The 56,120-nt window shown below is 72.4% G+C and carries 55 protein-coding genes and 1 other RNA gene (1 of these 56 running past the window's edge); 27 read left to right on the top strand and 29 right to left on the bottom strand.

The genetic code is table 11. The features are described from left to right. Positions 1-249: hypothetical protein (locus ON36_RS35780; RefSeq protein ID WP_218001175.1), on the top strand; the 249-nt coding region annotated here is incomplete at its 5' end. 182 nt (positions 250-431) lie between these two features. Continuing rightward, a complete protein-coding gene (gene ald / locus ON36_RS07560; RefSeq protein WP_043649525.1) occupies positions 432-1,544 on the top strand; it encodes an alanine dehydrogenase in 1,113 nt (370 codons plus the stop codon). Positions 1,545-1,556: 12 nt separating this feature from the next. On the opposite strand, the gene sigJ is transcribed toward ald, so the two are convergent. Then, complete coding sequence (gene sigJ, locus ON36_RS07565; RefSeq protein ID WP_043649528.1) at positions 1,557-2,498, bottom strand: RNA polymerase sigma factor SigJ; 942 nt, start codon at positions 2,496-2,498, stop codon at positions 1,557-1,559. 131 nt (positions 2,499-2,629) lie between these two features. On the opposite strand from sigJ, the gene ON36_RS07570 reads away from it, so the two are divergent. Further along, a complete protein-coding gene (locus tag ON36_RS07570) occupies positions 2,630-3,568 on the top strand; it encodes a cobalamin biosynthesis protein (protein ID WP_281004832.1) in 939 nt (312 codons plus the stop codon). A 7-nt stretch (positions 3,569-3,575) separates the two neighbouring features. Here the strand turns inward: ON36_RS07570 and ON36_RS07575 are convergent, their stop codons facing one another. Together ON36_RS07575 and ON36_RS07580 are read right to left on the bottom strand one after the other, a co-directional pair. Next, the gene (locus ON36_RS07575; RefSeq protein ID WP_043649534.1) at positions 3,576-4,448 is read right to left on the bottom strand and encodes an SURF1 family cytochrome oxidase biogenesis protein; all 873 of its coding nucleotides are present in this window, start codon (positions 4,446-4,448) and stop codon (positions 3,576-3,578) included. Beyond that, positions 4,448-4,942, bottom strand: a complete 495-nt coding sequence (locus tag ON36_RS07580) for a low molecular weight protein-tyrosine-phosphatase (protein ID WP_043649536.1) — start codon at positions 4,940-4,942, stop codon at positions 4,448-4,450. Before ON36_RS07580 ends, ON36_RS07575 begins: the two co-directional genes overlap by 1 nt. A gap of 44 nt (positions 4,943-4,986) precedes the next feature. Between ON36_RS07580 and cobC the strand changes: the two genes are divergently transcribed. From cobC to ON36_RS07605, 5 genes are all read left to right on the top strand, one after another. Continuing rightward, positions 4,987-6,087 (top strand): Rv2231c family histidinol phosphate aminotransferase CobC, encoded by a 1,101-nt coding sequence (gene cobC, locus ON36_RS07585; RefSeq protein ID WP_083884969.1) that lies wholly within the window; start codon positions 4,987-4,989, stop codon positions 6,085-6,087. Beyond that, positions 6,084-7,217, top strand: coding sequence for a Nif3-like dinuclear metal center hexameric protein (locus tag ON36_RS07590; RefSeq protein WP_043649734.1), 1,134 nt, complete (start codon positions 6,084-6,086; stop codon positions 7,215-7,217). Before cobC ends, ON36_RS07590 begins: the two co-directional genes overlap by 4 nt. Positions 7,218-7,455: 238 nt before the next feature. After that, a complete protein-coding gene (locus tag ON36_RS07595) occupies positions 7,456-8,193 on the top strand; it encodes a zinc ribbon domain-containing protein (protein ID WP_043649539.1) in 738 nt (245 codons plus the stop codon). Further along, on the top strand, positions 8,190-9,341 hold the full coding sequence (locus tag ON36_RS07600; protein ID WP_043649542.1) for a bifunctional RNase H/acid phosphatase: 1,152 nt from the start codon (positions 8,190-8,192) through the stop codon (positions 9,339-9,341). Before ON36_RS07595 ends, ON36_RS07600 begins: the two co-directional genes overlap by 4 nt. 92 nt (positions 9,342-9,433) lie before the next feature. Continuing rightward, complete coding sequence (locus tag ON36_RS07605) at positions 9,434-10,138, top strand: S1 family peptidase (RefSeq protein ID WP_043649545.1); 705 nt, start codon at positions 9,434-9,436, stop codon at positions 10,136-10,138. 58 nt (positions 10,139-10,196) lie between these two features. On the opposite strand, the gene ON36_RS07610 is transcribed toward ON36_RS07605, so the two are convergent. Both ON36_RS07610 and ON36_RS07615 read right to left on the bottom strand, forming a co-directional pair. Next, positions 10,197-10,733 carry an NUDIX domain-containing protein gene (locus ON36_RS07610; protein ID WP_043649547.1) on the bottom strand — a complete coding sequence of 179 codons (537 nt, stop codon included), beginning with the start codon at positions 10,731-10,733 and terminating at the stop codon, positions 10,197-10,199. Between the two features lie 27 nt (positions 10,734-10,760). Further along, positions 10,761-11,648 carry an alpha/beta hydrolase gene (locus ON36_RS07615; protein ID WP_043649550.1) on the bottom strand — a complete coding sequence of 296 codons (888 nt, stop codon included), beginning with the start codon at positions 11,646-11,648 and terminating at the stop codon, positions 10,761-10,763. Positions 11,649-11,694: 46 nt separating this feature from the next. Between ON36_RS07615 and rnpB the strand changes: the two genes are divergently transcribed. Next, positions 11,695-12,100, top strand: an RNA gene (rnpB, locus tag ON36_RS32630) — RNase P RNA component class A. A 69-nt stretch (positions 12,101-12,169) separates the two neighbouring features. Here the strand turns inward: rnpB and ON36_RS07620 are convergent. Then, complete coding sequence (locus tag ON36_RS07620) at positions 12,170-12,544, bottom strand: hypothetical protein (protein WP_043649552.1); 375 nt, start codon at positions 12,542-12,544, stop codon at positions 12,170-12,172. A 418-nt stretch (positions 12,545-12,962) separates the two neighbouring features. On the opposite strand from ON36_RS07620, the gene ON36_RS07625 reads away from it, so the two are divergent. Both ON36_RS07625 and ON36_RS07630 read left to right on the top strand, forming a co-directional pair. Next, a complete protein-coding gene (locus tag ON36_RS07625) occupies positions 12,963-13,295 on the top strand; it encodes a hypothetical protein (protein WP_043649556.1) in 333 nt (110 codons plus the stop codon). 4 nt (positions 13,296-13,299) lie between these two features. Further along, entirely contained in the window at positions 13,300-14,751 is a 1,452-nt protein-coding gene (locus ON36_RS07630) for an RNB domain-containing ribonuclease (protein ID WP_043649559.1), read from the top strand. Here the strand turns inward: ON36_RS07630 and ON36_RS07635 are convergent. The 4 genes from ON36_RS07635 to panB form a co-directional block, all read right to left on the bottom strand. Further along, positions 14,738-15,589 carry a CHAD domain-containing protein gene (locus ON36_RS07635; RefSeq protein ID WP_043649562.1) on the bottom strand — a complete coding sequence of 284 codons (852 nt, stop codon included), beginning with the start codon at positions 15,587-15,589 and terminating at the stop codon, positions 14,738-14,740. The genes ON36_RS07630 and ON36_RS07635 overlap by 14 nt on opposite strands. A 1-nt stretch (position 15,590) precedes the next feature. Then, positions 15,591-16,553: a prolyl aminopeptidase gene (pip, locus tag ON36_RS07640; protein WP_043649565.1), complete on the bottom strand. Its 963-nt coding sequence runs from the start codon at positions 16,551-16,553 to the stop codon at positions 15,591-15,593. Beyond that, on the bottom strand, positions 16,553-17,008 hold the full coding sequence (locus ON36_RS07645) for a hypothetical protein (protein WP_043649568.1): 456 nt from the start codon (positions 17,006-17,008) through the stop codon (positions 16,553-16,555). Before ON36_RS07645 ends, pip begins: the two co-directional genes overlap by 1 nt. Positions 17,009-17,214: 206 nt before the next feature. Next, positions 17,215-18,069, bottom strand: coding sequence for a 3-methyl-2-oxobutanoate hydroxymethyltransferase (gene panB, locus ON36_RS07650; protein WP_043649571.1), 855 nt, complete (start codon positions 18,067-18,069; stop codon positions 17,215-17,217). A 214-nt stretch (positions 18,070-18,283) separates the two neighbouring features. On the opposite strand from panB, the gene ON36_RS07655 reads away from it, so the two are divergent. The 3 genes from ON36_RS07655 (at position 18,284) to ON36_RS07665 (ending at position 24,327) form a co-directional block, all read left to right on the top strand. Then, a complete protein-coding gene (locus ON36_RS07655; protein ID WP_043649574.1) occupies positions 18,284-19,804 on the top strand; it encodes an alpha/beta hydrolase in 1,521 nt (506 codons plus the stop codon). 101 nt (positions 19,805-19,905) lie between these two features. Further along, a complete protein-coding gene (locus ON36_RS07660) occupies positions 19,906-21,243 on the top strand; it encodes a glutamine synthetase family protein (protein WP_043649577.1) in 1,338 nt (445 codons plus the stop codon). Positions 21,244-21,312: 69 nt separating this feature from the next. Next, the gene (locus tag ON36_RS07665; RefSeq protein ID WP_043649580.1) at positions 21,313-24,327 is read left to right on the top strand and encodes a bifunctional [glutamine synthetase] adenylyltransferase/[glutamine synthetase]-adenylyl-L-tyrosine phosphorylase; all 3,015 of its coding nucleotides are present in this window, start codon (positions 21,313-21,315) and stop codon (positions 24,325-24,327) included. On the opposite strand, the gene ON36_RS07670 is transcribed toward ON36_RS07665, so the two are convergent. Then, a complete protein-coding gene (locus ON36_RS07670) occupies positions 24,208-25,182 on the bottom strand; it encodes a helix-turn-helix transcriptional regulator (protein ID WP_157224811.1) in 975 nt (324 codons plus the stop codon). The two genes, ON36_RS07665 and ON36_RS07670, sit on opposite strands and share 120 nt — an antisense overlap. Positions 25,183-25,332: 150 nt before the next feature. Between ON36_RS07670 and ON36_RS07675 the strand changes: the two genes are divergently transcribed. Together ON36_RS07675 and ON36_RS07680 are read left to right on the top strand one after the other, a co-directional pair. Next, positions 25,333-25,869, top strand: coding sequence for a carboxymuconolactone decarboxylase family protein (locus ON36_RS07675; RefSeq protein WP_043649583.1), 537 nt, complete (start codon positions 25,333-25,335; stop codon positions 25,867-25,869). A 48-nt stretch (positions 25,870-25,917) separates the two neighbouring features. Beyond that, a complete protein-coding gene (locus tag ON36_RS07680) occupies positions 25,918-26,940 on the top strand; it encodes a hypothetical protein (protein WP_052313732.1) in 1,023 nt (340 codons plus the stop codon). Position 26,941: 1 nt separating this feature from the next. Here ON36_RS07680 and ON36_RS07685 read toward each other — a convergent pair whose 3' ends face one another. The 4 genes from ON36_RS07685 to ON36_RS07700 all read right to left on the bottom strand — a co-directional run bounded on the left by ON36_RS07685 (position 26,942) and on the right by ON36_RS07700 (position 31,173). Then, positions 26,942-28,021, bottom strand: a complete 1,080-nt coding sequence (locus tag ON36_RS07685; protein WP_043649586.1) for an ABC transporter ATP-binding protein — start codon at positions 28,019-28,021, stop codon at positions 26,942-26,944. Positions 28,022-28,032: 11 nt separating this feature from the next. Continuing rightward, positions 28,033-29,361: an ABC transporter substrate-binding protein gene (locus ON36_RS07690; protein WP_083884970.1), complete on the bottom strand. Its 1,329-nt coding sequence runs from the start codon at positions 29,359-29,361 to the stop codon at positions 28,033-28,035. A 19-nt stretch (positions 29,362-29,380) separates the two neighbouring features. Beyond that, positions 29,381-30,172, bottom strand: coding sequence for a carbohydrate ABC transporter permease (locus ON36_RS07695; RefSeq protein WP_083884981.1), 792 nt, complete (start codon positions 30,170-30,172; stop codon positions 29,381-29,383). A gap of 71 nt (positions 30,173-30,243) precedes the next feature. Further along, entirely contained in the window at positions 30,244-31,173 is a 930-nt protein-coding gene (locus tag ON36_RS07700) for a carbohydrate ABC transporter permease (protein ID WP_052313733.1), read from the bottom strand. Positions 31,174-31,381: 208 nt separating this feature from the next. On the opposite strand from ON36_RS07700, the gene ON36_RS07705 reads away from it, so the two are divergent. Next, the gene (locus ON36_RS07705; protein ID WP_043649594.1) at positions 31,382-33,886 is read left to right on the top strand and encodes a GmrSD restriction endonuclease domain-containing protein; all 2,505 of its coding nucleotides are present in this window, start codon (positions 31,382-31,384) and stop codon (positions 33,884-33,886) included. Here ON36_RS07705 and ON36_RS07710 read toward each other — a convergent pair. Beyond that, on the bottom strand, positions 33,883-34,161 hold the full coding sequence (locus tag ON36_RS07710) for an HPr family phosphocarrier protein (protein WP_043649595.1): 279 nt from the start codon (positions 34,159-34,161) through the stop codon (positions 33,883-33,885). The genes ON36_RS07705 and ON36_RS07710 overlap by 4 nt on opposite strands. Before the next feature lie 79 nt (positions 34,162-34,240). Here ON36_RS07710 and ON36_RS07715 point away from each other — a divergent pair, with 79 nt between their 5' ends. Continuing rightward, positions 34,241-35,191 (top strand): endonuclease/exonuclease/phosphatase family protein, encoded by a 951-nt coding sequence (locus ON36_RS07715; RefSeq protein ID WP_043649598.1) that lies wholly within the window; start codon positions 34,241-34,243, stop codon positions 35,189-35,191. Between the two features lie 75 nt (positions 35,192-35,266). After that, a complete protein-coding gene (locus tag ON36_RS07720; RefSeq protein WP_043649599.1) occupies positions 35,267-36,706 on the top strand; it encodes a neutral zinc metallopeptidase in 1,440 nt (479 codons plus the stop codon). On the opposite strand, the gene ON36_RS07725 is transcribed toward ON36_RS07720, so the two are convergent. From ON36_RS07725 to ON36_RS07735, 3 genes are read right to left on the bottom strand one after another with little or no spacing between them, the layout of a single operon-like run. Beyond that, positions 36,697-37,158 (bottom strand): 6,7-dimethyl-8-ribityllumazine synthase, encoded by a 462-nt coding sequence (locus tag ON36_RS07725; RefSeq protein ID WP_043649601.1) that lies wholly within the window; start codon positions 37,156-37,158, stop codon positions 36,697-36,699. The genes ON36_RS07720 and ON36_RS07725 overlap by 10 nt on opposite strands. Positions 37,159-37,181: 23 nt before the next feature. Beyond that, a complete protein-coding gene (locus ON36_RS07730) occupies positions 37,182-38,024 on the bottom strand; it encodes an alpha/beta hydrolase (RefSeq protein WP_043649604.1) in 843 nt (280 codons plus the stop codon). Beyond that, positions 38,021-39,439, bottom strand: a complete 1,419-nt coding sequence (locus ON36_RS07735; RefSeq protein ID WP_052313734.1) for a M20/M25/M40 family metallo-hydrolase — start codon at positions 39,437-39,439, stop codon at positions 38,021-38,023. The genes ON36_RS07730 and ON36_RS07735 overlap by 4 nt, the downstream gene beginning before the upstream one ends. A 109-nt stretch (positions 39,440-39,548) precedes the next feature. Here ON36_RS07735 and ON36_RS07740 point away from each other — a divergent pair, with 109 nt between their 5' ends. After that, positions 39,549-40,292, top strand: coding sequence for a DUF4191 domain-containing protein (locus ON36_RS07740; protein ID WP_043649609.1), 744 nt, complete (start codon positions 39,549-39,551; stop codon positions 40,290-40,292). A 53-nt stretch (positions 40,293-40,345) separates the two neighbouring features. Here the strand turns inward: ON36_RS07740 and ON36_RS07745 are convergent, their stop codons facing one another. Both ON36_RS07745 and ON36_RS07750 read right to left on the bottom strand, forming a co-directional pair. Beyond that, a complete protein-coding gene (locus tag ON36_RS07745; protein WP_043649612.1) occupies positions 40,346-40,729 on the bottom strand; it encodes a YrdB family protein in 384 nt (127 codons plus the stop codon). Positions 40,730-40,760: 31 nt separating this feature from the next. Then, a complete protein-coding gene (locus tag ON36_RS07750) occupies positions 40,761-41,216 on the bottom strand; it encodes an RDD family protein (protein ID WP_043649615.1) in 456 nt (151 codons plus the stop codon). A gap of 254 nt (positions 41,217-41,470) precedes the next feature. On the opposite strand from ON36_RS07750, the gene glnA reads away from it, so the two are divergent. Beyond that, complete coding sequence (gene glnA, locus ON36_RS07755; RefSeq protein ID WP_043649618.1) at positions 41,471-42,907, top strand: type I glutamate--ammonia ligase; 1,437 nt, start codon at positions 41,471-41,473, stop codon at positions 42,905-42,907. Positions 42,908-42,980: 73 nt separating this feature from the next. Here glnA and ON36_RS07760 read toward each other — a convergent pair whose 3' ends face one another. After that, positions 42,981-43,424 carry an SRPBCC family protein gene (locus ON36_RS07760; RefSeq protein WP_043649621.1) on the bottom strand — a complete coding sequence of 148 codons (444 nt, stop codon included), beginning with the start codon at positions 43,422-43,424 and terminating at the stop codon, positions 42,981-42,983. A gap of 30 nt (positions 43,425-43,454) precedes the next feature. Then, positions 43,455-43,760, bottom strand: coding sequence for a meromycolate extension acyl carrier protein AcpM (gene acpM / locus ON36_RS07765; protein ID WP_245557976.1), 306 nt, complete (start codon positions 43,758-43,760; stop codon positions 43,455-43,457). 103 nt (positions 43,761-43,863) lie between these two features. Between acpM and ON36_RS07770 the strand changes: the two genes are divergently transcribed. Both ON36_RS07770 and ON36_RS07775 read left to right on the top strand, forming a co-directional pair. After that, entirely contained in the window at positions 43,864-44,775 is a 912-nt protein-coding gene (locus ON36_RS07770; protein WP_157224812.1) for a MerR family transcriptional regulator, read from the top strand. 271 nt (positions 44,776-45,046) lie between these two features. Next, positions 45,047-46,690: a CocE/NonD family hydrolase gene (locus tag ON36_RS07775; protein WP_043649626.1), complete on the top strand. Its 1,644-nt coding sequence runs from the start codon at positions 45,047-45,049 to the stop codon at positions 46,688-46,690. 6 nt (positions 46,691-46,696) lie between these two features. Here ON36_RS07775 and ON36_RS07780 read toward each other — a convergent pair whose 3' ends face one another. Beyond that, complete coding sequence (locus ON36_RS07780; protein WP_043649628.1) at positions 46,697-47,248, bottom strand: TetR/AcrR family transcriptional regulator; 552 nt, start codon at positions 47,246-47,248, stop codon at positions 46,697-46,699. A gap of 101 nt (positions 47,249-47,349) precedes the next feature. Here ON36_RS07780 and ON36_RS07785 point away from each other — a divergent pair, with 101 nt between their 5' ends. Beyond that, positions 47,350-48,003: a class I SAM-dependent methyltransferase gene (locus tag ON36_RS07785; protein WP_245557978.1), complete on the top strand. Its 654-nt coding sequence runs from the start codon at positions 47,350-47,352 to the stop codon at positions 48,001-48,003. Between the two features lie 71 nt (positions 48,004-48,074). Further along, positions 48,075-48,722, top strand: coding sequence for an HD domain-containing protein (locus ON36_RS35720; RefSeq protein WP_052313736.1), 648 nt, complete (start codon positions 48,075-48,077; stop codon positions 48,720-48,722). A 13-nt stretch (positions 48,723-48,735) separates the two neighbouring features. Here ON36_RS35720 and nagB read toward each other — a convergent pair whose 3' ends face one another. The 4 genes from nagB to ON36_RS07810 form a co-directional block, all read right to left on the bottom strand. Continuing rightward, the gene (gene nagB / locus ON36_RS07795; RefSeq protein WP_043649632.1) at positions 48,736-49,515 is read right to left on the bottom strand and encodes a glucosamine-6-phosphate deaminase; all 780 of its coding nucleotides are present in this window, start codon (positions 49,513-49,515) and stop codon (positions 48,736-48,738) included. Continuing rightward, on the bottom strand, positions 49,515-50,729 hold the full coding sequence (locus tag ON36_RS07800; protein WP_245557980.1) for an N-acetylglucosamine-6-phosphate deacetylase: 1,215 nt from the start codon (positions 50,727-50,729) through the stop codon (positions 49,515-49,517). Before ON36_RS07800 ends, nagB begins: the two co-directional genes overlap by 1 nt. Positions 50,730-50,861: 132 nt before the next feature. Beyond that, the gene (gene ptsP / locus ON36_RS07805) at positions 50,862-52,526 is read right to left on the bottom strand and encodes a phosphoenolpyruvate--protein phosphotransferase (RefSeq protein ID WP_043649635.1); all 1,665 of its coding nucleotides are present in this window, start codon (positions 52,524-52,526) and stop codon (positions 50,862-50,864) included. Positions 52,527-52,552: 26 nt separating this feature from the next. Continuing rightward, a complete protein-coding gene (locus ON36_RS07810) occupies positions 52,553-53,902 on the bottom strand; it encodes a PTS transporter subunit EIIC (RefSeq protein WP_043649638.1) in 1,350 nt (449 codons plus the stop codon). A gap of 146 nt (positions 53,903-54,048) precedes the next feature. On the opposite strand from ON36_RS07810, the gene ON36_RS07815 reads away from it, so the two are divergent. Together ON36_RS07815 and ON36_RS07820 are read left to right on the top strand one after the other, a co-directional pair. Continuing rightward, the gene (locus ON36_RS07815) at positions 54,049-54,279 is read left to right on the top strand and encodes a PTS sugar transporter subunit IIB (protein WP_043649641.1); all 231 of its coding nucleotides are present in this window, start codon (positions 54,049-54,051) and stop codon (positions 54,277-54,279) included. Further along, positions 54,276-54,731: a PTS sugar transporter subunit IIA gene (locus tag ON36_RS07820; RefSeq protein WP_043649644.1), complete on the top strand. Its 456-nt coding sequence runs from the start codon at positions 54,276-54,278 to the stop codon at positions 54,729-54,731. Before ON36_RS07815 ends, ON36_RS07820 begins: the two co-directional genes overlap by 4 nt. Positions 54,732-54,779: 48 nt before the next feature. Here the strand turns inward: ON36_RS07820 and ON36_RS07825 are convergent, their stop codons facing one another. Then, positions 54,780-56,120 carry the final stretch of a DEAD/DEAH box helicase gene (locus ON36_RS07825; protein ID WP_052313737.1) on the bottom strand. The gene runs 2,070 nt beyond the window's last position, so only the last 1,341 of its 3,411 coding nucleotides appear in the window; its start codon lies beyond the right edge, outside the window; the stop codon is at positions 54,780-54,782.

Consider the following 56,120-nt stretch of genomic DNA (forward strand, 5'->3'; position numbering starts at 1 on the left):
GACACCTGCACCGACCAGTGCGGCGAGATCCCGCCCGGCCACACCTGTGTGCCCGGCCCGCGATGCGGCACCGACAACTGCACCGATCAGTGCGGGGCGACCCCGCCGACCGCCACGACGACGGCCGCGCCGCCTGCGGGCACCACGCCGCCCGCCACCACCGCGGCACCGACGACGGCCCCCGCCACCACCTCCGCGGTCGCGGCGCCGGTGACCACGGCAACGCCGGAGCCGACACCGGTCTCGTGAGAACTCCGCCGCGCCGGGCCTCCGGGCCCGGCCGCGGCGGCACCGAGGGGTGCCGCCGCCCGTCCGGTCGCGGCCGGACGGGCGGCGACATGGTCGACGACCCGGCATCACCCGTCGGGGCACTCGGAACACGCACCCCGTGAACGGGCCGGTAGTCCCGCGCCGCGTTCTACGCTGGCGGCATGACCGTGATCGGGATTCCGTCGGAGGTCAAGGAACAGGAGTTCCGGGTCGCGCTCACCCCGGCGGGCGCGGCGGAACTGCGCGCGCACGGCCACGCGGTGCTGGTCCAGGCCGGGGCCGGGGCCGGGTCGGGATTCGGTGACGACCGGTATCTGGCCGCGGGCGCGCGGATCGTGCCGGGGCCCGACGAGGTCTGGGCCGCGGCGGAACTCGTCCTGAAGGTGAAGGAGCCCGTCGCGCAGGAGTATCCGCGGCTGCGGGCCGAGCAGGTGCTGTTCACCTATCTGCACCTGGCCGCCTCGCGGGCCTGCACCGACGCCCTGCTCGCCTCGGGGATCACCGCCATCGCGTACGAGACCGTGCGCGGCCCCGACGGCGGCCTGCCGCTGCTGGCGCCGATGAGCGAGGTCGCGGGCAAACTCGGCACCCAGGTCGGGGCCTACCACCTCATGGCGCCCCTGGGCGGGGCCGGGCTGCTGCTCGGCGGGGTGCCCGGCGTCCGCCCGGCCGACGTGGTGGTGCTCGGCGGCGGCGTGGCGGGCACCTGCGCGGCCACCGTGGCCGTGGGGATGGGCGCGCGGGTCAGCGTGCTCGACACCAACCTGGCGCGGCTGCGCGAACTCGACGCCCGGTTCGCCGGCCGCGTCACCACCCTGGCCTCGCACGCCGTGGAGATCGAGCACGCCGTGCTCGGCGCCGACCTGGTCATCGGTTCGGTGCTGGTCCCCGGCGCGCGGGCGCCGGAACTGGTGCCGGACGCGCTGGTGGCGCGCATGCGGCCGGGATCGGTCCTGGTCGACATCGCCATCGACCAGGGCGGCTGCTTCCAGTCCTCCCGTCCGACCACGCACGCGGACCCGACCTTCCGGGTCGCCGACGCGCTGTTCTACTGCGTGGCCAACATGCCCGGCGCGGTCCCGCACACCTCGACCGTCGCCCTCACCAACGCGACCCTGCCGTACGCGCTGTCCATCGCCGACCGCGGCTGGCGCGGGGCCTGCGCCGCCGACCCCGGGCTCGCCCGCGGGCTGACGGTCGACCAGGGCAGTCTGCTGTCGGGGGAGGTCGCCGCCGCCCACGGGCTCACGGTCGCCGGCCGGTCCCCGGCGTGAGCGTCCGGGCGCTCAGTCCTGCTCGCCCAGGTACCAGTCCGGGGCGCCCTCGGTCGGCAGGTCGCGCAGCTTGTCGGGGTTGCGCACGACGTTGATCGCGGTGATGCGGCCGTCGTCGACGACGAAGGAGAACACGCCGAGGGTGGTGCCGTCGAACACCACCAGCCCCGGCACGCCGTTGACCAGCACCGCCCGGCCCCAGCCACCGGCGGCCGAGGGCGCGTGGTACCAGCCGAGCAGCATCTTGGCGATGAGCTCGGCGCCCTGGACGGGCTTGCGGATGGCGGGCACCTTGCCGCCGCCGTCGGCGGTCAGCACGACCTTCTCGTCGAGCACGCCGAGCAGCGCGCTCAGGTCGCCGGACCGCCAGGCCAGCGCGAACGCCGAGACGACCTTCTCCTGCTCGGCCGCGGTGGCCGGGAAGCGCGGGGTGCCCTGCTCCACGTGCCTGCGGGCGCGGGAGGCCAGCTGCCGCACCGCGGCCGGGGTCCGGCCGACCACCTCGGCGACCTCGGGGCCGCTCATGCCGAACACGTCCTGGAGCACGAACGCGGTCCGCTCGGCGGGGGACAGCGATTCCAGGACAACCAGCAGCGCGGTGGTGACCCGCTCGTCCTGGGAGACGCGGTCGGCCGGGTCGTCCCAGGTGGTGACCTCGGGCTCGGGCAGCCACTCGCCGACGTACTGTTCGCGGCGGGCCCGCGCGGAGCCGAGGTGGTCAAGGGCCAGCCGGCCGGTGACCGTGGTCAGCCAGGCGCGCAGGTTGTCGATCTCGGCCGCCCTGCCCGCCTCGAACTGGCGCTGCAGCCGCAGCCACGCCTCCTGCACGACGTCCTCGGCGTCGGCCAGGCTGCCCAGCGTGCTGTAGGCGAGCCTGCGCAGGTAGGGGCGGTGCTCCTCGAAACGGAGCGCCAGCCCGGCCTGGTCGAGGGGGCCGGAGGATGCGTCGTCCACTGTGTTCCGCCGTTCGGGTCTACTCGCCGTGCTCGTGGTGAGTGTAGGGGTGCTGACACCGGGACGACGACGCGGCGGCGCGGGGTGTGACATCGCGGCCGATTAGGCTCGCCCGGGTGCGGAACGGGACAGTGACAGCGATCGGGCTCGTGCTCGGTTTCGGCCTCGACCGGGTGCTCGCCGATCCGCGCCGGTGGCATCCGGTGGCCGGATTCGGCACGGCCGCCGCGGCGCTGGAGCGGTCCACCTACGGCGACCGGCGGCTGCCGGGTGTGGCGCACGAGGCGATCGCCGTCGGCGCGGTGGCGGGGGTCGGCGTCCTCGCCGCGCGCGCGGTCGCGCGCAGGCAGGTGGCGGGCGTGGCGGTCACGGCGCTGGCGACCTGGACCGTGCTCGGCGGACGCAGCCTGGCCCGGGTCGGGCACCGCATGGCCGACCGCCTGGAGGACGGCGACCTCGAGGGCGCGCGCGAGCTGCTGCCGTCGCTGTGCGGCCGCGACCCGTCGGTCCTCGACGCCGACGGGCTGGCCAGGGCCGCGCTGGAATCCATCGCCGAGAACACCGCCGACGCGACCGTCGCGCCGCTGGTCTGGGGCGCGGTGGCGGGCGTCCCGGGGCTGCTGGCCTACCGGGCGGTCAACACCCTCGACGCCATGATCGGCTATCGCGACGACCGCTACGAGCGGTTCGGGTGGGCCGCCGCCCGCGTCGACGACGGCGCCAACCTGCTCCCGGCGCGGCTGACGGGCCTGCTGACCGTCGCGCTGGCGCCCGCCGTCGGCGGCACACCGGCGGCGGCCCTGCGCGCGTGGCGCCGCGACGCCGCCGCGCATCCCAGCCCGAACGCGGGCGTCGTCGAGGCCTCGGCGGCGGGCGCACTCGGCGTCCGCCTCGGCGGACGCACGCAGTACCGGCACGGTGTGGAGATGCGCCCGAGCCTCGGCGACGGGCCCGCGCCCACGGTGCCCGACCTGCGCCGCGCGGTGCGGCTGTCGGAACTGGTCCAGGCCGGGGCGCTGGTGGTCGCGGCCGCCTGCGCGGCGCTGATCGGGCGGCGGACCGGCGGGTAGTCCGGGTTCAGCGGCTCCGGCCGTAGCGGTCGGCCAGCCGGTCCTCGGTGGTGCGCGCGGCGGGCTTCGCCGGTTCGTCCGTGTCGCCCGGCACCGGCGTGGCCGCGGGGGCGGGCGCGTGCGTTTCCTCGCGTTCGCGGCGGCGCGCGCGGAGCTCGGCGTAGACGAAATAGCCGAGGCCGAGCGGCGCCATCACGCCGAACGCCAGCCACTGCAAGCCGTAGGACAGGTAGGGGCCCGCGTCGAGCTGGGGGAGCGGCGGCGGCCGGAAGGCGCCGGGCTGGCCCTCGGCCAGCTGGAGGTAGCCCGCCGCGGCGGTGCCGGTGGGGATCGCGGTCAGCGGCACGTTCAGGACCGTGCTCTCCTGGCCGGTGTCGACCGAGTACACCTGCCGGTAGCCGTCCTGGGTGGCGGGCAGCTTGTCCGGCACCACGCCCTCGGAGGCGCGGATGCGGCCCTCCAGGGTCTGCGGGCCCGCGGGCGGCGCGGCGATCACCGGGGGACGGGTCCCGTCGACGGCGGCGACCAGGCCGCGGTCGACCAGCACGGTGCGCCCGTCGTCGAGCCGGAAGGCGGCCAGCACCGAGTAGCCGGGGGCGCCGTCGAGGTGGCGCAGGCGCACGAGCACCGTGGACTCGGGGACGTAGGCGCCGGTCGCGGTGACCCGCCGCCACTCGCTGCCCTCGCCGTCGAGGACCGACGACAGCGGGACCGGCTCCGCGCGCACCGAGTCGGCGATGAGCTGATTGCGGTGCTCGGTGCTGGTGTTCTTGCCCAGCTGCCACGGCGCGAGCACGGTGAAGCACAGGTAGGCGAACGCGGCGACCACGCCGGCGAGGATCAGCCAGCTCGGGCGGAACAGGAAGGCGATCCGGCGCATCAGCGGGCGCGCTCGCGCGCGTCGAGTTCGGTGCGCACCCGGTCGAGCAGGCCGGGAACGGCGGCCTCGATCTGGTCGCGGACGAGCTCGAAGTCGGCGGCGGTGCCGTAGTAGGGGTCGGGCACGTCGCGCCCCTCGGCCGCCGGGTCGAACGTGCGCAGCAGCACGCGCCGGTCGGCGGGGACGCCGCGCCGGGCCAGCTCGTCGTCGTGGGTGGTGTCCAGCGCGACGATCAGGTCGGCGTCGGCGTGCTCGGGACCGAAGGTCGCCGCGACGTGGCCGGTGGGGTAACCGGCGCGGCGCAGGACGGCGTCGGTGCGTTCGTCGGCGGGGTGACCGATGTGCCACGCACCGGTCCCCGCGCTGCTGACCCGCACCCGGTCGGACAGCCCGGCGCGCCGCAGGTGCGCGTCGAAGATCCGCTCGGCCATCGGGGACCGGCAGATGTTGCCCGTGCAGATGAAGGTGACATGGAGATCGGCCACGTCAGCCATTCTGGCCCGAGGCGGGCGAACGTCGCCACGTAGGGTGTGCAGACGTGCCGGACGACACTGTGGATCACGCGCTGCTGCGCCACCACGGCGATGTGGACGCGGCCCCCGGCCTGCTCGACTTCGCCGTCAACGTGCAGGGCGCGGCGCCGCCGCGCTGGCTGCGCGACCGCCTGGCCGCCCGGCTCGCCGACCTGGCCCGCTACCCGTCCGCCGCCGACGACCTCGCCGCCCGCGCCGCCGTCGCCGCCCGCCACGGCCGGACCCCGGCCGAGGTCCTGCTGCTGTCCGGCGCCGCCGAGGGCTTCACGCTGCTGCCCCGCCTGCGTCCCCGGCTCGCGGCGGTCGTGCACCCGTCGTTCACCGAGCCGGAACTCGCGCTGCGCGAGGCGGGTGTCGCGGTGACCCGGGTCGTGCTGACCGAGCCGTACGTCCTCGATCCCGCCGCGGTCCCCGAGGCGGCCGACCTCGTCGTGCTCGGCAATCCCACCAATCCGACCTCGGTGCTGCATCCCGCCGCGACCCTGCGCGCGCTGCGGCGTCCCGGCCGCGTGGTCGTCGTCGACGAGGCGTTCATGGACGCCGTCCCCGGCGAACCGCATTCCCTGGCGGGCGCCGCGTTGCCCGATGTCCTCGTGGTCCGCAGCCTCACCAAGACCTGGGCTCTGGCGGGCCTGCGCTGCGGGTACTTCCTCGGCGACCCGGCCGTCCTGGCCCGCCTCGCCGAGGGGCGCCCGCACTGGCCGCTGGGCACCCTCCAGCTCGAGGCGATCACGGCGACCGCGGACCCGCGGGCCGTCGCCGACGCGGCCGACCTGGCCCGCCGCCTCGCCGAGGACCGCGCCGCGCTGGTCGCCGACCTGCGCGCGCTCGGCGTCGCCGTGCACACGCCGGCCGACGGCCCGTTCCTGCTGCTGCGCGTCGAGGACGGCGAACTGGTCCGCAAGCATCTCGCCGGCCTGGGCATCGCGGTCCGCCGCGCCGACACGTTCCCCGGCCTGACCCCCGACCACCTGCGCGTCGCCGTCCGCGGACCGCGGGAACGCGCGGCGCTGGTCGCCGCCCTCGGCAGCACGCCGGGGTGGCCCGCGGCCCGCACCGGGGCCGCCGCCTCCGTCCAGCCGACCCGACCACCGGAGACCCGATGACCACCCTGGCCGACCTGATCGCCGTCCTCGACGCCGCCTACCCGCCCCACCTGGCCGAGTCCTGGGATTCGGTCGGCCTGGTGTGCGGCGACCCCGGCGACGAGGTCGAGCGGGTGCTGTTTGCGGTGGACGCCACCGCCGAGGTGGTCGACGAGGCGATCGCCTGGCGGGCGCAGGCGCTGGTCGTGCACCATCCGCTGCTGCTGCGCGGCGTGGACACGGTCGCCGCCGACACCCCCAAGGGCGCGCTGCTGCACCGCCTGATCCGGTCCGGCTGCGCCCTGTTCTCCGCGCACACCAACGCCGATTCCGCCGACCCCGGCGTCTCCGACGCGCTCGCCGCGGCCGTCGGCCTGACCGTCACCGGCCCGCTCGACCCCAGAACCGCCGCCCCACTGGACAAGTGGGTCGTCTACGTCCCGCGGACCCACACCGAGGCGCTCCTGTCCGCGCTGTTCGCCGCCGGGGCGGGCGCCGTCGGCGACTACCGGGAATGCGCCTGGCACACCGGCGGCACCGGGCAGTTCCGGCCCCTGCCCGGCGCGAACCCGGCCCTCGGCGTCGTCGGCGCGGTGGAACGGGTCGCCGAGGACGTCGTCGAGGTCGTGGCCGACCCGGAAGCGCGGGCCCGCGTGCTGGCCGCGCTGCGCGCCGCGCACCCCTACGAGGAGCCCGCCTTCCACCTGACCGAACGCGCGCCGCTGCCGTCGTCGCTGGGCATCGGCCGCGTCGGCACCCTCGACCGTCCCCAGAGCCTGCGGGAGTTCACCGCCCGCGTCGGCGCCGCCCTGCCGCGCACCGTCTGGGGGGTGCGGGCCGCGGGCGACCCCGACCGCGTGGTCGAGCGCGTGGCCGTGTGCGGCGGCGCGGGCGACTCGTACCTGAACACCGTGCTGCGCCGCGGCGTCGACGCCTATCTCACCGCCGACCTGCGGCATCACCCCGTGGACGAGCACCTGCGCAGGCACGGTCCCGCCCTGATCGACGCCGCCCACTGGGCCACCGAATTCCCCTGGTGCGCCCAGGCCGAAGGCTTCGTGCGCGCCGCGCTGCCCACCGTGGAGACCAGGGTCAGCACCCTGCGCACCGACCCTTGGACGGTCGCCGCCGGGGCCGCGGAAGCCCCCTGAGCGGCCGACCACCGGCGCCCGTCGGCACCCCGCCGAAGGGGTACCATTCGATGTCACCCACCACGTCGGGGCCGACCTCGAGGAGGCCCGCGAGCGCAGCGAGCGTCGCGGCCGTCCCGCGGTGCGGCGGGCCGAGACCATGCGGCGCAGCCGCGAGTCCCGGTCCGCCGCACCGCGGGACCCAAGGGGCCGCGACTCGAGCGCGCCAGCGCTCCAACAACACAGGAGTTCGTACGCGTTGAATGTCGAACCGTCGGTCCAGTCCAAGCTGCTCCAGCTCGCCGCCGTCGATGCCGAACTGACGCGGATCGCGCACCGGCGCACCGCGCTGCCCGAGCAGAAGGAGGTCGACCGCCTGGCGACCGAGCGCAACAAGTACAAGGACGCGGCCGTCGCCGTGGAGATCGGCATCGACGATCTCGATCGCGACATCCGCAAGCTCGAGGGTGAGGTCGACGCGGTCCGCAAGCGCGAGGACCGCGACCGGTCGCTGCTGACCTCGGGGTCGGTCGGCGCCAAGCAGCTCTCCGAGCTCGAGCACGAGCTGGGCAGCCTGCAGCGCCGCCGTTCGGTGCTCGAGGACGAGCTGCTGGCGGTGATGGAGCAGCGCGAGGCCAAGGTCGCCGATCACGATCACGCGGGTGCCCGCCTGTCCAAGGCCGAGGAGGAGCTCACCGACGCCGAGCGGCTCCGCGACGAGGCGATCGCCGATCTCGCGGTGGCCCAGCAGCGGTGCGAGACCGACCGGGCCGGGCTGGTCGGGTTGTTCCCGGACGAGCTGCTGGCGATCTACGACAAGCAGCGGGCGACGAGCGGGGTCGGCGCGGCGCTGCTGCAGGCCCGCCGGTGCGGCGGGTGCCGGATCGAGCTGGACCGCGGCGAGATCCAGCGCATCGCCAAGACCGCGGGTGACGTGGTCGTGCGCTGCCCCGAGTGCGGCGCGATCCTGGTGCGCACCAAGGAATCCGGACTGTGAGTCCGCGCGAGGTCATCGTCGAGGCCGACGGCGGCTCGCGCGGTAATCCGGGACCGGCCGGCTACGGCGCGGTGGTGTTCGACGCGGGCCACGGGCGAATCCTGGCCGAGCGCAAGGGATTCCTCGGTGTCACGACCAACAACGTGGCCGAGTACCGTGGCCTCATCGCCGGGCTGGAGGCCGCCGCGGAGCTGGGCGCGCGGGTGGTGCACGCGCGCATGGACTCCAAGCTGGTCGTCGAGCAGATGTCGGGTCGCTGGCAGGTCAAGCATCCGGCGATGCGGCCGCTCGCCGAGCAGGCGCGCGCCCTGGCGGCCGGCTTCGACGCCGTCGACCACACCTGGATCCCGCGCGCGCAGAACGCGCACGCCGACGGCCTCGCCAACGCCGCGATGGACGACGGCGACGCCACCGACATCGTCCAGGCCGCCGTCGCCGAGGACGACCGCGCGCAGTCCGCCGCCGAGGCGGCCTCGGCGGCGCCGGGCGCGACCGAGGCGACGGACCGGCATCCGCCCGGCTGGACCGGCCTGATGGGCCGTCCCACCCGGCTGCTGCTGTTGCGGCACGGCCAGACCGAGCTGTCGGTGGAGCGGCGCTACTCCGGCCGCGGCAACCCGCCGCTGACCGAGCTGGGCCGCGCCCAGGCCGCGAACGCGGCGCGCAGGCTGGCCGCCGAGGGCGGCATCGCCGCGATCGTCACCTCGCCGCTGGGCCGGGCCCGCGACACCGCGGGGGCGGCCGGCGCCGCGCTCGGTCTGCCGGTGCGGGTCTCCGACGGCCTCATCGAGACCGATTTCGGCGAGTGGGAGGGCTTGACCTTCGCCGAGGCGGCCGCCCGCGACCCGCGGCTGCATCGCGCCTGGCTCGGCGACCCGGCGGTCCCGGCGCCCGGCGGCGAGAGTTTCGACGAGGTCCGCGCGCGCGTCGACGGGGTGCGCCGCGAGCTCGTCGACGCCCATCCGGGGGAGACGGTGCTGGTCGTCAGTCACGTGACCCCGATCAAGACCCTGCTCCAGCTGGCGCTGGGGGTCGGCTCGTCGCTGCTCTACCGCCTGCATCTGGACCTGGCCTCGCTCTCGATCGCCGAGTTCTATCCCGACGGCGGTTCCTCCGTACGTCTGGTGAACGACACCTCCTACCTGTAACCTGCGGGCCTGCGTAACGGTCGCCCGAGGCGGGCCGAAACGCACAGGGGCCACCGGATTCCCGGTGGTCCGCCGCGGAGGAGAGGTAGTAGATGAAATTCACACGGATGGCCGCCGTCGCCGCAGCCATCGCGGGGGTGCTCGGCGCGGGTGTGGGGGCGGGAACCGCCACGGCCGCGCCGAGTGTGGTGCTCGGTGCCGGGTCCGGCATCGTGTTCGACAACAATTCGGCGTGCTCGCTGACCGCCATCGGCACCGACAACGGCGGCCGTCTGGTCGGCATCACCGCGGGCCACTGCGCCTCCACCGGTGCCCGGGTCGGCGCGGAGAAGGCGCTCTCGGCGGGCGTCATCGGCACCGTCGCCTACTCCGACGACGCGGAGTTCCTGGATTTCGCGGTGCTGGAACTGGATCGGGAGAAGGTCGCGCCCACGCGCACCATCGGCCAGACCACGGTCGCCGGGATCGGCGCCAAGCCCGGTTCGGGCGCCACGGTGTGCGCCGACGGGCGCACCACCGGCCGCAGCTGCGGTGTGGTCTGGGGCGAGCTCGAGGGCACCTCGATCAACCAGTACTGCTCGCAGCCCGGTGATTCGGGCGGTCCGGTCGTCGTCGGCGACCGGCTGGTCGGGATGAACCAGGGCCGCTTCGTCGGCTACGGGCCGGTCTCCTTCGACGTCCCGTGCAACGGCGGTGCCAACCCGGTGCACTCCCCGGCCTACTTCCAGCCGATCGGAGTGATCCTGGCCGCGCTCGACAAGCGCGGCGGGGTGGGCGCGGGCTTCACCGTCTTCTGACGGCCGACCGCGCGCAGGAGCCCCACCGGGTGCGAAATCCGGTGGGGCTCATGCCGTTTCAGCCCGCCTGCGCCCGCTCGTGCATGAGCAGGAGGGTGTAGGCGGCGAGGGTGTGCGTGTCGACGATCTCCGTGCCGAGCAGGCGCTCGAACTCCGCACGGGCGAACCAGCGTTCGACCATGTCCTGCTCCTCGGGTTCGCGTTCGTGCGCGCCCTGCGTGAGCTCGGTGGCCAGGAAGCAGTGCCCGGTCGCGTTGATGGTCGACGGCGCCGCCGCCAGCGCGCCGAGGTAGGTCATGCGGCCCGCCCGCAGCCCGGTCTCCTCGCGGAGCTCGTTGTGCGCCAGTTCGATCGGCGTCGCTTCGGTTTCCGGCGGGGGCGCGCCCGCCGGGAATTCCCAGCTGCGCGCCCCGATCGGATACCGGAACTGCTCGACCAACCGGAAGCCGTTGCCGTCGAACGGGATCACCAGCGCGAAATCGGACTTGTCGACCACCCCGTAGATCCCGGTCGATCCGTCGGCCCGGCGCACGGTGTCCTCGCGTACCCGCATCCACGGATTGCGGTACACCGTCCGGGAACTCAGTGACTCCATGTCCCCATCATCCGCCCCCGGCGCCGGTCACGGGCGCAGCACCGACACCAGGAAGTCGGTCTCGTCCTTGACGACCTGCTCGAAGACGTCGTCGAAGTACACGTCGAAATGCCCGACGGGGTACTCCTTCACGACGGCGTGCTTGGTGCGCGCGGCCGCTTTGCGGGTCGGGCCCGCGGGCGCGACCGTGTCGTTCTGGGCGATGGCGTAGAACACCGGCATCTTCAGGGACTTGGCGCGGCGGCCGGGGGAGTCGAACAGGGTCGACAGCGCCACCCTCGCGGCGACTTTCGGCTCGTAGACCGAGCTCTCCTCGGCCAGCCTGCCGTATCCCTCCGGCACGTCGGGGGCGCTCATCAGGGCCGCCGAGCGCTTGCGGCCCGCCAGCCGGACGCCGACCGGCTTGCGCCGGATCGGGCCGACGACCAGGTCGACGGCGGCGATGGTGGCGACCTTGGTGAGGCTGATCGGGCCCTTGGTCAGCGCCGAGGACAGCCCGCTGGTGAAGGGCACCTGGGCGACCACCGCGGCGAGGTAGTCGTCCTCGGGGGCCACCGACAGCACGTGTCCGCCCCCGAACGACGAGCCCCACAGCGCGATCCGGGTCGCGTCGAAGCCGCGGATGCTGCGCGCGTAGGCGATCGCCGACCGCCAATCCTCGCGCTGCTTACCGATGTCGAGCAGTTGCCGGGGTGTGCCCTCGCTGGCCCCGAAATGCCGGTAGTCGAACGCCAGCACCCCCATTCCCGCCGCGGCGAACCGGCGCGCGTACCGGTCCAGCCCCATCTCCCGATCGGCCCCCAGCCCGTGTCCCATGACCACCAGCGGGCGCGGCTTGGGCGCCCCGTCGGGTCGGTACAGCCAGGCGGCGCACTGCCGGCCGCCCGACGGGAAACTGACCTCCACACGTTCCATGCGCGCAAATTTACCTTCCGCGCGCACGGTAGGCTGTAGCGGCGGACGAGCCGACCGGGCGGCCGCGGCGACGGGAACACAGCACCGCGGTGCTGCCGCCCGGCGCCGAGGAAAGTCCGGACTCCACAGAGCAGGGCGGTTGCTAACGGCAACCCGGGGCGACCCGCGGGACAGTGCCACAGAGAACAGACCGCCGCGCGCAGGCGCGGTAAGGGTGAAACGGTGCGGTAAGAGCGCACCAGCGCCCCGGGTGACCGGGGCGGCTCGGTAAACCCCGCCCGGAGCAAGGTCGAAGGCCGCACCGCGAGGTGCGGCTGCGCAGGTGTTCGAGGGCTGCTCGCCCGAGCCTGCGGGTGGACCGCTCGAGGCACCCGGCGACGGTGTGTCCAGATGGATGGCCGCCCCCCGATGCGAATCGGGGACAGGATCCGGCTTACAGGCCGGCTCGTCCGCCCGAACGCCGAACGGCGGCGACCCCGGAGAAGGGGTCGCCGCCGTTCGGCGTTCCGTCTCGTTCGGTGTCAGGCCGGGCACATGAGTTTGGCGACCTGGTAGACCGCGAGCGCCTCGTCGTTGGTCGGCGCGGCCGAGCCGTTCTTGGCGACGGTCACGATGGACTTCACCACCTCGTCCTGGCTCTTGCCCGCTTTGATCTCCCCGCAGGTGGTCGTCAGGACCTTGCTGACCGCCCGGTCGTCCAAACCTTCGGCCAGTTTCGGGAACGCGTTTCGATAGTTCACCACGAAAACGCCGGCCTGGGTCGCGTCGACCTTGACCTCGGGTGCGGTCGACGTGGTGGTCGGGGCGGCGGAATTGGACGAATCGTCGCCGCAGCCGGCCACGAACAGGGCGAAGGCGGCCGCTCCGGCCACGATCGCTGCGGAAGTTCTACTCACGCTGCGGGATGCTAGCCGCCCGGAAAACGAGTCGCCTGCCAGGCGGTTAACGGAAAATGACATCTCCACCCGCGCCCGTGTGAGATCTACTGCGGGTTGATCATCAGCAGCTGGGCCCAGTAGGAGGCCTGGTCCGGTCCGACGATCGGCAGCAGGTAATCGAAAAGGATCGAAGACATACGCTCTCGAGCTCCCCTTATTTCGGTGCGGGTTGGACTTTTTCGCGCACGACCCGGGTCGTGCGCCGCAACAGTAACAGTGCGCGCCGCCGCGCCGGAGCGAGCCGGGTCGGCGGAACATTTTCCCGGGAACTCGCCGGAAAGGTGACTGAGGTCATAGAGTGTTCGCCGTCGGCACGGTCTCCCACCTGGCAGTGGCGGGACCGGATTCTCCACGAGTGGAAGCAGGTCTCATTTCAATGCGGGTAGTTCGTTCCCTTGTCGCCGGTGCGCTGATCGCCGGTTCCGCCGCGGTGCTCGGCGTCCTCGGTGCCGGTCAGGCGAGTGCGGTCGCGGTGACGCCCCTGTCCGGTGGTGTCCAGGTCGACCTGAGCCCGGCCGACACGGCCTGGGTCAGCCAGTCCCGGATCGGGCTGAGCATCGCCGGCCTGCCGCATCCGTCGGCGGCCTCCTTCGGCCAGGCGCTCGACGCCGCGGCCACGGTCTCCTCCGCGGTGCCCAACGGCCGCGTCACCTTCACGGTGTACGGGCCGCTGGATCAGCTCAACGGCACCATGCTGGCGTTGCAGTAGCCGCGTGGAACTGCACCAGCGGATCGTCTCGGCGCCGGTCGATTTCGGCGCCGTCCGTTCCGAATTCGGATTGGCCTCGGCCTACCCGGCCGGGGCCGTCTCCGAGGCCCGCGACGCGGTCGACGCGTTCGCGGGCCACCGGATCGACGCGACCGACATCCCGTTCGTCACCATCGACCCGCCCGGCGCCCTCGACCTCGACCAGGCGCTGCACCTGAGCCGCACCGACACCGGCTTCACCCTCCACTACGCCATCGCCGACCTCGCCGCCGTGATCGTCCCGGGCAGTGCCCTCGACCAGGAATCGGGCCGCCGCGGCCAGACGTTCTACCTGCCCGACGGCACCGTGCCGCTGCATCCGCCGGTGCTGTCCGAGGACGCGGCCAGCCTGCTGCCCGAGCGCACCCGCCCCGCCGTGCTGTGGACCGTCGAGCTCGACCACGCCGCCGAGCCGCGCCGCTGGCAGGTCGCCCGCGCGCTGATCCGCTCGGTCGCCCGGCTCGACTACGCGGGCGTGCAGGCCGCCGCCGACGCGGGCACGCCGCACCCCGCCATCGCCGACCTCCCCGAATTCGGCAGGCTCCGGATCGAATCCGGCCACGCGCGCGGCGCCATCGCGCTGCGGCTGCCCGCCCAGGACGTGGTGCGCGACGGCACCGGATGGCGCCTCGAGCTCGAGCCGCGCACCGCCGCCGACGACTGGAACGAGCAGGTCTCCCTGCTCACGGGCATGGTCGCCGCCCGGATCATGCTCGACCATCCCGGTCCCGGCCGGACCGGCCTGCTGCGCACCATGCCACCGCCACCGGAGTCCGCGGTCGCCTCGCTGCGCCGCACCGCCGCGGCGCTCGGCGTGCCCTGGCCGGACGGCGCGGGCGTCGGCCGGGTCCTGGGCGGGCTCGACCCCAACAGCCCCGAATCCCTCGTCCTGAACTCCGAGGCGACCGGCCTGCTGCGCGGCGCGGCCTACACCCTGCTCGACGACGCGCCGCGGACCCCGGCGCAGCTGACGCACAGCGCGATCGGCGCGCCCTACGCGCACGTGACGGCCCCGCTGCGCCGGCTGGCCGACCGCTACACCACCGAGATCTGCCTGGCCTACTGCGCGGGCGCCGAGGTCCCGGACTGGGTGCGCACGGGCCTGGCCGCGGCCGCCGACACGATGCGCCGCACCGACGCCGAGGCCAACAAGGTCGACCGCGCGTGCATCGACCTCACCGAGGCCACCGTGCTGGCGCCCCGCGTCGGCCAGGGCTTCGACGCGATCGTCCTGCGCGACGCCGACGGGTCACGCCCGGCGGAGATCTTCGTCGAGGACCCGCCGGTCATGGCCCGCTGCGACGGGAAGCCCGAGGAGGGCAAGCGGATCAGGGCACGGCTGACCGAGGCCGATCCGGCCGCCCGCACCGTCCGGTTCGCGTACCCCGAACAGGCCCCGGCGGCTACGGCCCGGTGACGAAGGCCGCGGCGGCCGGGTAGCGGGCGAGCGCCCGCCCCGCGGCGTCGGCCTCGGTGTCGACCAGGATCTCGTACACCTCGGCGGCCCGGCCGTGCGCTCCCTCGGCCCGCGCCCGCAGCACCGCGCCGGACTCGACGGCATCGCGGTGGTCGCCGAGGACCGTCTGGAGTTGCTTGGCCCGCTTGCCGAGCTCGGCGGCGTCGTCACCGAGGACGTCCGCGGCGGCGTCGGCCGCGTAGCGCAGCCGCTTGGCGGCCTTGCGGATGTCGTGCAGCAACTCCACCCGGTCGGCGGTGGCGGCGGCCGGTTCGGCAAGGACGAGGGCGCGCAGGCGGTCGCGATCGTGGTCGAGGATGTCGGCGAACGCGTCGGCGGCGGGCGCGGCGGCACGCCCGCGGCGCAGCGGCGGCTCGGAACGCCACGCGGACAGCGTGTCCCGCAGCGCGGTGTAGCGGCCGGTGTCGAGCTCGGCCAGCACCCGGGTGTGGGCCTCGGCGTAGGCGTCGCGCTCGGCGCCGACCAGCGCGTCGACGACCTCACCGGGGACCTCGTCGAGCGCGACGAGCAGGGTCGCGAAGCGGTCGCCGCGGACCTCGGCGTCGCGGGCGACGCCGAGCAGCTCGGCGAGCCACTTCAGCTCCGCCGTCACCTCGGCGGCGGGCCCGGCGCGGAACACGCTCCGGTAGGAGCGCAGCACGCTGCGCAGCCGCCGCGTGGCCACCCGCATCTGGTGCACCGAATCCGGTTCGTCGCCGCGGACTTCCGGCTCGGCCTCCAGCAACCGCGTCACGTCGGCCCCGAGGGCGGCGGTGAGCGCGTGGCCCGCGGCGGTCATCTCACACCTGCTTTCCGAAGCGGTCGGTGGCCTCGACGAGATGGTGCACGATGCCGGGCTCGAGCGCGGTGTGCCCGGCGTCCGGCACCAGATGCAGGATCGATCCGGGCCAGGCCCGGTGCAGGTCCCAGGCGCTCACCGCCGGGCATACCACGTCGTGGCGGCCCTGCACGATGACCGCGGGCAGGTGCGCGATGCGGTCGATGTCGCGCAGCAGCTGCCCCTCGTCGAGGAAGCCGTGATGGCGGAAGTAGTGGTTCTCGATCCGGGCGAAGGCCAGCGCGAAGCGCGGCTCGGCGGTCTCGGCGACCCGGTCCGGCTGCGGCAGCAGCGAACTCGTCGCCCCCTCCCAGGTCGACCAGGCCACCGCCGCGGCGAGCGCGACCTCGGGATCGGGGGAGTGCAGCAGCCGGTGATAGGCCTCGACGAAGTCGCCGCCGCGCTCGGACTCGGGCACCGGCGCGACGAACTTCTCCCACTCGTCGGGGTACAGATTGCCCGCGGCGCCGTTGTAGTACCAGTCGATCTCCGCGCGTCGCAGCAGGAAGATCCCGCGCAGCACGAGTTCGGTGACCCGGTCCGGATGGGCCTGGGCGTAGGCGAGGCCGAGGGTGGAGCCCCAGGAGCCGCCGAAGATCTGCCAGCGGTCGATGCCCAGGTGGGCGCGCAGCGCCTCCATGTCGGCGATCAGGTGCGCGGTGGTGTTGGTCGCCAGCGCGGCGCCGTCGGCGATGTGCGGCACGGACTGCCCGCAGCCGCGCTGATCGAACAGCACGATCCGGTACACGGCGGGATCGAAGAAGCGCCGCTGCACCGGGCCGGTGCCGCCGCCGGGGCCGCCGTGGACGAACACCACCGGCTTGCCGTCGGGGTCGCCGCTGGTCTCCCAGTACACCCGCTGCCCGTCGCCGACGTCGAGCAGGCCGGTGGCGTACGGTTCGACGGGCGGATACAGCGTCCGCATCAGAACGCCAATCCGGCGGCGAGGCTGGGCAGTTCGAGGGCGGTGAGGGCCTCGGTGCGCACCTGGGGGCAGGACGTGGTCATCACGCGGTCAACGACGTCCTTGTCGGCCAGGACCTGGCCGTTGATGCCGCCGTTGCGCAGCGCCCATTCGTGCACCATGGCGTTGAGCCCCAGCCTGCCCAGCGTCGGGCCCTGCACCCGCAGGTTGGACAGTTCGGGGCGCAGCATGTCGCAGAGCTGCGTGGCCGCGGCGTCGGAGATCACCAGCGGTCCGGGGGTGGCCGGGGCGCCACCGCCGGGGGCCGTCGCGGAACTCGTCGCCGGCGCCGTGCTCGTCGCGCCCGCGCTCCCGGTCGGATCGGGGTCGGCGCCGCCACAGGCGGTGAGCGACAGGGCGGTCAGGACCCCGGCGATCGGGACGACGGCGCGGGAGATCCAGGGACGGTACGGCATGGCACCTCATACTCGGGGTCGGCTGTGTCCCTTCCGAGTCTGCCATCACCGGCGGGTCCGCGGGATCGTCGCGCGCGCCGAGACCGGGCCTTCGGCGGGGCGGCGATCCGCGCGGGGCGGGGGAGCGGGTCGCGGCGGCGGACTTCGGTTGCGGTACCGGTGATCTCCGCACCGGTGGTCCGCCGCCGGACCGGCTCAGGACCGGGTCAGAAGCTGTGCTCGGGCGCCGGGAAGGTGCCCTGGGCGACCTCGGCGGCATAGGCCGCCGCGGCCGCGCGCAGCTCGTCGCCGACGTTGCCGAAGCGCTTGACGAACTTCGCGGTCCTGCCGCTGGTGTAGCCGGCCATGTCCTGCCACACCAGCACCTGGGCGTCGCAGTCCGCGCCCGCGCCGATGCCGACGGTCGGGATGGTCAGCTTGTGGGTGACCTGGCCGGCCAGTTCGGCGGGCACCATCTCCATCACCACCGAGAACGCCCCCGCCTCCTGCACGGCCAGCGCGTCGGCGATGAGCTGCTCGGCGCCGTCGCCGCGTCCCTGCACGCGGAAGCCGCCCAGGGTGTTGACGCTCTGCGGGGTGAACCCGATGTGCGCCATGACCGGGATGCCCGCCGACGTGATCAGCGCGATCTGCTCGGCGACCCGCTCACCGCCCTCGAGCTTGACCGCGTGGGCGCCGCCCTCCTTCATGAACCGGGTCGCGGTGGCCAGCGCCTGCTGCGGCGAGGACTCGTAGGTGCCGAACGGCAGGTCGGCGACCACGAGCGCGTGCGGCGCGCCCCGCACCACGCCGCGCACCAGCGGGACGAGCTCGTCCACGGTGATCGGCACGGTGGTGTCGTAGCCGTAGACCACGTTGGCCGCGGAATCGCCGACGAGCAGCACGGGGATGCCCGCCTCCTCGAACAGCCGGGCCGAGGAGTAGTCGTAGGCGGTGAGCATGGCCCAGCGCTGACCGTCGGCCTTCATCTGCTGCAGATGCTGGACGCGGGTCTTGCGGCGAGGCCGGTTCTCGGCCGGAGCGGCACCGTAGGCAGGGGTCTCCGCATCGGATACGGACATCGTCGTCCCTCTTTCGTCTGGTTCCTCGAGGCCCGTAGCGGGTCCCCGGGTTTTTCTGACGAATCCAGTGTGCCACCACGGCGGATGCCGGTTTAAGTGATCCCGCCGGTGGGGTTCGTCACAGCGCGGGCCCGGCACCGGCGTCGGTTACGGTGTGGCGGGCCCACTCGGGGGTCCGCGGGGTGCGCCACGGGCGCGGAGAGGTGGGCCGACGTTGCTGCGTCGCGGAGTCGTCGCCACGGTGGTCGCTGCGGCGGTCGTCCTGGCGGGCTGCACGGTCACCGGCGGTTCCCGGGAGCTCCCCCCGCCGCCGGACGGCCTCGCCCGGTTCTACGAGCAGCGGGTCGACTGGGGCTCGTGCGAGTCGTTCGGCGGCCCCGACGACCGGCTGCCGCCCAACACCCAGTGCGCCCGCATCGAGGTCCCCGTCGATTACGCCAGGCCGGACGGGCCGACCGCCCGGATCGCCCTGTCGCGTGCCCGGGCCACCGGGCCGAAGATCGGCTCGTTGCTGATGAATCCCGGCGGACCGGGGGTGTCGGGGTTGTCGATGACCGGGGTCGGTAATCGCACCGCGCTGGCCCAGCGGTTCGACCGGGTCGGCTTCGACCCGCGCGGCGTCGGTTCCTCCGAGCCCGCCATCGTCTGCCTGACCCCGGCGCAGGCCGATGCCGAGCGCGCCGAGCCGCCGGTGGCGAACACGCCCGAGGGCGTCGCCGCCGCCGAGGCCGACAACCGCGAATACGCGGGCCGCTGCACCGAGCGGACCGGCGACGACTTCCTCGCCCACGTCGGCACCAGGGAGGTCGTGCAGGACATGGACGTCATCCGGGCGGTGCTCGGCGATCCGGAGCTGACCTACCTCGGCTACTCCTACGGCACCCGCCTCGGGTCCGCCTACGCCGAGAAGTTCCCGGACCGGGTGCGCGCGCTCGTCCTCGACGGCGCCGTCGACTCCGCCCAGGACCCCATCCAGGAGTCGCTGCGCCAGGCCGCCGGCTTCCAGGGCGTGTTCGACGCCTTCGCCGCCGACTGCGCGACCCTGCCGGACTGCCCGCTCGGCACCGATCCCGGCCAGGCGGTCGCCCGCTTCCGGGCGCTGCTGATCCCGCTGGAGACCACGCCCGCCCGCACGAGCGACCCGCGCGGGCTCGGCTACAACGACGCGGTCACCGGCGTGCAGCAGGCGCTCTACAGCGAGTCGTTCTGGCCCGACCTGCGCCAGGGCCTCGCCGAGCTGGCCGCGGGCACCGGCGACACCCTGCTCGCCCTGGCCGACCAGTACGACGGGCGCCGCCCGGACGGCACCTACAGCAACACCCAGGACGCGTTCAACGCCATCCGCTGCGTCGACGACCCGCGGGTGACGGACCCGGCCGTGGCGGCCCGCCAGGACGCCGAGTACCGCCGCGCCGCGCCTTTCCTGGACGACGGCCGCGGCACGGGCATCGCGCCGCTGGAACTGTGCGCGGTGTGGCCGGTCCCCAACACCAGTACCCCGCACCGCGTCTCCGCGCCCGGGCTGCCGCGTACCGTGGTGGTCTCCACCACCGACGACCCGGCCACTCCGTATCAGTCCGGTGTCGATCTGGCCGCGCAGCTGGGCGCCGCGCTGATCACCTATCGCGGCAACCAGCACACCGCCGCCCTTGTGGCCGGTGACCGGTGCCTCGACGGCGCCGTCATCGCCTATCTGGTCGACCTCACCGAGCCCGCCGACGGCCTCACCTGCTGACTCCGCACAGCTGGCCGGAACCGGCCGTGAGATGTGACGGGTTCGAAATCGAGCGCGTGTATGTAACACGGATTTAACGCCGGGTGCTTACGCTCGCCGGTATGGATCGCCAGAAGGAATTCGTGCTGCGGACGCTCGAAGAGCGGGACATCCGCTTCGTACGTCTCTGGTTCACCGACGTGCTGGGCTATCTCAAGTCCGTCGCCATCGCCCCCGCCGAGCTCGAGGGCGCGTTCGAGGAGGGCATCGGCTTCGACGGCTCGGCCATCGAGGGCTTCGCCCGCGTCTCCGAGGCCGACATGGTCGCCCGTCCGGATCCGTCCACCTTCCAGGTGCTGCCCTGGGCCACCTCCAAGGGCCATCAGCACTCCGCGCGCATGTTCTGCGACATCACCATGCCCGACGGCTCGCCGTCGTGGGCGGACCCGCGCCACGTGCTGCGCCGCCAGCTCAACAAGGCCGGTGACGTCGGCTTCAGCTGCTACGTGCACCCCGAGATCGAGTTCTTCCTGCTGAAGAACGGCCCCGACGGCGCGCCGCCGCAGCCCGCCGACAACGGCGGCTTCTTCGACCAGGCCGTGCACGACTCGGCGCCCAACTTCCGGCGCCACGCCATCGACGCGCTCGAGTCGATGGGCATCTCGGTCGAGTTCAGCCACCACGAGGGCGCGCCGGGCCAGCAGGAGATCGACCTGCGCTACGCCGACGCGCTGTCCATGGCCGACAACGTGATGACCTTCCGCTACCTCATCAAGGAGGTCGCGATCGACGAGGGCGTGCGGGCCACCTTCATGCCCAAGCCGTTCCCGGAGTGGCCCGGCTCGGCCATGCACACCCACATGAGCCTGTTCGAGGGCGAGAACAACGCCTTCGCCGATCCGGACGACCCGGAGAACCTCTCCCAGACCGCGCGCTCGTTCATCGCGGGCATCCTCGAGCACGCCCCGGAGATCAGCGCGATCACCAACCAGTGGGTCAACTCCTACAAGCGCTTGATCCACGGCGGCGAGGCCCCGACGGCGGCGTCGTGGGGCCGGTCCAACCGCTCGGCGCTGGTCCGCGTGCCCATGTACACCCCGAACAAGTCCTCCTCGCGCCGCGTCGAGATCCGCAGCCCCGATTCGGCCTGCAACCCCTACCTGACTTTCGCGGTGCTGCTGGCCGCCGGCCTGCGCGGTATCGAGAAGGGCTACACGCTGCCGCCGGAGGCCGAGGACGACGTGTGGTCGCTGACCTCCGCCGAGCGCCGGGCGATGGGCTTCCGCGAGTTGCCGGGCACCCTGGACGAGGCGCTGCAGGCCATGGAGCGGTCGGAACTGGTCGCCGAGACCCTCGGCGAGCACGTGTTCGACTTCTTCCTGCGCAACAAGCGCCGGGAGTGGGCGGGCTACCGCAGCCAGGTCACCCCGTGGGAGCTCTCGGAGTACCTGGGCCTCTAGCCCCGGCCGAAGTCTCACCCAGCGGTTTCGGCGGGGCCGGGTGTCGGTTCCGGCATGTATTTTCTAAGCATGGTCCGGCCCCCGACTACCCGTTCCGCTGTCCCCGGCGTCGGACGGCTCGGCTTGCTAGAGCCGTCGGCGGCGCACAATCTGCACGAGCTCGGCTGGGACACCGTCGACGGTGTCCCGCTGCTGTGGTCGCTGTCGCGGTCGCCCGACGCCGATCTCGCGCTGACCACGCTGATCCGTCTGCGCGAGGCGCTCGAAGACGGCTGGGCCGAACTCGATTCGGCGCTGCGCACCGACACCACCCTGCGCGGCAGGCTGTTCGCGCTGCTCGGTTCGTCGACCACCTTCGGTGACCACCTCGTCGCGGAACCGCGGGGCTGGCAGCTGCTGCGCAGGCCCCAGCTGCCGACCCGCTCGGAGATGCTGGCCGACCTGCTCGACGCGGTCGACGCGGTGCCCGAGGAGGGGCCCAACGCCGGGCCGATGCTGTTCCGCGCCGGCGTGGACGGTCCCGAGGCGATCGCCCTGCTGCGCAAGCGGTATCGCGATCAGCTGATGGTGCTGGCCGCGATCGACCTGGCCTCCACCGTCGAGGACGACGAGCCCGAGCCCGAGTACCTGACCGTCGGCGAGCACCTGTCCGACCTGGCCGACGTCGCGCTGACCGCCGCGCTCTCCGTCGCGGTCGCGCGGGTCTGCCGCAACGGTCCGGTTCCGGTGCGGCTCGCGGTCGTCGCCATGGGCAAATGCGGTGCGCGCGAACTGAACTACGTCAGCGACGTCGACGTCGTGTTCGTCGCCGAGCCCGCCGACACGACCGCCACCCGCCTGGCCGCGGAGATGATGAGCGTGGGCAGCCAGGCCTTCTTCGAGGTCGACGCCGCGCTGCGCCCCGAGGGCAAGGCGGGCGCGCTGGTGCGCACGCTGGACTCGCACCTGGCCTACTACAAGCGCTGGGCGCGGACGTGGGAGTTCCAGGCGCTGCTGAAGAACCGCCCGATGACCGGCGACCTCGAGCTCGGGCAGCAGTACCGCGACGCGGTCATGCCGATGGTCTGGCAGGCCAGCGAGCGCCCGGATTTCGTCGCCGAGGTCCAGGCCATGCGCAGGCGGGTGGAGGACCTTGTCCCCGAGGACCTGCGCGACCGCGAGCTCAAACTGGGCGCGGGCAGCCTGCGCGACGTCGAATTCGCCGTGCAGCTGCTGCAACTGGTGCACGGCCGGGTCGACGAGTCGCTGCACGTGGTCAACACGGTCGAGGCGCTGGCCGCGCTCGCCGCGGGCGGGTACGTCGGCCGCGAGGATGCCGCGCATCTCACCGAGTCCTATGAGTTCCTCCGCCTGCTCGAGCACCGGCTGCAGTTGCAGCGGCTCAGGCGCACCCACACGCTGCCCGCGGCCGACGACGCCGACGGCATGCGCTGGCTGGCCCGCGCGGCGCACATCCGCCCGGACGGCCGCCAGGGCGCCGCGGGCGTGCTGGACACCGAGATCCGGCGCAACGCGGTGCAGGTGCGCCGGCTGCACGCCAAGCTGTTCTACCGGCCGCTGCTCGAGTCGGTGGCCCGTCTCGACTCCGACGCGCTCCGGCTGAGCCCCGACGCCGCCGTCCGCCAGCTCGCGGCGCTGGGCTACGCGGCCCCGGAGAACGCCCTGAGCCACCTCAAGGCGCTCACCGGCGGCGTCTCGCGCAAGGGCCGCATCCAGGCGCTGCTGCTGCCCACCCTGCTCGAATGGCTCGGCGACACACCGAATCCCGACGCGGGCCTGCTGGCCTACCGCCGGGTGTCGGAGGGGCTCAACGACCAGATCTGGTTCCTGCGCGAGCTGCGCGACGAGAGCATCGTCGCTCAGCGGCTGATGACGGTGCTCGGCTCCTCGGAGTACCTGCCCGATCTGCTGATCAACGCGCCCGAGACGATCCGCATGTACGCCGACGGCCCGGCGGGCCCGCAGCTGACCGTGCCCCAGCCCGACGAGGTCGCCCGCGGCATCCTCACCGCCGCCGCCCGCTACGACGACCCGCGCAAGGCGGTGGCCGCGGCGCGGTCGCTGCGCAGGCACGAGCTGGCCCGGGTCTCCTCGGCCGACCTGCTCGGGCTGCTCACCGTGCAGCAGGTCTGCAAGGCGCTGTCCTCGGTGTGGGTGGCGGTGCTCGAGGCCGCGCTGCGGGCGGTCATCCGCGCCTCCGAGGCCGAGCGCGGCGCGCCCGCCCCCGCCGACTTCGCCGTCATCGGCATGGGCAGGCTCGGCGGCTGGGAACTGGGTTACGGCTCGGACGCCGACGTGCTTTTCGTCTGCGATCCCCGCCCCGGCGAGGACGAGACCGTCGCGGTGAAGTGGGCCATCGGCATCGCTGAGCAGGTCCAGCGCCTGCTGGGCGCGCCGAGCACCGACCCGCCGCTGCAGGTCGACGCGGGCCTGCGCCCCGAGGGCCGCAACGGCGCCCTGGTCCGCACCCTGGCCGCTTACAAGGCCTACTACACCCAGTGGGCGCAGCCCTGGGAGGTCCAGGCCCTGCTGCGGGCGCATCAGGTGGCGGGCGACGAGGACCTGGGTGTGCGGTTCCTGCACGTCATCGATCCGGTCCGTTATCCGGCGGGCGGGGTGTCGGCCGACGCGGTCCGCGAGATCCGCCGGATCAAGGCCCGGGTGGACTCCGAGCGGCTGCCGCGCGGCGCCGACCCGGCCACCCACACCAAACTGGGCCGCGGCGGCCTGGCCGACATCGAGTGGACCGTGCAGCTGCTGCAGCTGCGCCACGCCCACGAGGTGCCCGCCCTGCACAACACCTCGACGCTGGAATCGCTCGACGTCATCGAGGCCGAGGGCATCCTCGAGCCGGGGGACGTCGCGCTGCTGCGCGAGTCCTGGCTCACCGCGACCGGCGCCCGCAACGCCCTGGTCCTGGTGAAGGGCAAACCGACCGATCAGCTGCCCTCGCCGGGCCGTCTACTATCGGCCGTCGCGCGCGCCGCGGGCTGGCCCAATTTCGACGGCGGCGAGTTCCTCGACCACTACCTGCGCGTCACCCGCCGCGCCAGGGCGGTCGTCGAACGCGTCTTCGGCGCCTGAGTCACCCGCGCGGTCGCGGGCCAGCCAGACGGTCGGTGAGCAACCGACCTTCTGGGTGAAGACCCGCGTCAGCGCGGAATGGTTGGCGTAGCCGAGGTCCGCGGCGATCGCCTTGACCGGCCGCCCGTCCCGCAACCACATCCGGGCCAGGGCCAGGCGCCAGCCGGTGAGGTAGTCGAGCGGGGTGGTGCCCACCCGATCGCGGAAGCGGGCGGCGAAGGCGCTGCGGGACATGGCCGCTCGCCGTGCCATGGTGTCGAGGGTCCAGTCCTGTCCGGGTGCCTCGTGGACGGCCAGCAGGGCGGGTGCCAGCTGGGGATCGGCGATACCGGTGAGCAGCCCGGGCGGCAGACCGGCCCGGTCGGGATGGTCGAGCAGCCAGCGGAGGAGCTGGAGCAGGACGACCTCGAAGAGCCGGTCGGCGACGAGCCGGTGTCCGCAGCGGTGCCGGTCGATCTCGGCGAACAGCAGGGTCAGCGCCTCGTCGAGCCCGTCCACCTCGGCCAGGGGGACGAGGAGCACCGGCGGCAGCGCCCGGGCGAGGGGGTGCTGCGATCCGCCCTCGAAATCGATGGTGGCGCAGGCGAAGTCGGCACCCTCGTGGGGCGGGTTGTAGAAGTCGTGTGCCAGCGGCCGCGGGTAGAAGAGCAGGCTGGGCTCGGTGACGGTCGACCGGCGCACGCCGACGCCGGGCAGCCGCTGTTCCACCTCGAAGGCGCCGGACCGGACGATGTGCAGGTAGCCGCGCCCTTCGGCGCCGAACCGGGTCACCCCGCACAGCGGGCCGGTGTGCAGCAGGTGGGTGCGCACGCGGAAGCGTTCCAGCAGTGGGGTGAGGCGGTCGAAGCTCGACATCGCCCGAGAATAGACGATCGGGTAAGCATCAACGACTTTTCGTATCTATCTGTAGTGCCGGGGCGGCAATGCTGGAGACATGCCGCAAGGCAGCCGGCCGTCGCCACCCGCACGGCCGGGAACTCCACCGACCTCGAGGACCTGAACACCATGTCGCATGTCTCGCTCATCGCCCCCGCCGACGCCGTCACACCGACCCGTGCCCTGCTCGACGAGATCACCGTGGCGTTCGGCGCCACCCCCGCCATGTTCCGCGCGGTCGCGAATTCGCCCGCGGCGCTGGACAGCATGTGGGGCTCGTTCCGGGCACTGGGCGGGGGCACGCTCGGCGCCGCGCTGGGCGAACAGATCGCGGTGGCCGTCGCGAACCGCAACGCCTGCGCGTACTGCCTGGCCGCGCACACCGGACTCGGCCGCAGGGCCGGGCTCACCGGGGCCGAGCTGGCCTCGGCCCAGACCGGCGACTCCGCGGACCCGAAGACCGCGGCCCTGCTGCGGTTCGCCCTCGCTCTCGTCGACGCGCGGGGCGACGTCGGTGCCGACCGGCTCGCCGCGGTCCGTGCCCATGGCTGGACCGAGGCCGAGATCGTCGAAACCATCGCCCACGTCGCGCTCAACCTGTTCACCAACTACGTCAACATCGCCCTCGACGTGCCGCTCGACTTCCCCGCGGTGCCGCTGCGCTGACCGCCGGGGCGTGTGCCGATCGGGGTGCGGTGTGCCACCCTGTGAGGCATGGGTGAGACGAACGAAGGGCGCGACCCGCGCGCCGGCGAGCTGGCCGCGGCCCTGCTCGACGCGCAGGTCGCGTTCGGCAGGGAGCAGTTGCGCACGCCGGAGATGTTCCTCGGGCTGGTCATCGACGAGGTCGACGGGTTCCTCGCCGAGGCGAACGAGCTGACCCTGGCCGAGGCCGTCACCCCGGAGCTGATCAAGGCGGTGGCGCACAAGTACGCCGTGCAGATCCCGGTCGAGGGCGCCATCCCGGAGCTGGTCGGCGAGATCGCGGCCCGGCTCTACAACCACGAGGCCAACGACGAGATCCAGGTCGGCGAGGTCGTCGACGAGCGCCGGTTCGACGAGTTCGTCGCCGCGATCTCCGACATGGACCTCACCCACCGGCTGGTGCGGCTGGTGCTGGGCAGCCAGGTCACCGTGGACACCTTCGCCGAGATCGTGCAGCGGGCCGTGGTCACCGCCGTCGAGGACAACCGGCATCCCGGCGGCGGCGGCCTGGCCCGCACGCTGCGCGGCACGCTGGCCCGGCTGGCCGAGCCCGCGCTGCCGGCCATCGAGACCGGCGTCGGCCGCCTCACCCGCAGCGGCGCGCGATTCGTGCTGCGCGGCAACCGCGACGACGCCGACGAGGTCCTGCTCGACGCCGCCCGCGACACCTGGCGCAAGCACACCGGCGACGCCGTCGGCTCGTTCCGGGAGCTCGTCACCGCCGAGGACATCGAGGACACGGTGGTGCTGGTCTTCGAGTTCTGGCGCACCTTCCGCGACACCGACTACTTCCGTGCCCTGCTGGACGAGGGCATCGACCACGTCTTCGACAAGTACGGCGACACCTCGCTGGCCGACCTGCTCACCGAACTGGGCGTCGGGCGGGAGGATCTCGTCGAGGAGGCCCTGCGGTTCGGGCCGCCGGTCATCGAGAAGCTCGACGAGCGGGGCTATCTCGACGGCATCCTGCGGCGCCGCATCGCCCCGTTCTACGAATCCGAGCACTTCCGGGCCGTGGTGGCCCGGTTCTGAGTCAGCGCAGGCGGTTCCCGGAGTCCGCGTCGAAGAAGTACACCTGCCCGGGGTCCGGCAGCAGGGTGAGCGCGGTGCCCGGCTCGGCCCGGAAGCGGCGATCCACCCGCACGACCACCCGGTCCCGCCGCGCGGCGGGGCCGTCCCCGTCGGCACGGGTGTGGACGAACGACTCCGCCCCGAGTTCCTCGAGCAGTTCCACGGTGACCGCGAGACCGTCGGGCCCGGTGGCGACCCGCCAGCCCTCCGGCCGCACCCCGACCACGACGCGGTCGCGGCCGGAGAGCCCGTGCGGCAACGGGATCCGCAGGGTGTCGAGCCGGGCGGCCGACTCGCGCACCGGCGCCTCGAGCAGGTTCATGCCCGGCGCGCCGAGGAATCCGGCCACGAAGGTGTTGACCGGATCCTCGTAGAGCTCGCGGGGCGGAGCGACCTGCTGCAGCCTGCCCTCGCGCAGCACCGCCACCCGGTGGCCCATGGTCATCGCCTCCACCTGGTCGTGGGTGACGTAGACCGTGGTGGTGCCCAGCCGCTGCTGGAGGGCCGCGATCTGGGAGCGGGTGCTCACCCGCAGCTTCGCGTCCAGGTTCGACAGCGGTTCGTCCATGCAGAACACCGCGGGCCTGCGCACGATGGCCCGGCCCATGGCGACCCGCTGCCGTTGCCCGCCGGACAGTTTCGCCGGCTTGCGGTCGAGCAGCTCGCCCAGCTCCAGCATCGTCGCGGCCTCGCGTACCCGGTCCAGGGTCTCGGACCGGCTCATCCCGGCGTTGCGCAGCGCGAAGCCCATGTTCTGCGCGACGGTCATGTTCGGGTACAGGGCGTAGCTCTGGAAGACCATCGCGACGTCGCGGGCGCGCGGGGGCAGCGCGGTCACGTCGCGCGCGCCGATCCGGATGTGGCCGCGCTGCACCGATTCCAGCCCGGCCAGCATGCGCAGGCTGGTCGACTTGCCGCAGCCCGACGGCCCGACCAGGACGAGGAACTCGCCGTCGGCGATCTCCAGGTCGAGGTCGTCCACCGCGGGGGTGGGCGCACCGGGGTACTGGTGGGTGACGCCGTCGAACTGCACGCCGGTCATGGATCCTCTTCCTACTTGGGCAGTTTCGGGGCGATCTGGCGGTCGATGATCGCCTGGACCTGCGCGGCGACGTCGGCCAGCGTGGCGGCGGGGTCGGCGTTCTGCAGGCCGATGCGCTCGTAGCCGGTGCCGATGATCTGGTCCGCGCCGGGCACGAACACCCGCGCGTAGTCCTGCGACCTGGTCAGCGGCAGCTGGTCGATGGCGACCCTGGCGTTCGGGTTCTTCGCCAGGAAGTCGACCTCGCTCGGGTCGGTCACCGCGGACTTGCGGACCGGCATGTAGCCGGTGTTCTGCGAGAAGTACGCCGTGTTGGCCGCGTTGGTGACGAACTCGATGAACTTCAGCGCGTTCTCCTTGCGCTGGTCGGAGATCCGCGACGGGATGGCCAGGCCCGCGCCGCCGGTGGTGACGCCGGGACCGGCGGGGTGCGGGAGGAAGGCGGTGCCGAATTCGAGCTTGCCGCTCGCGTTCTTGGTGATGCCGCGCAGGTCGCCGGTGGAGGCGATGGTCGAGGCGGTGACGCCCGCGCCGAAGTCCACCGCGATCTGCGGCCGGATGGAGGCGTACTTCTTGACGTTGATCGAGTCGCGCAGGTAGGTGGCGGCGGCGATCGAGCCGGGGGAGGTGAACTGCAGCGTCCACTGGTCGGAGTAGGCGCCGCCGAAGGTCCAGTTCGGGCCCTGGAAGGTCCAGCCCAGGTAATTCTTGGCGTCGCCCCAGCCGTGCGCCCACCGGCCGTCGCCGACGACGCGCTGGATCCGGGGACCCCACTCGTCGAACTCCTGCCAGGAGGCGGGCCCGCGGTCGGGCAGGCCTGCCTCGGCCCAGATGACCTTGTTGTAGTAGAACAGCGGCGTCGAGCGGGCGTAGGGCAGCGCGTAGTGCTTGCCGGCGAACACGTAGTCCGCGGCCAGCGAGTCGACGTAGTCGTCGAGCCGTACCCCGGCGGCGCCGAAGTGGGCGTCGAGGGGTTCGATGGCGCCGGAGAGGGCGTAGCCGAACCACCAGACGTCGGAGAGCACCACGACGTCGGGCAGGTCGCCGCCGGTGAGGGCGGCGTTGAACTTCTGCGCCACCTCCTCGTAGTTCTTGCCCGCGTCGACCAGGTTCACCGTCAGGTCGGGGTACTTCGCCCGGAAGCGGTTGATCAGCTCGAGCTCGAACTCCTTGGAGGTGCCCGGGTGGTTGGACCAGAAGGTGATGGTCTTGCTGTCGCCGCCGGTCGACCCGCCGCCGCCGGTGCCGGCGCACGCGGTCAGCGCGAGGCCCGCGGCGGCGGCGCCGGACAGCCCGAGGAAGCCGCAGCGGCTCAGCGCCGGGAATCGTTGTGTGGACACGTGGTTCTCCTTCGAGGAATCAACCCTTGACCGCACCGGAGGTGAGGCCCGAGATCATGTGGCGCTGCAGCGCGAGGAAGACGAGCAGGATCGGCAGCATGGTGGCGACGGTGCCCGCCATGACCGGGCCCCAGTCGGTGACGCTGGGGTTCTCGGTGTTCTGCAGCAGGGTGAGGCCGACCGGCAGGGTCGCGACGTCGGACGAATCGGCCATCAGGAACGGCCACAGGTACTCGTTCCATTCGTTGACCAGCGTGATCACCGCGAACGCGATCATGGTCGGACCCGACATCGGCAGCACGACCCGGGTGAGCAGCCGCCACCAGTTCGCCCCGTCCATGCGCGCCGCCTCGATGACCTCGCCCGGCAGGGAAAGGAAGTGGTTGCGCATGAGGAAGGTGCCGAAGGCGACCCCGCACAGCGGCACGATGATGCCGAGAAAGGTGTTGCGCCAGCCCAGCTGGGCCACCAGCGCGTAGTTGGAGATGACGGTGATCTGGTTGGGCACCATCAGCGCGGCGATGATCGCCAGGAAGACGACGTTCTTGCCGGGGAACCGCAGGAACACCAGGCCGTAGGCGCTGAGGACGCCGAGCGCGAACTTCACCGCCGACACGACCGCGGTCACGATGACCGAGTTCCGCAGGAAGGTCCAGTAGGGGACCGTGGTGGTCGCCTCGGCGTAGTTCTCCGGGTGCCAGGTGCGGGGCCAGTAGACCGCGGGCTGGGTGTAGATGTCCGGGCGCGCCTTGAACGAGGTGATCAGGATCCAGAACAGCGGGACGCCGACCATGACCAGCACGCACAGCATGGCGCCGTAGCCGAGCAGGGTGATCGCCCGCTCCCGGCGGCGGTGGGAGATCGTCGTCGGGCCGGGCCGCCTCACCGTTCGCTCCGATCCATGATCCGGACCTGCGCCAGGGTGACCACCAGCAGCACCCCGAACATGATCGTGGCCACGGTGGCGCCGTAGCCGGCCCGGAAGTTGCGGAAGGACTCCTCGTAGACCTGGTAGACCATCGTGGTCGTCCCGTTGCCCAGCGGCCCGCCGCGGGTCATGACGTTGATCAGGTCGAAGACCTGCAGCGAGTTGAGCAGCACGGTGATGGAGAGGAAGAACGTGGTGGGGCGCAGCTGGGGCAGCAACACCCGGGTGAAGGTCGTCCACCGGCTCGCGCCGTCGATCTCGGCCGCCTCCAGCAGGTCCCGGCGCACGCCCTGGAGCGCTGCCAGGTAGATGACGAAGGTGTAGCCGAGGTTCTTCCACAGGTAGGTGAGGGTGATCATGACCATCGCCCAGCCGGGGTCCTGGTAGAAGTTGGGCACCTGCGCGACGCCGACCCGGTGCAGCAGGTCCCGCACCAGACCGAAACTCGGATCGAAGACGAACTGGAAGGCCACCCCGATCGCCGCGCCGGAGATGACGAACGGGGCGAACACCGCCGAGCGCACCAGGTCGCGGCCCGCGAGCTTGCGGTCGAGCAGCAGCGCGAGCGCGAGCCCGAGGACCATGCTGCCCACCACGGCCGCGACGGTGAAGATCACCGTGTTGCCCACCACGGTCCAGGAGTCGGCGCGGCCCCACCACTCGCGGTAGTTCGCGAACCCGACCCATCGCGAGGTCGGTTCGGCGAGGTTCCAGTCGGTGAACGAGAGCCGGATGTTGTCGATCAGCGGGCGGTAGACGAAGACCGCGAGCAGGACCAGGTTCGGCACGACCAGGACCGCGAACAGCGCGTAATCCGGCCACGGGCGGTGGCGCAGCCCGCGGCCCGGCGGTGTGGGCAGCACCCGTTCCGTAACGTCCGACATGCGCAGGCACTTTTGCGGCGCACACTGAACTGTCGGTGAACGCCGTGGGGATCCGTGCCGAATTGTCGCCGACCAGTGATCCTGGAATTCGAGGACTCGCTGTGCGTGATTCGGCACCGGGCGCGCCTGACACCCGGGCGATTCCGCGGGCGTGGTGTCGGCGGCAGTCGGTACGATCACCGGACCACCGCGACATCGAAAGGTCACCGTGACGCGACTGTCCACCCTGCTCGATCAGATCGACTCCGGTGCTGTCCTGCTCCCGGAGTTCCAGCGGGGCTATGTGTGGAACCGGGATCAGGTGCGCGGGCTCATGCGGTCGCTGTACCTGGGCTATCCCATCGGTGGACTCCTGGTGTGGGAGACGGGATCCGGCAGTATCGCCGTCCGCGGCACCACCGCCAAGTCCGGGCTGCGGCTGCTGTTGCTCGACGGCCAGCAGCGCATCACCACCCTCTACGGCATCGTGCGCGGCACCGCGCCCTCGTTCTTCGAGGGCGACGCGAACGCGTTCACCGGGCTCCATTTCGATGTCGAGCGCGAGGCTTTCGAATTCCACACCCCCGGCAAGGTCGATCCCAATCCCGTGTGGATCGATGTCACCGAGCTGTTCGAGCACGGGCCGATGCACTATCTGCAGCGATTCACCGGCGCCGACGAGGCCACGCTGGCCACCTACCTGGACCGGCTGAACAAGCTGCGCGAGATCACCAATCGCGATTTCACCGTCGAGACCATCACCGGCGCGGACCGCACCGTCGACGAGGTCGTCGACATCTTCAACCGCGTCAACTCCGGCGGCACCAAGCTCTCCAAGGGCGATCTGGCCCTGGCCACGCTGTGCGCGCAGTGGCCGCAGGCCCGCGGCAACCTGCGCGACCACCTGGTCCGCTGGGACAAGGACGGCTACGTCTTCAGTCTGGACTGGTTGCTGCGCAACGTCATCGCCGTCGGCACCGGCCGCGCCGCCTTCGACGCGCTCGGCGACCTGGCCCCCGAGCAGTTCGAGGAGGCCCTGGCCGCCTCGGCACGGCACGTCGACACCTTCCTCGACGCCGCTTCCGGTCGGCTGGGGCTCGACCACGACCGGGTCCTCATGGGCCGCTACGCGATTCCGGTGATCGCGCGCCTGCTCGAGGTCAAGGGCGGCCGCTTCGACAGCGACCTGGACCGCGACCGCACCCTGTACTGGTACATCCACTCGGCGCTGTGGGGCCGGTTCAGCGGGTCGACCGAGACCGCGCTGCAACAGGACTTCGACACCGCCGAGCGCGGCGACATCGACCCGCTCATCTCCACCCTGGAGCTCTCCCGCGGCGGCTCGCTGGACATCTACCCCGACGATTTCAACGGCTCCACCCGCGGCTCGCGCTTCTACCCGCTGCTGTATCTGCTCGCCCGGGTCGACGGCGCCCGCGATCTGGGCAGCGGCCTGCTGCTCGGCGACGGCGAGGGCGAGGCCATCCAGGTACACCACCTGTTCCCCAAGGGGCTGCTGCGCGACGCGGGCTACGACCGCAACGAGATCAACGCCATCGCCAACTTCTGCTTCCTCACCCAGCCCACGGAATCGCAGCTGACCGAACGCGATCCGGCCGAGTACTTCGCCGAGGCGGAGGCCCGCACGCCCGGAGTGCTCGCCTCCCAGTGGATCCCGACCGATCCGCGGCTGTGGTCGGTGGAGAACTACCCCGAGTTCCTGGCCGCGCGCCGCAGGCTGCTCGCCGCGGCCGCCCAGCAGTTCCTCGAGGAGCTGCGGCGGGGCACCGCGACCTACCGGGCCGCCCTCGAACCGATGCGGGTGGCCGGGTTCGCCGCCGACGACCCGGTCGCCGCGCAGGTCAACGCCCTCGTCGACGACCTCGCCGCCGACGGCTACGCCTTCCCGCTGCTCGACGCCGAGGTCGCCGATCCGGTCACCGGCCGCGAACTGGCCGTGGCCGAGGCGTTCTGGCCCGACGGGTTGCAGCAGGGCCTCGGCATGCCCGTCGTCCTCAAGCTCGACCCGGCCACCGCCGACCTGACCCGCCTCGCGCAGCTGGGCTACGCGGTGTTCACCTCCGCCGACGCGCTGCGCGGCTACGTGAGCAAGCTGCGCGCGGAGGTGTCCGGGGAGACCATCGCCGCGCCCGCCGCGCCGGTCGGCGACATCGCCGTGCTGGCGGGCAGGCTGCCCGACACCTGGATGGGCAACGCCGAGCAGATCTGGCTGCGGTTCGCCTGGCAGATCCTCGAGGACGAGCGCGCCGCGCGTCCCGATCCCACCGCGACCGTCGAGCAGCAGGCCCTGCGCTACATCGCCCTGTGGGCGCTGACCCGCACCTTCTTCACCTACGCCTTCGACGAGGGCAAACTCGACGAATGGCGCTTCTACCTCGGTGAAGTCGTCGGCCCGCACCCGCTGATCCCGCACGAGTGGCTGGTCGAACGCGCGACGACCGTCCCCGGCATCGCCCCGCGCGCCGAGGACCTGGCCATGACGCTGGTCAACGATGTGGTCGGCGCCGCCTACGAGGTCTCCACGACGCTGCTGAACCAGCTCGGCGGCGCGGAGCTGTTCGCCTCGCTGTGGGCGTCCTCGGGCGCGGCCGAGCACTACGGCTACCCGCTGTCGACCGAGCAGATCGGCGAGCTGGTCTCCGAGGTCGTGAGCGACCCGACGCCCCGCAAGATCCAGGCCTACAGCTGGATCGAGGAGGGCATGGCCCTCTAGCCGCCTGCCCGCCGGGCGAGGACGGCGACGACCTCGGCCAGCGCCGCGCGGTCCTCGGCGTCGGCGGGGCGGTGGCCGCGGTCGGCCTCGACCGTGATCACCGTGCCCGCCGTGACGCCGAGCTCGTCCCAGCAGACGCCGAGCACGGGCAGCTGGACGGTGCGGTCGCCGACGGTCAGGGTCACTCGCGAGGTGTAGCGGCCGCCGACGGCGAGCAGCTCCTCGACCGTGTCGGCGGTGAGCGGACCGGCGGCGGTGACCACTTCGACGTACACGCCGCCAGTGTAGGGATCTCACCGAACCCACAGAATCGCACCGGCGGCGGGCCCGCCGCGGCCCCGTAGGGTTGGCGCCATGGTGCGTGAATGGATGGGACGGGCCGCGCTCGTCCTCGGGTGGGGCGCCCTGCTCGGCGGGATCATCGGAATCGTGCTGCATCTGGGACGCTGGCAGCAGCGCGACCTGGTGCTGCTGTCCTCGGGGGCGACCTATCTCATGGGAGGCGCGGTCGTCGCGGCGGTGCTGTTCCTGCTGGCCCGTTCGTGGTGGAACGCGGGGATCGCGGGGGCGGCGGTCGCGACCGTGCTGGCGGTGCTGGTGCCCGCGTGGATCCCGACGACCGAGGACGGCGACGGCCCCGAGATCATGGTCCTGCAGTCCAACATCCTCTTCGGCGGGGCGGATCCGGCCGCGGTGACCGCGATCGTGCGCGACCACCGCGTCGACGTGGCGACGATCGACGAACTGACCGACGCCGCCGTGGTCCGCCTGCGCGCCGCCGGCCTGGAGGCCGAACTGCCCTACCGGTACCTCGAACCCGCCCGCGACGGCGGCGGCGGTACCGGCATCTACAGCCGGTACCCGTTGCGCGACACCGTGAAATACGACGGCTTCATCATGAGCAACGTGTCGGCGATCATGGAACACCCGCAGCGCGGCCCGGTCTCGGTCTACGCCTTCCATCCCATCCCGCCCAACCTGAACTTCCCCGCGTGGAAGTCGGAGATGGCCCGGGTCGACGAGATCCTCGGCGCCGCGACCGCGCCCGCCCTGGTCGGCGCGGACTTCAACGCCACCCGCGACCACGCGGCCTACCGCGGCCTGCTCGACGGCCCCTTCGCCGCGGCGGCCGAACAGACCGGCGACGGCATGCTGCCGACCTTCCCCGCCGACCGCCGCTGGGGCCCGGTCCTCGGCATCGACCACGTCCTGGTGGCCGGCGGGGTGGCCCAGGAGGTCCGCACCCTGACCGTCCCCGGCTCCGACCACCGCGCGATGCTCGCCCGGGTACGCATGGACCGCTGAGCGCTCGCCGGATTAGCATGTGAGCGCTCGACGGTGGGCCCGGTACGGCCCGCGTCAATTCGGGGAGGACAAGCGATGAGATACCCACGCCTCGGCCTGCTGGTGGCCGCGGTGCTGATCGGCGTGAGCGCCGTGACCACCGGCTGCGCCACCACGGTGGCCTCGGACAAGGCCGTCGCCTCGGCCGAGAACCCGTGGGAGGTGGCCGGTGCCGCGTCGTCCTCGGTGCCCAGCGGCCGGCGCCCGAACGTGCCCGACGCCCCGCTGACCGCCGAGAACGGCGACAACGGGTCGATGGACAAGCTCGCGCTCAACGCCATCGCCGACATCGAGGAATTCTGGAACGCCGAGTACGCCAAGACCTTTCCCGGCTCCTTCACCAAGGCCGCGAAGTACATCTCCTGGGATGCCGAGGCGGCCAAGGACAAAGCGGTGCAGTTCTGCCGGTCCTCGACCTACCACCTGGTCAACGCGGCCTACTGCGGCGGCGACCACAGCATCGGCTGGGACCGCGGCGTGCTGCTGCCGGAACTCGTCGGCAAGTTCGGCGAGATGTCGGTGGTGATGGTGCTGGCCCACGAGTACGGCCACGCCATCCAGGGCCAGGCCAAGATCGCCGGGCTGCTCACCTCCGGCCTCGTCAAGGAGCAGCAGGCCGACTGCCTGGCGGGTGTGTTCCTGCGGCACGTCGCCGAGGGGCGCTCCAAGCACTTCACCCTCAACACCGAGGACGGCCTCAACGGCGTGCTCGGCGCGACCGTGGCGGTGCGCGACCGCGACCCCGACAACCCGAAGAACGTGCACGGTTCGGCCTTCGAGCGCGTCACCGCGGTGCAGATGGGCTACACCGACGGCGCGGGCTCCTGCAAGACCATCACCAAGAACGAGATCGCCAAGCGCCGCGGGAACCTGCCGACGACCTTCGAGGACGGCGAGCGCGACGCCCAGCTGTCGGTCGACAAGGGCAACCTCGACACCCTGGCCAGGGAACTGGCCAAGATCTTCCCGGACACCACCGCGCCGAAACTGGACTACACCGGCCTGACCAAGGGCTGCCCGAAGGTCACCACCACCGAACCGGTGTCCTACTGCCCGGCCACCGACACCGTCGGCACCGACGTGGCCGCGCTGGCGAAACGGGCGGGCGACCCGAGCGACGGCGAGGAGTCGCTGTCGGCCGTGGTCGAGGGCGACTACAACGCCTTCGTGGTGTTCGTCTCGCGCTACGTGCTCGCGGTGCAGCAGGACCGCAAGCTCTCGCTGACCGGGGCGAGCACCGCGGGGCTGCGCACGGCCTGCCTGACCGGCGTCGTCACCACGAAACTCAGTGAGGAGGGCCGTGATCCGCGCCTGTCGGCCGGCGACCTCGACGAAGCCGTGTCGGGCCTGCTGGCCGACGGCAAGGCGGCCGCCGACGTCGACGGGAAGGTCGTGGCCGGCGGCTACCAGCGTCTGGAGGCGTTCCGCACGGGCGTGCTCGACGGGGAGCAGGCCTGCCTGAAGGCCTACGCCTGAGGCAGGGACTGCAGGGAGCTGAGGGTGTTCGCCACCGCGCGGGCGGCCTCGGCTCCCTTGGTCACGAAGTGGTTGGTGAAGTAGTCCACGTGCTCGCTGTGCTCGTGGAAGTGGTGCGGGGTGAGCACCACCGAGAACACCGGCACGTCGGTGTCGAGCTGGACCCGCATGAGTCCGTCGATCACCGCCGAGGCGACGAAGTCGTGCCGGTAGATCCCGCCGTCGACGACGAGCGCCGCCGCCACGATCGCGGCGTAGCGGCCGGTGCGGGCCAGGCGCTGGGCGTGCAGCGGGATCTCGAAGGCGCCGGGCACGTCGAAGACCTCGACGCGGGCCGGATCGAAGCCGAGCCCGGCGTATTCGGCGAGGAATCCGGTGTGGGCCTGGGTGACGATGTTGCTGTGCCAGCTGGCGCGGATGAACGCGACGCCGCCGGTGGGGGAGTTGGCCATGGATGGAGTCTACTCACCGGCTTCTACTCGCCGGTAACATGTTTTCCCAGCCAGTCGGACAGATCCGCGAGGACCTGCTCGCGCTCCGGCTCGTTGTAGACCTCGTGGTAGAGCCCCGGGTAGCGCAGCACCGTGACATCGGCCGATCCCGTGCCCGTCTCCAGCCGGTCGGCGCCCGACGGCGCGGCCAGCCGGTCCTCGGTCCCGTGCTGGACCAGCAGCGGCGCGGTCAGCGAACCGAGACGCTGTTTGACCAGATCGGTGTGGTCGAGGATCTCCACGGCGGTGCGCGCGGGCAGCTTGCCCCGCGACACGAGCGGATCGGCGTCGTAGGCCGCGACCACGGCCGGATCGCGGCTGATCGTCGACGAATCCAGCGTCAGCACACCGAGATTCGGCGCGTAGCGGGTGAGCAGCGGCGCGACGAGCTTCTGCAGTGGGTTGCCCAGCGGGATGTCGAGCGGCGGCGCCGACACCGCGACACCGGCCACGTCGAGGGGGCCGGGGCCACGCGTCGCCAGATGCAGCACGACCAGCGCGCCCATCGAGTGCCCGAGCACGAAGCGGGGGATCCCCGGGTGGGCCTGACTCGCCAGCTCCAGCAGCGCGGCGAGGTTGTCGGCGGCGCCGTCGAGGGAACCGATGTTGGCGCGCGCGCCCTCCGACCGGCCGTGCCCGATGTGGTCGAGCGCGTAGACCGCGAAGCCGGCGTCGGCCAGCGCGGCGCCGACGTGTTCGTAGCGGCCGGAGTGCTCGGCGACGCCGTGACTGAGCGCGATCACCGCGCGCGCCCGCGTCTCCGGCTGCCAGGCGCGCCACGAGATCCGCCCGCCGGTGCCGGTGAATTCGCCCGTCTCGGTCGTCATGGCTGCGTTCCTGCCTCATCGGGCGCCCCGGCGGCCAGCCGCCCGATCAGACGCCGGTTGAACTCGATCAATCGAGCGTAGTCGAGCCGGGAGATCCGTTCGTCGGTTCCGTGGATCCGGTCCAGATCGGCGGCGGTCAGCACGATCGGGGCGAAGTTCGCCCTGGTCGCGGCCAGCCCGTCGTAGTGGCGGGCGTCGGTGGCTCCCGGCACGATGCCGGTGGTCACCACCGCGTCGGGCACCAGCTCGGCGACCAGGTCCGCGAGCAGCGCGAAGGCCGGTCCGGCCGCCGGATCCCGCGTCGGTTCCGAGGCGGGGCCGACGATCTCGATCTCCACCGCCGGGTCGCGCACCACCCGGCGGCAGTGCGCGACCACCCCCGCCACCGAATCGCCGGGCAGGATCCGGAAGTTCACCAGCGCCTCCGCGTGCTGGGGCAGCACGTTCGCCTTCACGCCGCCGGCGATCACGGTCGGCGCGGTGGTCGTGCGCACCAGCGCCTCGGTCTGCGGGCGCGCGGCCAGCAGCCGGGCGATCAGCGGCGCGGCCGCCCGGCCGAGCGCGGAGGAGTCGGCGTATTCGAGCAGCTTGCGCCGCGCGGGCGGCAGGGCGACGCGCATGCGCGCGAGCATGTCGGTGACCACGGGCGTCAGCCGCAGCGGCAGCGGGTGGTCCTGCACCCGGGCCACCGCGCGGGCGAGCTGCCCGACCGCGGTCTGCCCGCCCGGCATGGACGAGTGCCCGCCCGGAGCGCGCACCGACAGCCGCAGCGTCAGGTAGCCCTTCTCGCCGAGCATGATGTTGGCGACGGGCCGCTCGACCCCGTCGGCGACCCCGGTGGTGATCACCCCGCCCTCGTCGAGCAGCAGGTCCGCGCGCACGCCCGCCGCCCGCAGGTGCGCGGCCATCCGCACCGCGCCCGCGTCGCCGAAGACCTCCTCGTCGTGACCGAACGCCAAGTAGATCGACCGCCGCGGCCGCAGCCCCGCGGCCAGCGCGGACTCCACCGCCTCCAGGATCGCCAGCACCCGGCTCTTGTCGTCGATCGCGCCGCGACCCCACACGAACTCGGCGTCCACGACGCCGGCGAACGCCGGATGGGTCCAGCCGTCCGGGTCGCCGACGGGCACCACGTCCTGATGGGCGAGCAGGATCGCCGCGGCCGGGCCCGGCTCGGCGCCCGCCCAGTGATAGAGGCGACTGTGCCCGAAGCGGGTCAGCGCCAGTTCGGCGTGCACGCGGGGGAACGAATGCTCGAGGTGGTGCGCCAGCTGGGTGAACGCGTCGTCGTCGGTGCCCTCGGGGTCCTCGGACGACACGGTCGCGCAACGAAGGGCCGCGGCGAGGCGTTCGGCGACATCGTCGGCGACGCCGGTGGTCACGGGTCCGGCCGGGTTCTCGGTATCGGGGCGCACGGTGTCCCATTCTGTCCGGGCCGCGCGCGGGGTGCCGCCCGAAACGCGCGGATCCCCGCTCGACCGGGCGGGTCCGCGCCCGCGGGGACGGCCAACTAAGCTGGACACCATGGCAGGAGGCAAGGGCGGCAAGCCGTCGAAGGAAGCCAAGGCCGCTGCGAAAGCGGCCCGTAAGCAGGCGTCGAAGTTACGGCGTCAGCAGCTGTGGCAGGCGTTCAATCTGCAGCGCAAGGAAGACAAGCTGCTGCTGCCGCTGATGATCGGCGCGCTCGTCGGCACCACGGTCGTGCTGTTCCTGGTCGGCCTGATCTGGGGCCTGCAGTGGTTCTTCCTGCCGCTCGGTCTGCTGCTGGGCGTGCTGTTCGCGTTCATCATCTTCGGCCGCCGGGTGCAGAAGAACGTCTACGCCAAGGCCGAGGGCCAGGCGGGCGCGGGCGCCTGGGTGCTGGACAACCTGCAGGGCAAGTGGCGCGTCAGCAAGGGCGTCGCCGCGACCACCCAGCTCGACGCGGTGCACCGCGTCGTCGGCCTGCCAGGGGTGATCTTCGTCGCCGAGGGCGCGCCGCAGCGGGTCAAGGCGCTGCTCGCGCAGGAGAAGAAGCGCACCGCCCGCCTCGTCGGTGACACCCCGATCTACGACGTCGTCATCGGCAACGACGAGGGCCAGGTGCCGCTCAAGGACCTGCAGCGCTACCTCACCAAGCTGCCGCGCAACATCGACGTCAAGCGCATCGACCAGATCGAGGGTCGCCTGGCCGCCCTCGGCAACCGCGGCGGCCCGGCCATGCCCAAGGGCCCGATGCCTGCCGGCGCCAAGGTCAAGGGCATGCAGCGCGCGGTCCGCCGCCGCTGATCCCCCGACTCCCGAGAGCCCGTCACCCGCGTGGTGACGGGCTCTCGCGCATGTCAGGACTGGGGCGGCCTGCCGGTGAGCAGCCACAGCACCCGGTCCCACGCGAGCAGGTGATAGCCGACGAGCACCGCCGCCGAGACCAGCGCCGCGCCGGGTAGGCCCGCGCCCCACAGCGCCGCCGCCCCGCCGAACAGCACCGCGAACTCCACCAGCAACCGCACCGGCCCGGACACCGGGACCGGGACGTCCCCGCCGCGGCTCGGGTCGTCCGGCAGCGCGAACACGCCCCACAACAGCGCCGCCGCGAGCGGCAGCGCGCCGACCAGCAGGTAGCGCCACGGTGCGTCGAAGGCCCGCCAGCCGTAGAGGCCGAACGAGGCGAGCGCGGTCAGTTCGAGCAGGAAACGCACGCCGAGCAGGACGGGATTCAGTGACACCAGGGCAGCCTAGGCCGCCGCGGCGCCGACATCAGCGCGAATAGACGAGCGCGGTGCCGGTGGCCCGATCGTGCATGCCGCGGCCGTCGGCGTCGGTGAACAGCGCGGGCACCACGAACACCAGCAGCACCTGGCGGGCCAGCGCCCGCACGACGTCGACCGCCACCGGCGCGTCCACGCGCACCACCTTCAGCTTCATGAAGTACTGCCCCGGCGTGAACCCGAACAGCGGCACCGCGGCCACGCCGATGAGGAACCAGAACAGCAGCGTCAGCGTGGGGGAGTAGATGCCCTGCACCACGATCATCGACAGCCCGACGCCGATCAGCCAGTCGATCAGCATGGCCACGCACCGGCGGCCCATGCCCGCCAGCGAGCCCGGACCCGAGCGCGGCAACCCGTAGAGCTCGCCGGGGTAGCCGGGAGTTTCCTCGCCGCCGGGGGTCTCCGACGCTCCGGAGAGCCATGAACCGGTGATACGTGCCATGGCCCCCAGGGTAGTCAACGCTCATCGGCGCCGGTCGGCCCGCACATCCGGTGCGGGCCGCGCCTGCCTGCGGCGGGATGGCAAGATAGCTGTGCACGTAGCACGCGGATGACGGAGAACACCTCCGCAACCGGCACGCGTAACACTGGCGAAACACAGCCTTGACGGTAGGGAAACTTCGCCTCCATACCGTCAGGTCGCGACGAACCCCACGCAATCGACACTGGCTGGGAACCGATCCGTAAGGAGAACAAGTGACGTTCAGCACGGCCGAAGAGGTCATTCAGTACATCAAGGAACAGGAAGTCGAGTACGTCGACATCCGTTTCTCGGACCTTCCCGGCGTTCAGCAGCACTTCTCGATCCCGGCCAAGGCGTTCACCGCCGACCTCGCCGAAGAGGGCCTGGCGTTCGACGGTTCGTCGGTGCGTGGCTTCCAGTCGATCGACGAGTCGGACATGCTGCTGCTGCCCGACTTCTCCACCGCTCGGATCGACCCCTTCCGTGCCGCGAAGACCCTGAACCTGAACTTCTTCGTGCACGACCCGTTCACCCGTGAGGCCTACTCCCGCGACCCGCGCAACATCGCGCGCAAGGCGGAGGAGTACCTGCGCAGCACCGGCATCGCCGACACCGCGTACTTCGGTGCCGAGGCCGAGTTCTACATCTTCGACGGCGTCCGCTACGGCTCGGGCATGAACGGCTCGTTCTACGAGATCGAGTCCGTCTCCGGTTCGTGGAACACCGGCAAGGAGTTCAACCCGGACGGTTCGCGCAACCTGGGCTACAAGGTCCGCAACAAGGGCGGCTACTTCCCCGTCGCCCCGTACGACCACTACGTCGACCTGCGCGACAAGATCTCGACCAACCTGCAGAACGCGGGCTTCGAGCTCGAGCGCGGCCACCACGAGGTCGGCACCGCCGGTCAGGCCGAGATCAACTACCGCTTCGACACCCTGCTGGCCGCGGCCGACGACGTGCAGCTGTTCAAGTACATCGTCAAGAACACCGCGTGGCAGGAAGGCAAGTCCGTCACCTTCATGCCGAAGCCGCTCTTCGGCGACAACGGCTCGGGCATGCACGCCCACCAGTCGCTGTGGAAGGACGGCAAGCCGCTGTTCCACGACGAGGCCGGCTACGGTGGCCTGTCCGACCTGGCCCGCCACTACATCGGCGGCATCCTGCACCACGCCCCGTCGCTGCTGGCGTTCACCAACCCGACCGTGAACTCCTACCACCGTCTGGTGCCGGGCTACGAGGCCCCCATCAACCTGGTGTACTCGCAGCGCAACCGCTCGGCCGCCGTCCGCATCCCGGTCACCGGCAACAACCCGAAGGCCAAGCGCATCGAGTTCCGCGCGCCCGACTCCTCGGGTAACCCGTACCTGGCCTTCGCCGCCATGCTGATGGCCGGCCTGGACGGCATCAAGAAGAAGATCGAGCCCATGGCCCCGGTCGACAAGGACCTCTACGAGCTGCCGCCCGAGGAGGCCAAGAACATCCCGCAGGCCCCCACCTCGCTGGCCTCGGTCATCGACCGCCTCGAGCAGGACCACGACTACCTCACCGAGGGCAACGTCTTCACCCCGGACCTCATCGAGACCTGGATCCAGCTGAAGCGCGACAACGAGATCGCCCCGGTCAACCTGCGCCCGCACCCGTACGAGTTCGAGCTGTACTACGACGTCTAAGTCGTAATGCGGTTCGTCCACTGCGGTACAGGAAAGCCCGCCTCACAGGGTTCTGTGGGGCGGGCTTTCCTGTTCACGAATGGACGATCTCGTCCAACCGTGGCAGGATACGGCGCTTCCAGCTGCGCTCCACGGCGTTGCGCACCATCCGCTGTCTGCGGTCGGCCGGGTCGAAGCCCGTTTGTGTGAGCAGCAGGCGCGTGCCGTGGCCCTCGGGGCGCAGTTCCCAGTCGACGATCCAGTGGTCGGGGTGGGCTCCCTGGGGATGGGTCCAGCTGTAGGTCAGTCGGGCGCAGGGCTGGGCGGCCAGCACCTCGCAGAGGACGTGGTCGGTCGAGACCCCTGGGACGACGAACCGGAACCGGTTGCCTGCCCAGGCGGCGAAACCGATCGGGCGCAGCAGCCATCGCGCTAGCATCTCCGGGTCCGTCAGTGCCCGCCACACCTCCTGCGACGGCCGCCGGAGAAAGGGGCCGAGTTCAACGGCCTCGGGATTCAGTCGTGCGTCTGCGATCATCGGCTCGCCGACTCCGGCGGTCGAAGATTCTCATCCATTCGTCTGGTCCTCGGTCAACTTTGCCTCGACGTCGGCGGCCAGGTGCGGTTTCTCGACCTCCATCTTCTGGACGTAGGCCACCGCGTCGCCGACCGTTCGCAGGCTCGCCAGATCCTCGTCGGGGACTTTCACGTCGTAGGTGTCTTCGAGCTGGACGGCGATTTCCACCAGCGACAGTGAGTCGATCTCGAGATCGTCGACGAAGTGCTTCTCGATTGTGACCTCGGCCGCGTCGATGCCGGTCACCTCCTCGATGATCCCGGCGATGCCTGCGACGATCTCTTTTGCGGTAGCCACGAAACGTTCTCCTCGGTGGGTCGACATAGTTGAAGGCGCGCCGCCCGTCGGGGAGCGGCGTCAGTACGCTACGAGCTCCAGTGGGGTGGAGGTTCAAGAGTTTGTGACCGAGAACACACGAGTGGATCAGCCGGTGAGTATCGGTGAGCTGGCCCGCACGACCGGTTTGTCCGTGCGAACGATCCGGTTCTATTGCGACGAAGGACTTCTGGAGTCCCGGCGCAGCTCTGGCGGCCATCGGATCTTCGAACAGGGTGCGGCTGTCGATCGAGTGTTGCTCGTGCGGCGTCTGCGCGCTTTCGGGCTCGGGCTGGATTCGATATCGGCTGTGCTGAGCCGGGAGCGGTCGCTGGATGAAGTGCTCGCCGCCGAGTCGGAACGTGTCGACCAGGAGTTCCGTTCGCTGGCGTGGCGGCGCGCCTCCCTGCGGGCGGTGGCCTCGGTCGCGGCCGTCGACCGTCCGGGGCGCCTCGCGCTGCTGGCCGTCGCGCAGGACGCGAATGCGGTGCACGACTGTCTGATTCAGTTCTGGCATCGGATTCTGGCGCCGCTGCCGCGTGCCGCAGGCGATGCCTGGGTGTGCTGGAACGTTCCCGAGCCGCCCGCCGATCCTGCCGCGGAGCAGGTCGTCGCGTTCGCGGAACTGGTCGCACTGGCTAATGACGAGGGTATGAAGGCCGCAGTGCGGCATCAGTATTGGCGAAGTCACGCCGAGCAGATCCGCGATCCGTTTGCTCTGTTCTCGGCCATGGGCGACCTGATGGTCGACGTCGTGCCTCTTGTCGCGAACGGCACGCGTCCGCGAGGTGGCCGGGAACTCGACCGGTTCGTCGGACTCCACGCGCACGCCCGGGGGCAACGCGACACCGCCGAATTCCGTACCCAGCTGCTGGCCGCCGCCACGGATACTGACGACCGGATCCACCGCTACTGGGACCTGACCGAGGATCTTCTGCCGGGTCGCGTCACCATCGGTCGTGCCCATGACTGGCTCTACCGCGCGCTGGCGGGCTGATCGGCCTCCCGAGAACCTCGCGGGCGGCTGGTGCCCGCAGGGCCAGGTGACGGGTGTGGCATCCGGACGGCCGATCGTCGACACCCGGTAGAGCTGGTCAGCGGATCAACACCGATCGTCCTCAACCGGGTTCGGCGGACCACACCACCGACGTGTACACAACCCACCGGTCGCTCCCGCAGGCGGAAACACGCGCGCTACCGTGCCCGGTATCCGGCGACCCCGGATTTCGGGGCTGGACCGAGGGGCGAGAGCGGGAGAGGGTCCGTAGGTGCGATGGGGTGTGGTGTGGCGGCTGGTGGCCGGGGCGGCGTTGGTGCTGGGGATCGGCGCCGCTCCGGTCGTGGCCGAACCGGCGGCGCGTGACTACACCTGGACGCAGGAGTACCTGACGGCGCCGGACGGGACGCGGCTGCACGCCGACGTGTTGCGTCCGGCCGGGGTCGCGCCCGATCAGCGCACGCCGGTCATCCTGACCGTGAGCCCGTATCGGGCGCATCTCGCGTATCTCACGCAGCCTCGGGTGTCGGGTGGGCCGTCGACGGAGAACCTGCCGGTCGAGTGGGCGCTGGGCGCCGGGTACACCTATGTCATCGTGGATCTGCGCGGCTTCGGCGGCTCGACGGGCTGCCCGGACTTCGGGGGTCCGGGGGAGCGGTCGGACGTGGTCGCCGCGGTGGAGTGGGCGGCCGAGCAGCCGTGGTCGACCGGCCGGGTGGGGGTGGTCGGCACCTCGTACGAGGCGTGGACGGGGTTGATGGCGCTGGCGGGCGCGCCGAGGGGGCTGGCGGCGGTGGCGGCCTTCGAACCGGTCGCGGATCCCTACAGCTATCTGTACATGCAGGGCGTCGCCTGGAAGTTCTCCGGCAAGCCGGTCACCGAGCGGGGCGTGCGCCCGGCCGACCTCGCCGGCGCCGAACACCTGGCCATCGCCGCCACCCCGGGCCGCTGGGACGACACGGACGAGTACCGGGCCGCCGCCGTGGCGCAGCCGCCGGGCTGCGCCGAGCGGTACCTGGCCCTGACCACCGACCACGACCCGGACAACCCCGGCTGGCGCGACCGTGACCTGGTCGACCGGTTGCGCGGCAACACGATTCCCCTCTTCCTGGGTCAGGGCTTCCTCGACGCGAACACCCGTCCGGACCGGACGCCGGAGGTGTGGGCCGCGCAGGGGCCGGGCGAACACCGCGCCTGGTTCGGTCAGTGGGGTCACGCGGACTGCCGCAGCAAATGCGGGACACCGCATTTCGAGACCGAGCTGGCCGCCTTTCTCGACCGGCACGTCGCGGGCACCGGCGCCGAGGTGCCCGGCCCGCGGGTCACCGTCGGCAACTTCGACGGCACCTGGCGCGCCGAATCGACCTGGCCGCCCGCCGATGCCCGCGTCGTGTCCACCGACCTGCGCGCCGGCGCCTACACCGACCGCGGCCTGATCCCGGGACCGGACCGCGAGATCTGGTCGGTCACCGACCCGCTCGCCACCGACCTGCACCTCTCCGGCCGCGCCACCGCCACCCTGGAGCTGGCCGGTCCGCCCGAGGCGACGGCGGCCGTGGAGGTCTACGACATCGCGCCCGACGGCCGCGCCACCGTCGTCACGCGGGGCATCGCGCCGGTGCGGGCGGTCACCGAACTGCGCCTCCTACATCAGGACGCCCTCCTGCCCGCCGGTCACCGCCTCGGCGTCCGCGTCACCGACGTGGTCGACGACGTCTGGGCCCATCCGCCTACCGGCGCGCGGGTCGCCGTCCACCGGGCCCGCCTCGATCTGCCGGTCCTCGCCACGGCGCGCACCCCGGATCTGCCCGGCGGGCTGCCCACCAACCTCCTCCGCTGGCGCGCCGACGAGACGACGACGGTCGGCCCGGCCGTCCTCGACGACCCGGCCAACCGCATCGCCCCGCCTCGTTAGCCGACCTCACCGTGGGTCGCCGAGCGCCCCGCCGACCCCGCGCATCGCCAGCTCCTCGAACCGGGCCCAGGCCCGCCCCGGCGCCGGCTCGGCCCCGGGGTCGACCATGGCCGTCAGGACGCCGAACAGCGCGCCGGCGAGGAACGCCACGATCTCGTCCCGCCCGCGCACCGGCGCGGGCGCCTCGTCCAGGCATTCGCCGACCAGTTGTTCGAGCATCCGGCGATACGACCGCAGGACCGTCGCCGACGCCTTCGGGCCGAGCAGGGGACGATGCACGTCCGGATACCGGCCGACCAGCTCGAAGATGACCCGCAACCGGCTCAGCGGCGTCGGCCCGGCGGGGACGGCGGCGATCTCGCTGCGCAGGAACTCGGTGGTCGAGACCTGCAGCAGGTCGTCCTTGTCGCGGTAGTGGCTGTAGAAGGTCGAGCGTCCGACATCGGCGCGATCGATGACGTCGGCCACGGTGACGCGCTCGTAGCCGCGCTCCATCATGAGCTCGATGAGCGCGCGGTGCAGCAGGCCGCGGGTGCGGCGCACGCGGCGGTCGGTCATGGCCCTCCTTCGTGGACGGATCCGGCGGACGTGTCCGGAAACGGACACATCCGGCCCTTCTGATTCTGGTCCCCGCCGCCGAACACTCCGACGATGGACCCATGTCGAACCGAGTGATGTCCCCGATGTTCGTCGACGACGCAGGCACCGGCCTGGTCATCGCCGACATCCGCCGCTACAACGTCTTCACCTCCCTGTTCTTCCTCGGCCGCCACGGCCGCCTGCTGCGCGAACTCGCGACCGCCTCCGGCGCGCGTCCCGGCGACACGGCGGCCGACATCGGTTGCGGGCCGGGCAAACTCGTGCGCGCGCTGGGCGCCGTCGTCGGGCCCACGGGTTCGGTGGTCGGCGTCGATCCCTCGGCGGCCGCGGTGGCAGCCGACCGCGCCGCCGACCCGCGCCACCGCTACGAGCAGGCGCCCGCGCAGTCCCTGCCCTTCGGCGACGCCGAATTCGACGTGCTCACCTGCACTTTCGTCATGCACCACATCCCGGCCGAGCACCGCGACGCCGCGCTGGCCGAGATGTGGCGGGTCCTGCGCCCGGGCGGTCGGGTCCTGCTGGCCGACGTCGCGCCCGGACCGGCCTACCGCGCCGTGCTGAACCTGGTGACCCGGCACGGCGACGCGGATCCGTTCGCCGACGCCGACATCCGCCGCTACACCGGTCGCCTGGGCGACCTCGGTTTCACCGATATCGCCTACACCCGCAGCCGCTACCAGACCGGCATCCTCACCGCGGTCCGGCCGCGCTGATCGCGGGCCGCCTGTCGGTGGCCTCGGCTACTGTCGGTCGGGACGGAGACATTCGACCACGGGGGTGCGGCATGACCATCGACGGTGCGGCGCGCGAGGCGCGGGCCAGGGAGTTCGCCCTGACGGCGCACGGTGACCAGCGGTACGGCGAATTCCCCTATTCCCGGCACCTGGCCGCCGTGCGCGCGGTCCTCGACGACTTCGGCTACGGCGGCGACCTGGCCGTCGCGGCGTGGCTGCACGACGTCGTCGAGGACACCCCGGTCACCCGGGAGGAGGTCGAGGCGGCCTTCGGCCCCGAGGTCAGGGACCTGGTGTGGGCGGTCACCGGCGTCGGCCCGAACCGCAAGCTGCGCAACCTGGACGCCTACACCAAGATCGCCGCCCATCCTCGCGCGGTGGTCCTCAAGCTGGCCGACCGCACCGCCAATGCCGAGGCGAGCCCGCCGGAGAGCAGCTGGATGGCGATGTACCGCACCGAGCATCCGACGTTCAAGGCCCACCTCGGCGGCCTGCTCGCCGACGACCCCACCGTCGCGCGCATGTGGTCCCGGCTGGAGGACCGCCTCGACCTCGACGGCGACCTCCCGGTCGTGGACTGGGCCGAGATCGACCGGCTCCTGGCCGCGGGCGACCGCGAGGACGCCATCGCCCTGCTGCGTTCGGCGACCGGCTGCGCCCGCACCGAGGCCGAATGGGCGGTCGACGAACGTACCTGACGCCGCCCGGCTCTCAGAACGACTGCCACGCCGGCTTGTTCGCCAGCGCGTACCGGTAGTAGCCGGCCAGCTTCAGCGCGCCCGCGGCGGCCTCGTCGATCACCACGGTGACGTGCGGGTGCCACTGCACGACCGAGGCGGGGCAGAACGCCGACAGCGGGCCCTCCGCCGCCGCGGCGACGGCCTCGGCCTTCCCGGCGCCGGTGGCGATCATGACCAGGTGCCGGGCCTCGCAGATGGTGCCGAGCCCCTGCGTGAGCACGTGGTGGGGCACGTCGTCGGGGCCGTCGAAGAAGCGGGCGTTGTCGCGGCGGGTCTGCGCGGTGAGGGTTTTGACCCGGGTGCGGGAGGTCAGCGCGGACCCGGGTTCGTTGAATCCGATGTGCCCGTCGGTGCCGATCCCGAGCAGCTGCACGTCCACTCCGCCTGCGGCGGCGATGGCCGCGTCGTAGCGCGCGCCCTCGGCGCCGATGTCGGCCGATTCTCCGTCGGGCGACAGGACCCGCGCCGGGTCGAGGTTCACGTGGTCGACGAACTCGGCGCGGATGACCGAATAGTAGGACTGCGGATGGCTTTTCGGCAGCCCGACGTACTCGTCGAGCAGGAACGCCCGGCAGCCCGAGAAGTCGAGGCCGTCCGCGCGGTGCCGACGCGCCAGCTCGCGGTAGGACGGCAGGGGGGACGAGCCCGTCGCCAGCCCGAGCGTCGCCGCGCCCTGCCGCACATAGCCCTCGACGATGTCGGCGACGGTCCGCGCGACCTCGTCCGGGTCCGCCCGGATCACGATCTCCATCAGTTCCCTTCCTCTCCGGCGACGAGCACCCGTCGCGGTCGCAGCATCTCGTCGGTCACCAGGATGTCGGCCCGGTGGCCGGGGGTCAGGCCGCCGCGTTCGCCCGCCAGCCCGAGCACCCGGGCCGGCGTGCGGGTCGCCGCGGTGACGGCGTCGCCGAGCGGGACCGCGGCGTGGAAGACGGTGTGCCGCAGCACGTCCAGGAGCCGGAACGTGCCGCCCGCGATGGCGCCCGGCGCGCCGTCGGCGGTGGCCAGCCGGGCGACGCCCTGGTGCACCCGCACGTCGAGGGCGCCGAGGCGATAGTCGCCGTCGCGCATGCCGGCCGCCGCCATGGCGTCGCTCACCAGCGCGACGTGGTCGGGTCCCACGGTGTCGAACACCATGGCCACCGTCTCCGGGGCCAGATGCACGCCGTCGGCGATCAATTCGAGGATCAGGTCGCCGCGCCCGGCGGCCGCCAGGCACGCGCCCGCCGGTCCCGGCGCGCGGTGGTGCATCGGCGGCATCGCGTTGAACAGGTGGGTCGCGGTCACCGGCCCGCCCTGCGCGTCGGCGACGGCGGCGGCCGTGGTCGCCGCGTCGGCGTCGGTGTGGCCGAGGCTCGGGACCACGCCGTGCCGTCGCATCGCCGCCAGCAGCGCCGGGAAGCGCGCGGTCTCCGGCGCGATCGTCATGGACCGGACGGTGCCGCGCGCCGCCTCGCACACCCTCTCGAACAGGCCAGGATCCCCGGGCACGATGGCGGCGGGATCCTGCGCCCCGCACCGGGCCACGCTCAGGAAGGGCCCCTCGAGGTGCACCCCCAGCAGCGCCCCGTCCTCGACCAGCCCCGACAGCACCCCGGCCTGCCGCACGAGCACGTCCTCCGGGGCGGACACCAGGCTGCCGAGCAGGCCCGTGGTGCCGTGTCCGCGATGGTGATCCGCGGCGGTCAGGGCGCCCGTCGCGTCGGCGTTCGGGAAACCGAACCCGGACCCGCCGTGACAGTGCAGGTCGATCAGCCCCGGCAGGATCAGGTCGCCGGATCGGGCGGGCAACGCCTCGCGCCGCCGGTAGTCCGCGGCGGGGCCGACCCAGGTGATGACGCCGTCGCCGAATTCGACCGCGCCGTCGACGATCTCGGTCCCGCCTTCGCCGATCACCCGGCCCCGGAGAACTGTCCGGCCGTCGGCGATGACCCGGCCCCGCGGCACGGCCTGGTCGTCACTCACCGGCCGACCCGCTCGTCGCCCGCGCCGTGTCGACCTGCCGCGCGGGGCGGCGAGGGGTCGCGCGCGACCGGCGACCACCCGAACGGCGGGCGGCGGTGCCCCCGGCCCGCCGTGTCCGCCCGGCGGACCCGCTCATGCCCGCCCGAGCACCGCGGCGGCCGCGGCCCGTGCCGCCTGCGGATTGCGTGCGGCCACGGCGGCGTCCGCCGCGTCGCGGCACTGGTCGATGCTCACGTCCCGCAACGCCAGCCGCACCGGCCCCAGCGCGGTCGCGGACATGGACAGGCTCGTCACGCCGAGGCCGACCAGCACCGGTGCCAGGGTCGGATCGGAGGCGGCCTCCCCGCACACGCCGACGGACTTGCCCGCCGCGGTCCCGGCCGCACCCGCCAGGGCGATCAGGTCGAGCAGCGCGGGCTGCCAGGGGTCGAGCAGGTGCGCGAGCCCGCCGGCCATCCGGTCCACGGCGCAGGTGTACTGGCTCAGGTCGTTGGTGCCGATGCTGACGAAGTCCAGCGATGCCAGCAGGTCCGGCGCCCGCAGCGCGGCGGCCGGGATCTCGATCATGGCACCGACTTTCGTGAGCCCGACCGAGCGGGCGAGCTCGGCGAAGCCGGCGGCCTCGTCGGCGGTGGCCACCATCGGCGCCATGACCCACAGGTCGGCCCCGGTCACGGCCGCCGCCTGCGACAGGGCCGTGAGCTGGGTGCCCAGCGTCTCCGGGAACACGGTGCCCACCCGCAGCCCGCGCACGCCGAGCGCCGGGTTCTCCTCGGTGCCCAGGTCGAGGAACGGCAGCGGCTTGTCCGACCCGGCGTCGAGGGTGCGCACCACGATCCGCCTGCCCGCGAACTGCTCGAAGATGACCGTGTAGGACTCGATCTGCTCGTCCAGGGCGGGCGCGGTCGGCCGGCCGAGGTACATGAACTCGGTGCGGAACAGGCCGACTCCTTCGCTGTCGGCCTCGCCGTCGCGGATCGCGTCGTCCACGGTGCCGATGTTGACCAGCAGGTGCACGGGCGTCCCGTCGGCCGTGTGGCCCGGACCGCCGGAGGCGGCCAGCCGGGCCCGCTCCGCCTCGGCCTGCTCGAGCGCCGCGCGCTCGCGCATCGGGCTCGGGTCGATGATCACCTCGCCGGTGGTCCCGTCGAGCAGGACGGGGGCGTCGTCGAGGAGCCGGCCGGTGTCGGGACAGTTCACGACGGCGGGCAGCCCGAGCGATTTGGCGAGGATGGCGGTGTGGCTGGTCGGGCCGCCCTCGGTGGTCAGCAGCCCGACGACGTCGCTGCCGCCGAGCATCGCGGTGTCGGCCGGCGCCAGATCCCGGGCGACCAGCACGAACGGGTACCCCGGTTCCGGGATGCCCGGCATCGGCTCGCCCAGCAACACCGCCACCGTGCGCCCGCCGATGTCGCGCAGGTCGGTGGCCCGCTCGGCCATGTAACCGCCCAGCTTCTCCAGTTTCGCGCAGAAGCTCTCGAACGCCAGATGCACCGCGTGCGCGGTGGGCGCCCCGGCCGCGAGTTCCTTCTCCGTCGCCGACACGATGCCCGGGTCGCGGGCCATGGTCGCCGACATGGTCAGGATCTCCGCGGCAACGCCGTTCACCCGCGCGGCGCGCTCCTTCAGCTGCGCCGACACCTCGTCCAGCGCGGCCTTCACCCGTTCCAGCTCCTGGTCCGGCGGCCCGCTGACCGGGTCGCCGAGGGAGGTCCGGGTGGGGGAACCGAACGGCAGCCACGGCGCGCACACCACGCCCGGGCTGACGCCGAGCCCGCGTATCACCTGTTCCGGCATCAGCTCTGTCCGCCTCGGGTCATCGCTCACTCACCTTCCCGTGTCTTGTCCAGCTTCGCCTCGACCTCCGCGACCAGCGGCGCGTCCACCCGAGTGTCCCCCGTCGCGGCCAGCGCGGCGGCGGCTTCGGCCTCGGCGGCGTCGGGCGTGTCGACCTCGGCGTCGGTTTCGGGCTCGCGACCGGGCGTGCGCAGGTTCCACCGCTTGATGACGAAGCTGAACAGCAGGTAGTACACGACGGCGTACCCGAGCCCGATCGGGATCAGCAGCCAGGCGTCGGTGGCCTTGCCGAAGTTGAGCACGTAGTCGATGGCGCCCGCCGAGAAGGTGAACCCGTCGTGGATGCCCAGCGCGTTGACCAGGGCCATGGCCGTGCCGGTCAGGATCGCGTGCACCACGTACAGCGGCCAGGCCACGAACATGAACGAGAACTCGAGCGGCTCGGTGATGCCGGTGACGAAGGCGGTCAGCGCCGTGGACAGCATGATGCCGCCGACCAGCTTCTTCTGCGACGGCCGCGCGTGGCGGTAGATCGCGAACGCGGCGGCGGGCAGGGCGAACATCATGATCGGGAAGAAGCCGGTCATGAAGGTGCCCGCGGTCGGGTCGCCCGCGAAGAAGCGGTTGAGGTCACCGCGCACCAGCTGCCCCTGGGCGTCGGAGTAGTCGCCGACGAGGAACCAGACGGTGGAGTTGAGGATGTGGTGCAGGCCGGTCGGGATGAGCAGGCGGTTGGCCGTGCCGTAGATCCCGCCGCCGAGCACGGTGTGGTCGGCCACGGTCTCGCCGACCCAGGTCAGGCCCGCGTTGAACGCCGGGTACACGAACGCCATCAGCACGCCGACCACGAGGCCGGTGACCGCGGTCAGGATCGGCACCAGCCGTCGTCCGTTGAAGAAGCCGAGGTAGTCCGGCAGTTTCGTGCGATAGAAGCGCTGCCACAGGATCGCCGAGAGCAAGCCCATGACGATGCCGCCGAGCACGCCGTAGTTGATCAGCGCCTGGGCGCCCTTGGGATCGGTCTTGCCCTCGAGCACGATCGGCGACATGGCCTCGAACACGCCGTTGATCACCATGTAGCCGACCACCGCGGCCAGCGCCGTCGAACCGTCGGACTTCTTGGCCCAGCCGATGGCGATGCCGACCGCGAAGATCAGCGGCAGCCAGGTGAAGACGGCTTGACCGGCCGCCGAGATGACGGTGGCCGCGCCGTGCAGGGCCGAGAACCGGCCGAGCAGGTCGTCCTGGCCGAGGCGTAGCAGGATGCCGGCCGCGGGCAGGACCGCGATCGGCAGCATGAGGCTGCGGCCCAGCCGCTGCAGGCCGGCGAACAGCGCCGACTCCTTCTTCGGGGTTTCCTCGACGGCAGCAGTCATCTCCGACCTTCTTTGCGGTACTATCCGGTCATAACCAGTTGCCAGTTTGACCAGGTGGGCCCAGGATGTCAACCACGAAATATGACGTAGGTAACAGCTGAGGCTCTCATACTGGGAGCGGTATCCACCGGCGGAAAGGGAGACGGATGTCCAAGGCGGAAGCGATCGTCGCGGGACTGGGCGGCGCGGGCAACATCGTGGAGATCGAGGCCTGCATCACCCGGCTGCGCACCGAGGTGCGTGACGGCGGCAAGGTGGACGAGGCCGCGCTGAAGGCCGCGGGCGCCCACGGGGTCCTCAAGTCGGGCAGCGTCGTTCAGGTCGTCGTCGGCCCCGAGGCCGACACCCTCGCCGAGGACATCGAGGACATTCTGTGAGCGTGCCGGTCCTCGCGCCGCTGCCCGGCCGGGTCCTGCCGATCGGCGAGACCCCCGACCCGGTGTTCGCCGGACAGCTGGTGGGGTCCGGCGTGTCGATCGATCCCGACCGCGATCGCGGGCCACTCGAGGTCGTCGCGCCCATCGCGGGCACGATCGTGAAGCTGCACCCGCACGCCTTCGTCGTCCTCGGCGCCGGGATCGGGGTGCTGGTCCACCTGGGGATCGACACCGTCAAGCTGGCGGGCGCCGGCTTCGAACTGCTCGCGGCGGAGAAGGATCAGGTCGTGGCGGGCGCGCCCATCGTGCGTTTCGACCCCTCCGAGATCGATGTCACCGGCTATTCGGCGATCTGCCCAGTGGTGGTGATGGATTCGGCGAAGGACTCGATCGTCAGCCCGGCGGTGGGCAGCGCGGTGGAAACCGGTGCGCTGCTGTTCGATACGCCCTGACCGGACGGCCGGTGCCCGCGCGCTCCGCGGCCGCGCGGCACCGGCCGCTCAGCGCACGAGCTGACCGGCCTCCACGGGCCAGTGCGCGGCCAGTTCCGCGAAATGGCGCTGGGTGCTCCACAACCGGTGATTGCCGATGACGTAGAACCGCCGCCGTGCCCGCGACACCGCCACGTTGAGCAGGTTCGGCGTCGCCGCGGCCCAGCGCCGGGCCGCGCCCGCGGCGGGCGAGGTGCCCAGGATCAGCACCACCACGTCCGCCGACTTCCCCTGCACATCGTGGATCGTGCCGACATTGCGCCGCGCGAAGTCCTCGCCGAGCACGTCCGCGGCGACCCGCGCCGCCCCGCGCGCCACATCGCGGAACGGGCTGAGCACCCGGACCTCGCCGGGGTCGATGCCGTCCTCGCGCAACCGGTCGAGCAGGTCGGCCAGCGCCTCGCCCTCGCCCGGGATCCACTTGCCCTCGGCCCGCTCGGACCGCACGTCGATCCAGGCGTTCGCGCCCGGGAACTCCGGACGCTCGGGAGTCCCGAAGAACAGCAGATCCCCGCCGTAGGCGATGCGCTGGGACAGCTCGAACATCGGCCGGTCGCAACGGCGGTGCACCCGCAGCGGGGTGCCGACCCATTCCGGCTCGCCGTCGTCGACCGGCGGCATCCAGGTGCCGAAGCGGGCGATCCGGTCCGCGGCGGAGCGGACCGAGGCCCGATCCGGCAGCCAGCGCTCGTCGAGGTCGAAGTGCTGGGCGAGGGCGCGCTGCGCCGAACTCGGCACGCTCACGACCGGTTCGAGCTGCCGGTGGTCGCCCACCACGACCGCGCGCCTGCTGCGCCACAGCGCCCCGACCGCCGCCTGCGGTGCCACGCGGCCCGCGTCGTCGACGAACAGCCAGCCCAGCGCTTCCCGGCCCAGCCCGGCGAAGACCCGGGGGAGGTCGGTGAAGGTGGTCGCCACCAGCGGGACCGCGAGGAACAACGTCTGCCAGGCCGCGGTGACCGTCTCGGGCCGCGGCGGGCGCGGCAGCTCGCCGCGGATCAGCGCGATCGCGACGGTGAGGTTGTCGCGCACGCGCGGGGCCGCGTTGAGCAGGAACGCCCGGTGCAGCCGCAGCGCCGCGACGAACAGCTGCCTGCGGGCGGCGGCGAAGGCGTCGTCGGCCCAGGGGCGGCACAGTTCGAACTGCTCGTCGTCGGCGGCCGCGTCGCCGAACGGGATCGTCGCCGCCCAGATGTCGCGGGCGCGCTCGACGGTCGCGATGGCGGCGTCGCGGCGGGCGGTCAGGTCGAGGTGCGCGGCGACGAGCCCGCGGCCGTGCTCGGCGGCCTTGGCCCATTCCTCGCGCGTGTAGTCGACTTCGGTCTGGCGCCTGCGGGTCTCGGCCTCGGC

It is taken from the genome of Nocardia thailandica NBRC 100428 (assembly GCF_000308795.1).
Classification (GTDB): domain Bacteria; phylum Actinomycetota; class Actinomycetes; order Mycobacteriales; family Mycobacteriaceae; genus Nocardia; species Nocardia thailandica.

What these genes read in the sequence shown, in the direction of transcription:
- ON36_RS07815 (WP_043649641.1), top strand. Translation starts at nt 54,049, where the DNA reads ATGTCCAAGGCGGAAGCGATCGTCGCGGGACTGGGCGGCGCGGGCAAC.
- ON36_RS07590 (WP_043649734.1), top strand. Translation starts at nt 6,084, where the DNA reads ATGACCACCCTGGCCGACCTGATCGCCGTCCTCGACGCCGCCTACCCG.
- ON36_RS07675 (WP_043649583.1), top strand. Translation starts at nt 25,333, where the DNA reads ATGTCGCATGTCTCGCTCATCGCCCCCGCCGACGCCGTCACACCGACC.
- ON36_RS07665 (WP_043649580.1), top strand. Translation starts at nt 21,313, where the DNA reads ATGGTCCGGCCCCCGACTACCCGTTCCGCTGTCCCCGGCGTCGGACGG.
- ON36_RS07615 (WP_043649550.1), bottom strand. Translation starts at nt 11,648, where the DNA reads ATGGAACGTGTGGAGGTCAGTTTCCCGTCGGGCGGCCGGCAGTGCGCC.
- ON36_RS07605 (WP_043649545.1), top strand. Translation starts at nt 9,434, where the DNA reads ATGAAATTCACACGGATGGCCGCCGTCGCCGCAGCCATCGCGGGGGTG.
- ald (WP_043649525.1), top strand. Translation starts at nt 432, where the DNA reads ATGACCGTGATCGGGATTCCGTCGGAGGTCAAGGAACAGGAGTTCCGG.
- ON36_RS07810 (WP_043649638.1), bottom strand. Translation starts at nt 53,902, where the DNA reads ATGACTGCTGCCGTCGAGGAAACCCCGAAGAAGGAGTCGGCGCTGTTC.
- ON36_RS07670 (WP_157224811.1), bottom strand. Translation starts at nt 25,182, where the DNA reads ATGTCGAGCTTCGACCGCCTCACCCCACTGCTGGAACGCTTCCGCGTG.
- ON36_RS07575 (WP_043649534.1), bottom strand. Translation starts at nt 4,448, where the DNA reads ATGCGCCGGATCGCCTTCCTGTTCCGCCCGAGCTGGCTGATCCTCGCC.
- ON36_RS07725 (WP_043649601.1), bottom strand. Translation starts at nt 37,158, where the DNA reads ATGGCCAACTCCCCCACCGGCGGCGTCGCGTTCATCCGCGCCAGCTGG.
- ON36_RS07660 (WP_043649577.1), top strand. Translation starts at nt 19,906, where the DNA reads ATGGATCGCCAGAAGGAATTCGTGCTGCGGACGCTCGAAGAGCGGGAC.
- pip (WP_043649565.1), bottom strand. Translation starts at nt 16,553, where the DNA reads ATGCGGACGCTGTATCCGCCCGTCGAACCGTACGCCACCGGCCTGCTC.
- nagB (WP_043649632.1), bottom strand. Translation starts at nt 49,515, where the DNA reads ATGGAGATCGTGATCCGGGCGGACCCGGACGAGGTCGCGCGGACCGTC.
- ON36_RS07700 (WP_052313733.1), bottom strand. Translation starts at nt 31,173, where the DNA reads ATGTCGGACGTTACGGAACGGGTGCTGCCCACACCGCCGGGCCGCGGG.
- ON36_RS07625 (WP_043649556.1), top strand. Translation starts at nt 12,963, where the DNA reads ATGCGGGTAGTTCGTTCCCTTGTCGCCGGTGCGCTGATCGCCGGTTCC.
- ON36_RS07730 (WP_043649604.1), bottom strand. Translation starts at nt 38,024, where the DNA reads ATGACGACCGAGACGGGCGAATTCACCGGCACCGGCGGGCGGATCTCG.
- ON36_RS07780 (WP_043649628.1), bottom strand. Translation starts at nt 47,248, where the DNA reads ATGACCGACCGCCGCGTGCGCCGCACCCGCGGCCTGCTGCACCGCGCG.
- ON36_RS07720 (WP_043649599.1), top strand. Translation starts at nt 35,267, where the DNA reads ATGAGATACCCACGCCTCGGCCTGCTGGTGGCCGCGGTGCTGATCGGC.
- ON36_RS07680 (WP_052313732.1), top strand. Translation starts at nt 25,918, where the DNA reads ATGGGTGAGACGAACGAAGGGCGCGACCCGCGCGCCGGCGAGCTGGCC.
- ON36_RS07760 (WP_043649621.1), bottom strand. Translation starts at nt 43,424, where the DNA reads ATGATCGCAGACGCACGACTGAATCCCGAGGCCGTTGAACTCGGCCCC.
- panB (WP_043649571.1), bottom strand. Translation starts at nt 18,069, where the DNA reads ATGTCCGTATCCGATGCGGAGACCCCTGCCTACGGTGCCGCTCCGGCC.
- ON36_RS07695 (WP_083884981.1), bottom strand. Translation starts at nt 30,172, where the DNA reads ATGCTGTGCGTGCTGGTCATGGTCGGCGTCCCGCTGTTCTGGATCCTG.
- ON36_RS07645 (WP_043649568.1), bottom strand. Translation starts at nt 17,008, where the DNA reads ATGCCGTACCGTCCCTGGATCTCCCGCGCCGTCGTCCCGATCGCCGGG.
- ON36_RS07740 (WP_043649609.1), top strand. Translation starts at nt 39,549, where the DNA reads ATGGCAGGAGGCAAGGGCGGCAAGCCGTCGAAGGAAGCCAAGGCCGCT.
- ON36_RS07580 (WP_043649536.1), bottom strand. Translation starts at nt 4,942, where the DNA reads ATGGCTGACGTGGCCGATCTCCATGTCACCTTCATCTGCACGGGCAAC.
- ON36_RS07610 (WP_043649547.1), bottom strand. Translation starts at nt 10,733, where the DNA reads ATGGAGTCACTGAGTTCCCGGACGGTGTACCGCAATCCGTGGATGCGG.
- ON36_RS07635 (WP_043649562.1), bottom strand. Translation starts at nt 15,589, where the DNA reads ATGACCGCCGCGGGCCACGCGCTCACCGCCGCCCTCGGGGCCGACGTG.
- ON36_RS07715 (WP_043649598.1), top strand. Translation starts at nt 34,241, where the DNA reads ATGGTGCGTGAATGGATGGGACGGGCCGCGCTCGTCCTCGGGTGGGGC.
- ON36_RS07785 (WP_245557978.1), top strand. Translation starts at nt 47,350, where the DNA reads ATGTCGAACCGAGTGATGTCCCCGATGTTCGTCGACGACGCAGGCACC.
- ptsP (WP_043649635.1), bottom strand. Translation starts at nt 52,526, where the DNA reads ATGCCGGAACAGGTGATACGCGGGCTCGGCGTCAGCCCGGGCGTGGTG.
- ON36_RS07685 (WP_043649586.1), bottom strand. Translation starts at nt 28,021, where the DNA reads ATGACCGGCGTGCAGTTCGACGGCGTCACCCACCAGTACCCCGGTGCG.
- ON36_RS07750 (WP_043649615.1), bottom strand. Translation starts at nt 41,216, where the DNA reads ATGGCACGTATCACCGGTTCATGGCTCTCCGGAGCGTCGGAGACCCCC.
- ON36_RS35720 (WP_052313736.1), top strand. Translation starts at nt 48,075, where the DNA reads ATGACCATCGACGGTGCGGCGCGCGAGGCGCGGGCCAGGGAGTTCGCC.